The organism is Mycobacterium sp. PO1, assembly GCF_017312405.1.
GTDB lineage: Bacteria > Actinomycetota > Actinomycetes > Mycobacteriales > Mycobacteriaceae > Mycobacterium.
This window is the reverse complement of record NZ_BLTG01000019.1, coordinates 1-56073: the sequence shown is the minus strand read 5'-3', so window position 1 is coordinate 56073 and position 56073 is coordinate 1. Positions and strand designations below refer to the sequence as shown.

Sequence of the window (56073 nt, the reverse complement as noted above, 5' to 3'; positions counted from 1 at the left end):
TGACCGCCTCACCTTTCTTCACCGGGTAGCGGCCCCCGATGACCGTGTCGGACAACGCCATCCGGTCGAACTGCAGCACCGGGGGAGACAGACGCAGCGTCTCGTTGATGACCTGGCGCAGATACTCGAACTTCCCGATGTCGTCGTAGCTGGGCAGGTAGTCGTCGTCGGGGCCGAACACCTGGTCCACCTCGGCCCGGACGCGGTCCAGTACGGCGGGGTGTCGCACGATGTTGTAGAGCGTGTTGGGCATCAGCTCGGAGGTGGTGAGCTGACCGGCGATGAGGAACGTCATGATCTGGTTCTTGACGTTGTCCGGTTCGAGCAACGGGGCGCCGTTGGCGTCGTGGCCGAGCATCACCGACAACAGGTCGTCGACATCGTCGCTGCGCCCCGACCGGTGGCCGGCGATCAACTCGTCGAAGAACGTGTGCAGGGTGGTCAACTCGCCGGTGAACGCCGGCGTCACCCCGTTCTGGAAGACTTCGCCCAGCGCTGCGGTGAAACTCGCCGGGATGGGCGCCATACCGTCGACATCGAACGACTCGAACCGGGCACCGAAACCGGCCAGCGCAACGGTGTCCATCGCCAGCTTCTGCAGATCGGTGGACACGTCGACCGCGTCATGTCCCGCGGCGGCGTCCCACCGGCTGATCAGCTGGGCGTTGATGTCGAGCATCGCGGAGTGATAGGTGCGCAACCCCGCATAGCTGAAGCCCGGCAGCAGGACATCGTGGGCCTTCTGCCAGTTCGATTCGCCGTAGAACGCGGTGAACAGCCCGTCACCGGCCAGCGGGCGGATCCTGGCCAGCGACGCGGTGAGGTTCTTGGCGAAACGGGTCTCGTCGCAGAGTTCCTCGACCAGTTCCGCCGAGCACGCGTAGAGCTTCCGTTCGCCGTTGAAGTCGGCGTAGAACAGGGGCCCGTGCACTTCTGCGAGCAGATCGATCGGAAGTGCGTAGGGACGCCCGGCCAGGAGTTCCGGCCCGGGCAGGGGACCTTCTGCCGAGGCCACGTCGGTCAGCTCGGGTGGTGCGGACGGTCCAGGCTGCATGCGGTGGAGCCTAATCCGGTCGCTGCGTCGCCGAAGGCGATCAGCGAGGCAGGTGCCCACGGTGTGGACAATGGCGGAAGTGACCCCAGACGACAGGACCGCCGCCCGATGACCGAGCCCGCCATCTCGCCGAGCGTGCGGGCGTTGGAGTCCCTGCTGGAGACCGCGACGGGCGCGTTGTCGCCGCTGATGCGGTTGTACCGCCCCTATGTCCGTGGACTGCAGAATCTGCCGGCCGATGGCCGATTCCTGCTGGTGGGCAACCACACCCAGAACTCGTCCGAGGTGCTCCTGATCCCGTACTACGTGCGCAGCCACATCGGAACCCGGGTCCGCCCGCTGGCGGACCGGCAGTTCGGGCGGATGCGCGGGCTGCAGGCTGATCTCGTCACCGCCTACGGAGCGGTGGTCGGCACTCCCGACGCCGCCCACCGGTTGATGGACCAGGACGAGACGATCCTGGTCTTCCCCGGTGGAGCCCGGGAGATCGCCAAGTACAAAGGCGAGGAGTACATGCTGAGCTGGCAGAACCGAGACGGCTTCGCGCGGATCGCGATCGAGCACGGCTATCCCATCGTCACCGCGGCGCTCGTCGGTGGCGACGACGTGTACACCAGCATGGTCAGTCGCGACAGCCGCCTCGGTCGCGCCAGCAGGTGGCTCAGCCACCGTCTCAGTGGCCGCTCCGATATGGGGATACCGTTGGTGCGGGGCATCGGCCCGACCCTGGTACCCAGACCGCAGCGGATGTACCTGTCGTTCGGTCCGCCGATCGCCACGACCCACACCGAGGGGGAGGCCGACGACAGGTGGACTGCCGCGGTCAAGGGGCGGGTGCAGCGACAGCTGGAGGCCGAACTCGCGGACCTGCAGCAGATCCGGTCGGCGGACCCGTTCCGGCAGCTGAACCCGCTGAGCTGGCCGGCTGCCCTGACCCCGTAGTCCGGCTGCCCGGCGCACAACTACGGACTTTCCGTGATTCCCCCGGCGGACCGACCGTGTCACTGTCAGGTCGGGACGACGCAGCACGCGTGCCGCGAGAGGAAACACGATGACGGACGACAGGTTCACGCAGGCCGGCGGCATCACCGCAACCACCGCGCACGTTGACGGCGGCGGCACGGCGATCTGACGGGAGACCTTGAAATGGCCGAGCTCGACGACATCATCAACCGGCGGCGTTCGTCCCGGATGTTCCTGCCGGACAAAGCAGTTCCCGCCGACGCGTTGAACGAGGCGCTGACTCTGGCCATGCGCGCACCGTCGAACTCCAATGTGCAGCCGTGGCGGGTCTTTCTCGCCGTGGGGGAGCGCCGAGACCGACTGGCAGCCGCCATGGTGGCCGCGGCGCGCGCCGAGCCGCCGAAGGCGATGGGACTGCCCGAATCGTTCAGCGCGCGTCGACGCGAACTCGGCGCGCTGGTGTACGGATCGATGGGAGTGGCGCGCGATGACGCCGACGGCAGGTGGACGGCGCAGCTGCGCAACTTCGAGTTCTTCCGCGCCCCGGTGGCGGGCATCGTGTGCATGCACCGCGACCTCGGCATGGCCGACGCGGTCGGGGTGGGGATGTTCCTGCAGACGCTGCTGTTGGCGCTCACCGAACGCGGCATCGACAGCTGCGTACAGGTGTCGACCGCGCTGTATCCCGACATCGTCCGGGAACATCTGGGCATACCGGATGAACTGCGCGTCCTGTGCGGAGTGTGCATCGGCTACGCCGACCCGAACTTTGCCGCCAATCACCTGGCCGTTCCGCGCAATCCGCTCGCGCAGAACGTCGAGATCCTCGACGACTGAGGACTCGCGACGTCATACCTTTCTCAGGAGCGGCCGGCCGAGGACCGGGCCAGCTGCTGGAACTGGTCGTCGGCCCATTCGATCTCTTCGCAGATGCGCTGCGCGTCGGCATACAGGGCACCGAAGAATGCCCACTGCCGTGGAACGTCGTGCTCACCGTCGACCGCGGCTGCGCTGCTGAGCGTGTGCAGCGCCGACCGGCACTGCTCGTTCACCGTGTTCAATGCGGTCCCGGCCCGCAGGTCCGACATGGAGTGCAGCGACGCGCTCTCGGCGATCGCGTCCCGTACCGCCGACAGCACCGCTGCGTACTGACCGAAGAACTCCGTGCGGGCGCGGCGACCGGCCGACTCGTCCTCGTCGGACCCGGTGAAGCGCAGCAGCCCGGCACACACGAATACCAGTTGTTGGGAGATTCGTTCGACGACGTGCACGGTGACCCGGTGTCCGTCGAACGTTGGGCTGCCGCGTGTCACCAGCCTTCGCGGATTGAACTTCGACGTCTGGAGGGCGTGGTCGATGGTGCTGCGGGGCTGAGCCGACAGGCCCGGCAGTTCGTCGCTGCGCCTGCGCCAGTCCCTGGCCTGGTCGTCGTCGGGCGCCCCGTCGCCCAACCCGGCGACCATGTCGTCGAGCAGCTGGACCACCGACTGGCAGTACGCGGCGACTGCGTCTTCGGCGCTGCGGTAGCGCAGCGGCGGGGCGATCAGCAGGTTGGTGCCGACCGCGATGCCTGCCCCCAGCAGGACCATGGCCGCGAGATCGCCGATCAGCATCAGCGGTGACGTGCCCGCGTCGGGCATGGCCACCACGCCGTAGGCGAAGACGGCGGCGACCGTGACGTTGAAGCCCTGACTGCCGAGCCGATACCAGCGGCCGATCAGCATGCTCGCCAGGAGGATGAGCGGGAAGAGCCACAGGCCGGGACCCCACGGCAGCGCGACGGCACTGACCAGTCCGATCCCGACGAGCACCGCCCCGGTGTAGTGAACGGCCTTCTGCACCGACTCGGCGATGGTCTGCTGCATGAGCAGCATGGCGGCGAACGCGGCGAACGACGCGTTGCTGGCGTGGAACACGTCGGTGGCCAGCGCCCAGGCGATCGTTCCCGCGATGACGGCCTTGATCAACATCAGCGCGTTGTCGGCGCTCATCGCCACACCGGGGAACACGGCGCCCACCCGTCGGGCGAACCGAGCGGCAAGAGCACGGATCACAGGGCCTACCTCCCTGGCGCTGTCGACCATCGAACCGTGATGGAATCCTTCCCGCTGCCTACGCGGCTGAAACGGTGAGGCCCGAAGGGGGTGTACAACCTTCAGGTATGAAGTTCGGGATCGCCACCTTCGTCAACGACGACACCATCGACCCGGTCACCTTGGCCCGTGCCATCGAGGAACGGGGCTTCGAGTCGCTGGCCGTCGCCGAGCACAGCCACATCCCGGCCAGCCGGGAGTCGGCCTATCCCCTCGGCGGCGACCTGCCGTCGATCTACTACCGCACGCTGGATCCCTTCGCGACGCTCGCTGCGGCCGCCGCGGTGACGTCACGCATCGACCTCATCACCGGCATCGCGCTGTTGATCCAGCGCGACCCCATCACCACGGCCAAAGAGGCCGCGAGCGTGGACGTGATCTCCGGGGGCCGCTTCGTCTTCGGCGTCGGCGCCGGATGGAACCTCGAGGAGATGGCCGACCACGGCACGGACCCGCGCACGCGCGGAGCGCTGCTGGACGAGCGGATCGAGGCGATCAAAGAGCTCTGGACCGCGGAGCCTGCCGAGTACCACGGCCGTTACGTCGACTTCGACTCGTCGTATCAGCGGCCGAAACCGGTGCGTGAACCGCATCCGCCCGTCTACATCGGCGGGGACTCCGACGCGACCGTCCGGCGCATCATCCGCCACCGGGCGGGGTGGATCTCCAACCCGCTCCCCGCGGAGCGGCTGGCTCGGCGGGTGGCGCAGATCCGCGAGAACGCCGATTACGACGTGCCGTTGACGATCTTCGCCGCGCCGCCCGACCCGGACTACTGGCGCGCCGCCGAGGACGTGGGATTCGATCACGTGGGCTTACTGCTGCCGACCAAGCCCCGCGATGCGTCGCTGCGCATCCTCGACGACCTCGCCGAGAAGGTGGGCCGGTACGGCGGCTGACCGCACTCTGTCGCAGATGTTAATGTCGTCAACATCAGCTCTGGGAAGGAGTCGCGCTGACCTCCCGACGCTCCGATACCTATCACCACGGAAACCTGCGTCAGGTCCTTCTCGATCATGCCGTCGACCTGGCCCGCACAGGTGGCCCGGATGCCGTCGTGATGCGCGATGTGCAGCGACTGGCCGGGGTCAGTAATTCGGCGGCCTACCGCCATTACGCCGACCGCGGTGAACTCCTGGCCGCGGTGACCGAACACGCCCAGACGCTGCTCGCCGACGCGATGGCAGCACGCCTGGACGCCGTCACCTCGAGGGGACCGAAGGCCAAACGGGCACTCGCGCGGTTCCGTGCCACCGGGCAGGGCTATCTGGACTTCGCGTTGGCCGAGCCGGGGCTGTTCCGAACAGCGTTCGCCCACAACGTCTCCGGGAACAGCGGGACTGCCGATGAGCCGGTGCGAGTACCCGAACACCATCCGTTCCAGATGCTCATCCGCTGCATCGACGAGTTGATCGCCACCGAAGTGCTGGCCGCCGACCGGCGCGACGGACTCGACGAGGCGGCCTGGGCCGCGGTGCACGGCTTGTCCACCCTGCTTCTCGACGGCCCGCTCAGCGGCCTCGACCACGCGCGCAGACAGGTGATCATCGACCGGCTGCTCGACGTCATCGCCGACGGCCTGCAGTGACCACCGCGTAAATGTTGACAGCACTAACATCGTCTGCCATCGTATCCAAATGTTAGCGTCGTCAACATCGAGAACCAGGCGGTAAGACCTCATGACCATCACCCCTAGCCGCCCCGTGGGGCACAGCCGTGTGCGACACCGCCCCGGACTGGTTCTGGCCGTCGTCCTCATCGCGGCACTGGCGATCAATGTCGAAACGACGATCGTCAATGTCGCTCTGCCGACGTTGAACTCGGAACTCGGCGCATCGACGCGCGGGCTGCAGTGGATCGTCGACGCCTACAACCTCGCCTTCGCGGCCCTGGTTCTGGCCGGTGGCACCGTCGGTGACAAGTTCGGGCGGCGTGGCACCCTGATCGCCGGCCTGGTGCTCTTCGCAGTCAGCAGCGTCGCCGCCGCCCTGTGCACCTCGACCGGTCAGCTGATCGCCATGCGGTTGATCATGGGAATCTCGGCGGCGCTGATCTATCCGACGACGCTGGCGTTGATCACCGACACCTTCCGGGATCCCCGGCAACGCGCCGCGGCGATCGGCGTGTGGGGTGCGGTGACCGGGCTCGGCGTGGCAGTCGGACCGATACTCGGCGGGGCACTCCTCGAAACATTCTGGTGGGGAAGCCTTTTCCTGGCGCTGGTGCCGATCGCGCTGGTCGCCGCTCTGGGAGCGGTGTTGTTCGTCCCACGGTCGGCCGCGGACGCCGACACCGCCCTGGACCGCGGCGGGCTGGTGCTGTCGGTGGTCATGCTCGGTGCCCTCGTCTACACGATCATCGAAGCGCCCGAGCACGGGTGGACCTCCGCGCAGACCCTGACGGGATTCGCCGTGGCACTGGTGTCAGCAGTGGCCTTCGTCTGGTGGGAGCGCCGTGCCGGCGACCCGCTGATCGACGTCGGACTGTTCGCCAACCTGCGCTTCAGTGCCGCCAGCGGTGCGGTGACCGTCGCGTTCTTCGCGCTGTTCGGGTTCATCTTCCTGATCACGCAGTTCTTCCAGTTGCTGCAGGGCTATGGCCCGCTGGAGACCGGGGTGCGAATCCTGCCGGTGGCGCTGTCGATCGCGGCCGGGTCGGTGCTCGGCACCCGCCTGGCGGTGACCCGCATCGGCACCAAGGTGGTCGTCTTCGTTGGGCTGGTGATGCTCACCGCGGCCTTCGCCTGGGTGGCGACCATCGACGTCGACGTGTCCTACCCGGCGGTGGCGGCCCAGATGGTGCTGCTCGGCGGAGGTCTCGGCCTCACCACTGCGCCGGCGACGGACTCCATCATGGGAGTGGTGCGGCCGGAGCAGGCCGGCGCGGGCTCGGCGGTCAACGACGCGACCCGGCAGGTGGGAGGAACTCTCGGGGTGGCGGTGGTGGGCAGCATCTTCTCCACGCTCTACATCCGTGACCTGTCCGCCAGTGAGGTGCTCGCCGCCGCGCCCCCGCAGGCTCAGGAAGCCGCCGGCGAGGGGCTGGCGCAGGGGCTCGCCGTGGCGGCGCAATCTCCGCCCGCGGTCGCGGAAACGCTGCGCACGGTGGTCAGTGATGCCTTCATGTCCGGCCTGCACGCCGGCTGCCTCACCGCTGCCGGGGTCTGCCTGGTCGGCGCGATCGCGGTACTGGCCTTCCTGCCTGCCCACCCGGTGAAGGCCACGGTGTCATGAACGATGTGCAGCGGTACGGACCGTGGGCGCTCGTCACGGGCGCCAGCGACGGCATCGGGCGCGCGTTGTCACAGCACCTGGCCGCGCAGGGACTGAACGTCGTCCTGGTGGCTCGCTGGCGGGACGCGTTGGCGACGCTCGCCGCGGACCTGTCCGCCGCTCATAGCGTGCAGACCAACGTTCTGGCCGTCGATCTGGCCGACCCAGCGGGTGTGACCGTCGTCGAGGAGCAGACACGCACAATGGACATCGGGATCGTCGTGCTGGCAGCCGGGTTCGGCACCACCGGTACGGTTCTGGAGACCTCCGCGGACGAGGAGTCGGCTCTCGTCGCGGTCAATGTCACCGCGGTCATGCGCCTGGCGCACACCTTCGCCTCCCGGCTGGTGAGTCGGGGCACCGGCGCGCTGGTGCTGTTCGGGTCGATCGTCGGTTGGCAGGGGGTGCCGGGTCAGGCGAACTATGCGGCGTCGAAAGCCTATGTGCAGAGCCTTGCCGAGGGGTTGCATGGCGAGTTGCGACCGTTCGGCGTCGACGTTCTCGCCGTCGCACCTGGTCCGGTCGGATCCGGTTTCGGCCCCCGCGCAGGGCTGGACCTGGGCTCGGCGACGAGCCCGGACACGGTCGCCCGCAGTACGTTGGCGGCGCTGGGACGCCGGCGCACCGTCGTTCCGGGACTGCAGGGCACGTTCCTCACCGCGGCGCTGCGGCCGCTGCCCCGACGGCTGCGCAGCGCCATCCTCAGCCGGGTGATCGCCGGGATGCGACTGCGATCGTCGGCGTCCCGCCCCGCAGCCGAACAGACGCTCGGGTGCAGGCATGGTGGTTGACTGTGATGGGCGAACACTCTGAGCAGGAGGATGAATGGATCCCGTCACCACCCAGGCCGAGGTCGAAGCCATCAAACAACTCAAGGCCCGCTACTGCCGGCTGCTGGACACCAAACAGTGGGATGCGTGGCGCGAACTGTTCACCGACGACTTCGTCAGCGACACTGCGCAATCCGGGGGGCAGGTGATCGTCGGAGCCGATGAGTTCGTGGCCTTCGTGCGCAGGAATCTGGGGAAGCGCTCGCAGCCGACGGTGCATCAGGTCCACGCGCCGGAGATCGAACTCATCGCTGCGACGGAAGCCACCGGCGTGTGGGCGCTCAACGACGTCGTCCGCCTCGCGCCGGGGCTGAACCTGAACGGCTACGGGCACTATCACGAGACCTACGGCAAGATCGACGGGGACTGGCGCATCAAGACATCCACGCTCACCAGGCTGCGCGAAGACGTCTTCAACGGAGTCTTCTCGTTCCGGGTGTCGCCGCGGATGCGCGACGCGGCTGCACGTTGGGCTCGTCGCTGACATGGAGATTGTCCGTTCCCTGCCTCTGGTCGAAGAGATCCTCGACGCACACAGCCATCGCGCCGGTGGAGATGAATCCGGTTGGGCCGCGTACCGCGCGCACGTCTACCGAGTGATCAACTTCGCCCGTGCGCTCGGACCCGATCATCCTGACCGCGACGACAAGCTGGCGATCGCTGCGGCCTTTCACGATCTCGCCGTGTTCGACACCCTCGACTACCTGGTCCCGTCCATTGCCGTCCAGGACGATTGGCTACAGCGGACGGGTCGGCAGGACTGGTCGACCGAGTTGGCCGTCGCCGTTGCCGAGCATCATCGGTTCACCCGTTACCCGTCGAGTCGGCCGCACGCCACGTTGGCGGAAGCGATGCGCCGCGCCGATCTGATCGACGTGAGCCAGGGGCTGATCCGGTTCGGGCTTCCGAAGACCTACGTGCGTGAGGTGCGGCGTTGCTTCGACGCCAGCGAGTTCTTCACCCGCGTCATCCCGCTGGGCACGGTGCGGGCGGTGCGCCGTCGGCAGCAGCCCGGCTTCCTGCGGCCGCGTGATGCGCTCAAGCGGTCAGGCCACGCTGAAGCCGACAGCTAACCGACCGTCTCGTCCTGCGCGTCGTCGGTCCCCGAGGGTGCGGTCAGGTGGTCCAGCACGCCGGTGACGTCGAGTACCCGATCCAGTTGCGGTGGCCGGTGATCCAGCCGCAGATCGACACCGGCCGCGGACGTGCGACGGTGCACGAGCAGCAGAGCGGACAGCCCGGCCGAGTCGCAGAACGACAGGTCGGTGAAGTCCAGCCTGAGCTTCTGCAGATCCGGATGGTCGTCGAGCACCCGGCGCACCGTGGTGAGGAACGGGTCGCTCGTGCGGAAGTCCAGATCGCCGGCGAGATGCAGGGTTGCCGAGCGGGTCGTCTGGTCGACAGTCACAGTGGTTTTCATGCGTGAAGGGAGGGGTCGGTGGCCGTGGCGGCCAGGGTGTGCAGGGCGGCGCTGACGATGCGCTGGACGCGCGGGAAATCAATGAGTTCGCTGGCGATGATCTCCAGGGCAGGGTTCAGCGAGGACGCCGGAACGCCTCGCGCGGTGAGGATCTCAGCGGTCCAACCGATGAATCCGGTGAACAGCTCGTCGTCGTCGACGTAGAGCGTCGCGGCGAGGAAGTCGACGATGTGCGCGATGTCGTCGATCGTGTGCCTGCGCTGTTGCTCGGAATACCCGGCCATAGCTGGAAAGCGTTGTGCCAGTTGATCGATGGTCGTACCGACCAGTTGCCCGGCGGTGGTGCTGACCATCGTGTACTCCTGGTCCGCCAAATGCGGGAGATCGTCGATGGGTTGGTGTGCCGGGCTGGCCGGCACGCGGGGGAATGCCCCGCGCAGGCAGGTGGCCGCCGACCGGGCGTCCGGCGCCCACGCATCGGCGCCGAGCAGGCGCGCGTACCGCCCGTCCCCGCCGAACCCGGCGCCGCCGGCCAGGACTGCGACACCGGAGGCCTGACACGCCGTGATCGCGGCGTGCGCGGTGGGCAGTCGGGTGGGGATCGAGCAGGACAGTGCCACGGCGTCGGGGCCGTGCAGATGCAGGTGGGCGATCAGATGTGGGGTCGGCACCTGCGCCCCGAGAAAATCGACCTGCCAGCCGCGCAGGCGCAGGACCTCGGCCAACAACCGCGCCGGCAGTGCATGCCATTCACCATCGACACACGCCACCGTCACACGACCCGCATCGCCGCTGCACCGGGCGGCCGGATGGTGGGCCAGCGCCGCGATCACCCGGTCGTTGATGGCGGTCGCGGCATGCTCCTGCGCGACGGTGAGGCGATTGGCGGCCCATTCGCTGCCGATGCGGTGCTGCACCGGTGCGATCACCTCGAGCAGCACATCCTCCGGTGCGGTGCCGGCTTCCACCGCGGTGAAGACGGTGGCCGCGGCGGCGTACTCGTCGTGATCGACGACTGCCCCCCACAGACGGTCGCGCAGCACGGCGAGGTCGACTGCCGCGACGGTGTCGGTATCCCGATCGGTCACGCGGTGTACCTCCCCGCGGTGTGGCCGTCCACCGCGGTGAGATGGGTGCGCCGCGGCGCGGTGATGGCCACCACGGCGATGTCGTCATGGGGCAGCCGGCCCACCCACTGGGAGGTGAGCATCATGATCCGTTCGACCACCGCCTCGGCCGGCATGCCAAGGCATTCGGCGAGCGCCTCGGACAGCCGCTGATCTCCGAAGATCTCTGAGCCCAGGGGTCCTCCGCGCGCCTCGGTGACGCCGTCGGTGAACAACAGGCACGTCTCGCCCGGCTCCAGAGTGGTCTCGAACGAGCGGGCCTTGAACTGCGGCAACGCACCCACCAGCACGCCCCGGGTATCGGCGGTCTCGACGGAGCCGTCGTGGCGCACGATCAGCGGGGCGGGATGTCCGGCGCACGTCAGCCGCAGGTTCAGCTGGGTGTCGTGGCGCACCACCGAGGCCAGCACCACCGTGGCGAACCGGCTGTTGTCCGGTGACAGCAGCGCGCTGTTGAGCAGCTTCAGCACGTCTTCGTGCTGATCGGCCAGGGGGGCCAGAGCCTGGAGCGTGTTGCGGATCTTGCCGGTGAGCAGCGCGGCCTCCAGTCCCTTGCCGCACACGTCACCGAGTACGACCAGGGTTTCGTCACCGGGGGCCTCGGCGGGGTGGACGTCATAGAAGTCGCCGCCGACCAACTCGTGGTCCTCGGACGCCCGGTACCCGCCGGCGAGTTCGAAGCCGTGCAGCCGGTGCAGCCGAGGTGGCAGCAGCTCACGCAGCAGCGTGCGGGTGATCGCCGACTGTTCGGCATACAGCCGGGCCGCGGACAACGCCGCGCCCGCGCGTGCGGCGAACAGCCGGGCGAAGATCTCCTCGCCTTCGCTGAACGCGGTGTGCGACTCGCGGCGCAGCAGAACCAGCGCTCCCGCGGGCACGCCGTGTCCGGGAAGCGGCGTGATCACGACCGACCCGAGCGATTCCGACAGCGTGGTGGGGATCAACCAGTTCGGCACGGTGGCTGGGTCGATCCAGCGCGACGGGACGGGCGGGAACCCTCGCAGCGCCTCACTGAGCCCGGCGACGTCGGCCGGATCGGCCTCGACCCACCGCTGCTCGACGGATCCGTCGGGACCGCAGCACACCACCGGAAGGCGGTGCTCGCTGGCGGGAGCGACGAGCACGGCGGCATCGGCGAGGTGGACGGCCGCGAGCCGAACCGTGGCGGCCATGCACCGTTCCAGGTTCAGCGACGCCATCAGCACCGCGGACGCCTCGTCGAGCACCGTGGCTCGTTCGCGCTCACGCGCCAGGTCGACCTGGGTCTGTCTGAGCACGGCGTCCGGCCGGGCCATCAGCCACCAGGCGACCTGCCCGTCGGGCAGCGTGGTCGGCTGCGCGGTGAACTCCTGGGCGCCGATGTCGCCGCGGACCTCGCTGCCGGCGTCGGTCACGGCCGCCAGGAAGTCCCGGTGCGCGCGGGCCAACCAGGGCATTCCGGCGTCCTGCAGGGCCGTGCCCACCGACACGTGGGGCAGTGCGGCCCGGGCGGAGTCGCTGAGACCACCCACGGTCCCGTCCCGGTCGACGACGAGGACCGGATGGGGAACCGACGCCCACGCCGTGGACGCGGCGACGCCGAGAGGGATCTCGTCGTGCATCGCAGCCTCCTCGACCAGCCAGTGGCAACCGCGTGCGCAGGTCAGCGCGGTGCTGCTACGGCCAAACACCTCCGCGCACGCACTGGAGCCACGAGACGAAAAGGCGAAAATTCGGTAGAAAGACTTACTGTACGCAGATCAGGCGAGCGAAGCCTATCCGCTGAGCGAAGCCGATCCTGCGCCGGCCCAGGCCGGGCCGCGGATCGTCAGCGTCCCCGCCAGCGCGGGGCGCGCTTCTCCCGCCACGCCGAGATCCCCTCTACGACGTCCTGCGTCGCCCCGGCGACCTTGCGCATCGTCTCGCCGAATCGCACGGACTCGATCCAGCCCATGTTGGCGGTGCGCCAGGCCACCTCCTTGGTCGCCCGCTGCGCCAGCGGTGCCGCTTCGGTCAGCGTGCGCGCCCATGCGCGAGCGGTGTCCTGCAGGTCCTCGGGCTCGACCAACCGCCACACCAGGCCCATCTCCTTGGCCCGCCCGGCGGACACGGGCTTGCCGGTCAACAGCAGTTCCATCGCATCGGCCCACCGGACCCGTTCGGGCAGCCGGATCGCCCCGACGATGGTCGGCACTCCCAGTGTCACCTCCGGGAACGAGAACGTCGCCGTCGTGGAGGCGATGACGAAGTCGCAGAACAGCACGCCGGTGACCCCGTAGCCGACGCACGGTCCGTGCACGGCTGCGATGGTGGGTTTGAACAACTCCATCCCACTCTCGAACGAGTTGATGGTGGGCTTCTCCCAGAAGGTGCCGGCAAACGTGCCGACCGATCCCTCGCCGTCCTTGAGGTCGCCGCCGGCGCAGAACACGTCGCCGGCGGCGGTCAGGATCGCCACCCACGCGTCCTCGTCGTCGCGGAAGCGTTCCCACGCCGCGTTGAGGTCCTGGCGCAACGCGCCGTTGATGGCATTGCGCGCCTCGGGCCGGTTGAGGGTGATGGTGGCGATGTGATCGTCGCACTCATAGGTGACCAGAGCCATGGCTGCACCATAACGGGAGATCAGGGGGCCAGGAGCAGCGCCGTGACGATCAACAGCGCGAATCCCGCTGTGCTGTAACCCAGGACGGCCACCTCCAGTGTCGGCGCGGGCAGGGTCGTCGCCCCGGCCTCGGTGTGCACGCGCCGGGACCGCCGGTAGCCGAGCCAGAGCGCCACGAGGGCGAGAAGTCCCGCGATGATGGCCAGCGCGCTGCGCCCGAACCCCAACGGGCCGTGCGGTCTCAGCAGAACCAGTGCGCCGCCGACGAGGAACCCGAAAGCGCTTCGCTCCCAGGACAACAGCGTGCGCTCCGCCTGCAGACCGGGCTTGTCCGGCGCAGGGCGGGGCACCTCAGGAGCCTCCCGGCGGCCAGATCATGAGCACGATCAGCACCCCGACGGTGACCGCGAAGATCGTCACGCCCAGCAGCGCCGGGACGTGGGTGGGCGGCAGATCGGCGTTGCGGCGCATGGCTCCCTGCACGCGCTGCCAACGGCGTACGGCCAATGCCGCCATGATGCCGCCGCCCGCGGTGAGGATCACGCTCAGCGCGTGCCGCACGCCGGGAATGCCGAACTGCGGCACGAACTGGACGATGGCGACGCCGCCGGCGATCAGCGCCAGCGCGGTGCGGATCCAGGCCAGGAAGGTCCGTTCGTTGGCCAGCGTGAAGCGGTAGTCCGGCTCCTGCTCCACGTCCGCCGAATCGGGCTGCTGGCTCATCCACCGGATGCTAACCGGCTGAGCCCTCCGATGCCTACGGCATGATGCCGGAGTGACCTACCGATCGCCGTCGCTGTCCGACATCGTCGCCACCCTCGAGGTCGACCGGGTCGATGAGTTGCGCTTCGTCGCCACGCAGCTCGACAACCCCGCCCATCACATCGTCGGCGGCCACATCGCCGGGCAGGCGCTGATGGCGGCCAGTCGCACCACACCCGGGCGGGTCCCGCACAGCGTGCACGTCTACTACGTGCGGGCCGGGGACGCCCGGCACCCCGTGGACATCGACGTCGACGTGGCCCGCGACGGCGGCACGCTGTCGACCCGCCAGATCACCGCGCGCCAGAACGGGCAGATCCTGCTCGAAGCGCTGGCTTCGTTCAGCACCCCGGTCGAGTCGCTCGACTATCAGCAGCCGATACCCGATGTGCCGGAACCGGATTCACTGCTGCCCGTGCAGGAGCAGTTGGCGGCCTACGCCGACGAGTTCGGCGGGCACTGGGTGCGGCCCCAACCGTTCGACCTGCGTTACGTCGACGCTCCGCCGCGGTTGGCGCTCGACCAGCCGGAGCCCTCGCCCCGCATCCGGATGTGGTGGCGGCCCGCCGAGCCGGTCGAGGACGACCTGTGCGACGAGGTGCTGGGGTGTTGCCTGCTGACGTACCTGTCGGGCACCACGATGCTCGAGACGGCGCTGACCATGCGACGTGCGACGCCGCTCAGCACGTTCAACGCGTTGATCGATCACGCGCTGTGGTTCCACCGGCCGATCGACCTGTCGGACTGGGTGCTCTCGGATCAGTCGTCGCCCAGCGGCATCGCCGGACGGGGACTGGCCACCTCGACGATGTACAACCGGTCCGGTCAGTTGGTCTGTGTGGCCACCCAGGAGCTGTATTTCGGCAAGGGGCGCGGCTGACGGACCGGCTCAGAGCCGCCCGAGCAGCTCGGCCTTCTTCGCAGCGAACTCGTCGTCGGACAGGATGCCGCGCTCGTGTAGTCCGGCCAGGGATTCGATGGCGGCGATGATCCCGGCCTGGTCGCCCGACGCGACCGCCCCCGACGGCGGTTCGGGCGCGCGGTGGCGTGGAGTGGGTGCGGCGGCAGGGGTTTCCGCCACCTGCCGGTCGCCGAGTTCGGTGAGGCTCGAGACGTCGACGGTGCCGTGCTGGCTGGTGAACACGATCGACCCGAACCCGCCGCCCTGCTGCTGGGACACCCCGGCGACGCGGTGATCACCCGTGTCGAACACCCGGGTGACGCCGTTGAGGTGCACGGCCAGGCGCCGCGTCGCGGGGAAGACGGCGTACCGGACGTCGTTCTGCCCGCCCGTCGCGCTGGGCACCCCCAGATCGGCCGGCCACCAGTTGGCCGCGGTGAACCCGCCATGGGCGCCCGGAGCACTGGACGACGGAGCGGGGAACACCGTCGTGGTGGCGAGCAGCTGAGCGAGTTCGGTGCACAGTGCGTCCACGCGCGCCTTGAGTGTGTGGTCGAACATGTCGCCGACCATGGTCATGCCGCCACGCATCCACTGTCCGCTGCCGCCGAGCTCCGGGATGGCGAACTGAGCCATGGTGCCGCCGCCGGCCTCCACCGCGAACAGCATGGCCAACACCGCCTCGCGGGACAGACCGTGCCGCTGGGCGATGTCGGTGATCGCACTCTCGGCGGCCGGAGTCACCGTTGCCTTCATGATCGTGAATCTTTCGTCGTCGGTACGGGTTCGAGCCTACGCAGGCAGACGGGCGACTCGGTACCGGCGACCGCGCTCAGTGCGACACAGGAACGCGGGGTCGTGCCGGGCGCGCACCGGCAGCGGCCGGCATGACCGGCTCGACGCGCTGCTGACGGCGGAGGTCTCTGGCGATCCGGCGACTCAGTACCCGGTCGTCCCGGCTGTTCAGGGCGCGGTTGCGTTCGGCCAGCAGATCGAGCTGCTGCCAACTCAGCCCATCGAGGTCGCCGTCGGCGTCATGGGTGGCGACGACGACGCAGCCGCGTAGCAGCGGCACGGATGTGGCGGTGAAGTTCGTGGTCGCCAGCAGCAGCTCGGTGGCTGCCCGATTGGCGCGGCGCTGGCACCGGTGCATCGACGGGGAGAACCAGAAGTCGAACTGCCGGTCACTGCTGGTCAGGCATTGCAGGCCTTGCTCGTGGACCAGCTCGGCGATGTCGGCTTTGCTGTATGCGCGGGTTTCATAGACGACGCCACGGGTGCTGAAATACAAGACAGTGTTCATGTGCTCGTTCCATCCGACTCTTTCTGTTGGCGGTGGCACCTAGCGGCAACCACTGTGACGTGAGTTACCCGTGTGACAGATGGGGTAAACGTCGGTAACGATGTGGCGTCACCGGGTTTGGCCGGGACGGGGCCCGGCTGGTTCGCCGTGCCGCCGAAGCCGTTCGGGGCAGGCGCCGACAGCGGTCCTGCGACGCCGAATCGTTTGTTCACCAAAGCTGTGTATAACGGGCGGTTATCGGGGAATGACTGGACAATGAATTGCCCCAGCTGATGCGGCGTATCGAGGAGTGCACATGAACCCTGTGAAATCAGCCTTCAGGGGCGTGGCGCGAGTAGCAGACACCACCACCGCCGCGGCCGGCGCGGTCGGGGGCGCGGCGATCAACGGTGTGGTCGGCGGAATCCAGGGCGCGGCCAACGGGGTGCGCTCCGGGCTGAGCAGCGGAAGTCACTCGTCGGGGGCGGCGGCGCTGACTCTCGGCGCCATCGGAGCGGCCGGACTGGTCGAGTGGCCGCTGCTGCTCGCCGTCGGCGGCACCGCGCTGGTCCTGCACCAGATCAACCAACGGTCCGGCGGCGCAGAATCCGGCACTGCACGGGCCGTGACCACCCCCCAGACATCGACCCCCCAGAAATCGACGGCCCAGAAGTCGACGCCCCGCAAGTCGACTCCCCGTAAGTCGACGGCCCGCAAGTCGGCGGCGCGCAGCGCCTCCGCCAAGTGAGTAACGCAGCACGCCTGATCGGACGCGCGGCCCGGCTCGCCACGGCTCCCGTGGCGTTCACGCTCGCGTGCGCCGCCACCGGCCTCGATGTCAGCCTGAAGGTCACGTCCTCCGTCGCCCGCGGCCTCGGCGACGCGGTCGCACCCGCCGGCCCCGGTTCCGGCGCGGTCGCGGCGGTGCGCGAACTCGTCGGCGGCACACCGGCGCGCCGCCGGTGGCGCAACGAGGACCGCTGCTGGATCGAGGTGCACGGCCTCGACGGCCAGGACGGTCGGCCACTCGGTGAGGCCGTGCTGGCCGCGGTGCGTGACCTCGACGGGGTCCGCGACGCGCGCCTCAATCATTCGGTGCGCAGGGTCGTGGTGTCCGTCGACGAGGGAGGCCCCTCGATGGACGAACTCTGCCAGGCCGTCGCGGCCGCCGAGGCGCGTCACGCCCCGGCGGACACCGACCGCCGCCCGAGCGACCTGCCCGGCGACGGCGTCGTGCTGACCGGCCGCGTGGTGGCGGCGGCGGCCAACGGCGCGGGGCTGTGCGTGGCCACCGCCGGGTGGCTGCTGCCCTGGCGCCCGCTGCCCCCGGGCCTGGCCGCTGCGCTGACCGCCATCGACTACCAGCCCCGCCTGCGTGCGGTGGTGGAGAACAGGTTGGGCAAACCGGCCGCCGACACCGTTCTCGGCCTGACCGCGGCGACCGTCTACACCCTCACCCAGGCGCCCGCCTCACTGGCCGTGGAGTTCGTCCGCCACCTCGCCCAGGTCGGAGAGCTCACCGCCGGCTCCCACGCGTGGCAGCGACTTGAACCCAGCCTCGATCTCGACCACGCGGCCGCGACGCAGGCCGGGGAGCGCGACGGCGCCGCTGCCCCGCCGCGACCCTGCCCGCTGCCGCCTGGGCCGATCGAACGGCACGCCCAGCGCAGCGGCACCGCCCAGGGCGTCGCTGCCCCGGCCGTCGGGCTGCTGACCGCCGATCTCGCTGCGGGCGCCACCGCCGCGGTGGTGACCGCACCGAAGGCGGCCCGCAACGCCCGGGAGGCTTTCGTCGCCACGCTCAGCCGGGGGATGGCCGACCGACACGATGTGGTCGCCATGCGCCCGGAGGCGCTGCGCCGCCTGGACCGCGTCGACGCGGTGGTCGTCGATCCGCGGGTGTTGCTCACCGACGACCTTCAGGTGGGCCACCTCGAGGAGGTCGCCGAGCGGCGTCGGACCGAGGTCTGGGAATGGGCGCAGGAGCAGGTGCAGCGCGGGAAGCTGGGCGCCGGATGGCACCCCGCGCCGGTCGCACGCGAGGGCAACGGGCACGGCGCGTCCGCGGGGCGCGTGCTGATCCGCCACGTGCACCATCCACTGGCCGCCGCGGTCATCGGCGAGGTGCGCAACGCCGACATCGACCTCGTCACGGTGGACGGCGACGAACTGGACGAGTTGCGCTCGTCGTTCGACGAGATCTACCCGGTCGACACCACGCTCGGCGACGCGCTCGCAGACGCCGTCGTCGCGCTGCAGAACGAAGGCCGCACGGTGGCCGTGGTGTCGTCGGCGGCACTGGCTCGTGCCGATCTGTCGATCGGCGTGCTCGACGCCGGCACCCGTCCACCGTGGGGAGCCGACGTGCTGACCCCGGACCTGGCTGCGACGTGGCGCATCCTGCATGCCTTACCTGCGGCCCGGCGGGTCAGCCGGCGCGGCATCGAGTTGGCGACCAGCGCCTCGCTGCTCGGCGGTCTGCTCCTGATCCCGGGCGTGCGCGGCCAGGGGACCGGACCGGTCACCGCAGGTGCCGCTGCCGGACTCGCCACGGGTCTGTTCGCGGCGCGCGGCGTGCTCTCCGCCGCGGCGCCCACGCCGACGCCGACCCAGCAGTGGCACGCGATGCCCGTCGAGCAGGTCCGGGACGCCCTGCCGCCGCCCGCCGATCGGCCTGCGCCGTCGCCGTCGCGGTTGGCCTCGACCGCACGCGCGTCCGCGGGATTCGTCGACAGCACCGCGGGTGCAGCGGTGCGGCTGGCGGGCGAACTCGCCACGGCCGTGCGCGACGAGCTGTCCGACCCGCTCACGCCGGTGCTCGCGGTCGGGTCGGCCGCCAGCGCGATGCTGGGCTCGCCGGTCGATGCCATCCTGGTCGGGTCGGTGCTGACCGGCAACGCCGTGTTGGCCGCCTCCCAGCAGGTGCGCGCCGAGCGTCTGCTGCGCCGCATGCTGGCGGTCCAGGCCCCGCCGGCGCGCCGGGTGACCGGCGGCGGATCCGACAGCGTGGATGCCGACGAGCTGCGCCCGGGCGACCTGGTCGAGGTGCGGGCGGGTGAGGTCATTCCCGCAGACTGCCGCATCGTCGAAGCGGTCGACCTGGAGGTCGACGAGTCCGCGTTGACCGGTGAGTCGTTGCCGGTGCCCAAACGTGTCGATGCCACTCCCGGTGCCATCGTCGCCGAGCGCAGCTGCATGCTGTACGGCACCACGACGGTGGTCAGCGGCAGCGCGGTCGGTGTCGTCACCGCGGTCGGCGCGCAGACCCAGATCCGGCGGGCCGCCGACGTCGCCCCCGGGCACAGTGCCGCGGTCGGACTGCAGACCCAGTTGCGCGAACTGACCAACCGCGCGTTGCCGTTCAGCCTTGCCGGCGGAGCTCTGGTCGGCGGTCTCGGCCTGTTGCGGGCGACTCCGCTGCGCGACGCCATCGCCAGCGGCGTGGCGGTCGCCGTCGCAGCCGTGCCGGAGGGCCTGCCGTTGGTCGCGACGTTGGCTCAACAGGCGTCGGCGCGCCGCCTGTCGGCCGCCGGCGCGCTTGTTCGCACCCCGAAAGCGGTCGAGGCCCTCGGCCGGGTCGACGTGGTCTGTTTCGACAAGACCGGCACGCTCAGCGAGAACCGGCTCCAGACCACCCGCGTCCACGCGTTCGGCGGCATCACCGAAGACCAGGTGGTGGCCTGTGCCGCCGGCGCCACCGAGCCGAGCAACGGCGGCAACCATCAGCACGCCACCGACGCGGCGGTGGCCGAGGCCGCGCAGAAACGTGGACTCGACGCCGGCCCCGCCGACGCGCACCTGCCGTTCCGGTCCGGGCGGCCGTTCGCGGCATCGCTGATCGGCTCCGAACTCGTCGTCAAGGGCGCACCGGAGGTTCTGCTGGCCGCGCGGGTCGACGCCGACGCCGACGTCGAACGCACCGTGCAGGACATGGCGGCGTCCGGGCTGCGGGTGATCGCCGTGGCGCGCCGCACGGTCACCGACCGGCAGCGCTCGGCCGCGATCCGCGACGACCGTGCCTTCGCCGAGCTGTGCGCGGACGACCTGGAGGTGATCGGTCTGCTCGGGCTGTCGGACACACCCCGGGAGGACTCGGCGGCGGTGCTCGCGGCACTCGCGGCCCAGGGGATCGGAGTGCGGCTGATCACCGGCGACCATCCGGTGACCGCGACCGCGATCGCCGGTGACATGGGGCTGCAGGTCACCGCCGAGCACGTGATCAGCGGCTCCGAGTGGGCGAAGCTGCCCCGACGTGGCCAGGAGAAGGCGGTGCGGGAGAAGGTCGTGTTCGCCCGCATGACGCCCGAACACAAAGTGCAGGTCGTGCAGACCCTCGAGCGCATCGAGCTGGTGTGCGCGATGGTCGGGGACGGCGCCAACGACGCCGCGGCGATCCGGTCGGCCACCGTCGGAATCGGCGTCGCGAGCCGGGGCAGCGATCCCGCTCGCACCGCCGCCGACGTGATGCTGCTCGACGGTCGCATCGGTGCCCTGCTGGACGCCCTGGACGAGGGCAGGCAGCTGTGGCGGCGGGTGCAGGCGGCCGTGGCGGTGCTGCTCGGTGGCAATGCCGGTGAAGTGGCGTTCTCGATCGTGGGCTCGGCGATGACGGGCTCCTCACCGTTGAACACCCGGCAGCTGCTGCTGGTCAACATGATGACCGACGCCCTGCCCGCGGCGGCCTTGGCGGTCAGCCCGACGATCGTGGCCGACGGCGAGGCCGGGCGCGGACCGGACCAGGCAGCGCTGTGGCGCACGGTGGCGATCCGGGGTGCGACCACTGCCGCGGCGGCCACCTCGGCCTGGGTGATGGCCGGCTTCACGCTGCAGCCGCGCCGGGCGTCGACCGTGGCGCTGGTGGCGCTGGTGTCGACGCAGCTCGGTCAGACGCTGATCGACTCCCACAGCCCGCTGGTGGTGACCACCGCCGTCGGGTCGCTGGTGGCGCTCGGCGCACTGATCAGCACTCCCGGAGTCAGCCAGCTGTTGGGGTGCACCCCGTTGGGGCCGGTTGGCTGGGCGCAGGGACTGGGCACAGCGGGTGTGGCCACCGTCGCGGCGACGGTGGCGCCGCGAGTGGTCAGCAGGTTTCAGTCCTCGATGTCGACAACGCCGAGCCGCCACAGCACTGCATACACTTCCCGCAACGGAATCGCGATGACGTGGGACATGACGGACACGGGGTCGGACGTGACGCGGACACCGGGTGTTGACACGCCTTCCACGGTCCGGATGGCAGGCGTCTGAAGGCCCAACCCGACATGACCGAAAGGCAACAAATGGCCGAAATTCCGAAGCAGTCGGCGTCCCGGCACGAAGCGGTGCAGAAGGTCCGTCGCGGGCAGTCGTTCTCGGTGGATCTGCCGTTGATCGGACGGGTGCCGCTGCCCCGGCCCGAACAACTGGCGTTCTACGGGGCGTTGGGCGTGCTGGCAGCGGTGGAGATCATCGAGTGGCCGGTCGCACTGGTGTTGGGTGCGGGCCACTTCCTCGTCCAGGAAGACCACAACCGGGTGGTGCAGGAGATCGGCGAGGCCCTAGAAGAAGCCTGAGCACTGGTCACCAAAGGTCGTTATACAGTCTAGGAATGACACGTGTGACGGTGATCACCGGTGGTGCCGGGGGTATGGGTACGGCGACGGCCGCCGTCGTCGGCCGAGACCATGCCGTGGTGCTGGCCGATGTCCGGGCTGAGCGGCTCGACGCGGCGGTGGCGGCGCTGAAAGACCGCGGCATCTCCGCGATCGGTGTGTCCGCCGATGTCACCGACCCCGACGCCGTGAGCGCGGTCTTCGACACCGCCGGCGGCCTGGGTGAGCTGGTTTCGGTGATCCACACCGCCGGAGTGAGCCCCAGCATGGGCGATGCGGACTACGTCATGCGCACCAACGCGGTGGGGACCGTCACCGTGGGTGAGCGCTTCCACGCCATCGCCCCTCAGGGTGCGGCGCTGGTCAACGTCGCCTCGATGGCGGCGTATCTGCTGCCGGCGGACATGATTCCGGCGCAGTATTTCCCGGTGGCGCTGTCGGATCCCGCCGCATTCCTGCAGAAGATGCGACCGGCGTGGGAGTCGCTGCCCGAGGAATTCCGCTCCGGTGTCGCCTACGGAGTGAGCAAGTCCTTCGTACGCTGGTACAGCAGTGCGCAGGCCGAGCGGTTCACCGCGAAGGGCTTACGCGTCCTGTCGATCTCGCCGGGATCGACCGACACCGAGATGGGCCGGCTCGAGGAGAACGCCGGGGCGGGGGCGATGGTCGCCGACGCCGCGGTGCCGCGGTGGGGCAAGCCCGAGGAGATGGCCGAACTGCTGGCGTTCTGTGCCGGCGACAAGGCCGGGTACCTGACCGGCACCGACATCCTCAACGACGGCGGGGTCGTCGCCTCGGTGACCGAACGGGCCCGGCTGGCGGCGTCGTCATGACGCGTCCGACGTGAGCGGCTGGTCGTCACGTCCCAACGTCGGCGGCCTGGCTCGGCCCTCGGCGTCGCAGCGGCGCAGCTCACGGACGACCGCCTTGATCACCGACTGCAACGCCGCATGGGGTGTGTCGGCAGGGGGCGACGTGATCGCCGGCCATTCCGCGACAGTCGCCACGTAACCGCGGTCCTTGCCCGACCACCGGATGCGATAGCCGTACTCGTAGGCCTTCAGTTCTGCCCTCACGCGACGACGCTAGGTTCCGTCCGGCTCGCCACGCTGCGGCCATCGGCCACGTTCGGCAGGGACTTAAGTCCCCATGCGGTCAAGTGCAGTCATTTGACTACACGCCGTTGCGGACCTACTGTAGTCGCATGACTACACAGCTGTCGGCGCGGCCTGCGCCGGTCGGCAGGGCCGCTGTGGTCGCCGCGGTGCTGGCGGCGGCGGCGGACCTCTACGCCGAGAAGGGGCCCGCGGCGACGTCGATCCGCGAAGTGGCGTGGTGTTCCGGGGTGAACCACGGCCTGGTTTTCCGGTACTTCGGTACCAAAGAACAGCTCGTCGGGGCGACACTGGAGCATCTCGGGCGGCGCGTCGCCGAGCTTCTCGAGCGGCAGGCGCCCCTGGAAGACATCGAAGACGCGCTGACCCTGCAATCCGTGGTGATGGCGCGCGCGCTGCTGGAAGGCTTCCCGGTCGGGGAGTACCAGACGACGTTTCCGGCGGTGGCGCTGCTGCTCGACCGCATCGCAGCGCTGCACGACTGCGAGCACACCGCGCGCCTCGCCGCGGCGAATGCCGTGGCACTGCAGCTGGGTTGGCGCCTGTTCGCGCCTTTCCTGCGCGCATCGGCCGGGCTCGACCACATGACCGCCGACGAGGTGCGGGAGGCGATCCTCACCGCGACCACCCAGCTCGTCGATCCCCAGCAGCGATGGCGTCGCGACCCGGCTGATCAATCCGCTTGATCCGCGCGAGCCATCACGTCGGCGTACTCGTCGAGGTCCACGCTCTCGGCGGTCACGGTCTTGGTGCCGTTGTAGACATCGCGGTCGATCTCGTCGTCGGCGTTGGCGACCAGCATCGCGACGAAGGTGTCGCCGTTGACGTTGAGGAAGGTGCGGAAGATGCCGGCGAACCAGTCGACGGCGATCAGTAGTCCGATCGCCTCGAACGGCAGGTCCAGCGAGCTGGCCAGGAACGTCGCCACCACCGGGAACCCGCCCGGCACCGTGATGGTGCCCATGTTCAGCATGATCGCCAGCCCCATGCCGAGCGCGATCTGTCCGAAACCCAGCTGGATACCACCTGACTGGGCCAGGAACATCACCACGATCATGTAGTTGAGCACCGCGCCGTAGGACCCCATCGTCAAACCGACCGACAGCGTGAAGTTCGCGACCTTCTGGCTGACGCCGACCTTCTCCACGGTGTTGCGCAGCACGGTGGGGAACGTCACCGCCGAACTGGTGGTCGTCACCGCGATCGCGGTCTGCTCGGCGAGCTTTCCGGGAAGCTTCCACGGACTGAGCCGCGTGAGCAGCGTGACCGTCACGACGAACAGCACGAACAGGATCAGGACGCCGATCAGCGTCGCACCCAGGTACTTCAGGCCCGAGGTGACCACCGCGAACCCGACATCTCCGGCCAGCGGCGCCAGCAGGCAGAATACGCCGATCGGGGCGACGTACATGATCAGCCGGATCATGGTGAGCACGATCTGCTGGACCTGGTCGACGAAGGACAACACCGAGGTGTCGCCGGTCCTGTTGATCTGGAGGCGCAATGCGACGCCGAACAGCAAGGCGAACACGATGATCGGCACCATCGTCGCACTGGCCATCGCCTCGAAGATGTTCGTCGACACGAAGTTCAGCAGGGTGTCCTGCCAGCCGCCGGTTTCCGGGGCGGACTCCTCGAGGGATGCGTCGACCTCTCCGGTGAAGACCATTCCGGTGCCGGGCTGGATCAGCACACTCAACAGCCAGGCCAGAACCGCTGCGACAAAGGAGAACCCGAGCATCCACGTGAAGGTGCGTACCGCGATCCGGCCGGTGCCGGTGCCCGTCATCGAGCCGGTCGCCACGATCACCGACGCCAACACCAAGGGGACGATGGACATCTGGATCAGCCGGATGAACATGTCGCCGACGAACTTCAGATTTGCGGCCCACTCACCGACCACCAGACCGAACATCAGCCCCGCGACGGCAGCGATGGAAATCTGCAGAGCGGGACTTTTCAGCGCGTTCATGCGCATCGAAGCTATCGCCGGTCGGATACCACCCCGTGGCCGCCGTGTTTCCCGGTTGTTTCCAGCGTTTCTCAGCTACCGGAGAGGAAGGCGCCCAGGGCGCGGTTGACGAGCGGGAGACCGGCCAATCGCAGTGCTGCCCGCCGCACCCACAGTTCGGCGTGGGTGCGCGGCAGGAACCATCGGGCCGTCGCCCGTCCCGATGCCTGTCTGTCTTCGGCGACGGGCCGCCACTGTCTTTCGTAAGCCGCGAGCGCCTGAACCAGCGGAGCGCCGGAATGCAGCTGCGCGGCAAGCACTCTGGCGCCGGCGACAGCCAACGAGGCGCCCTGGCCGGCCAGCAGCGACACGGCGTGGCACGCGTCACCGACCAGCGCGACCCGGCCTGCGCTCCACGCCGGCATTACCACCTGGGCGACCTGGTCGTAGTAGATCTCTTCCGACGGCGGACACTGCGCCAGTGCCTCGGGCACCACCCACTGCAGGGTGCGGTAGGCCTCACGGACGGCGGTGCGGGTGTCGTCGGGCAGCCCCGGGTCCGGCGTACGGTGCACGCCGAACGCGGCCACGCGTCCGTCGCGTAACGCGTAGAAGCCCATCTGACGACCGATCGTGTCGGTCAACGCGAACCGGCCGGCGCACGCCTCGCGGATGCGCGCATCGTCGAACACGAAGGCGGCGGTATGAAAGCCGAGATAGCACAGCGCATTCGACTCCGCGCCGAAGGTGAGGCGGCGCACGGCGGAGTGGATTCCGTCGGCCCCGATGAGGACATCGGCGGCCAACGCGGCCCCGTCGGCCGTGCACACCTCCACGTCCGGCCCGCGGTCCACACATGCGGTCACCTCGGCGCCGAAGCGCACCTCCACCGAACTCGGCAGAGCTTCACGCAGCACCTGTTCCAGGTCCGGGCGCATCAGGCTGCACAACCGACCGCCGACGGCCCGACGGAAGCGGTCGTACGGCAACCGGGCGCGGGACCGGCCCTTCGAGTCGACGAAGCTGGCCTCGTCGATGTCGTAGGACACGTCGAGAATCGCCGGCAGCACACCGATCTGCTCGGCCGCGTCGTAGCCGGGCCCGAAGAAATCCATCATGTAGCCCTGCTCGCGCGGGCGCGGCGACCGTTCCAGCAGCACGACCTCGTCACCACGCGTCGCGAGCTCATGAGCCAGCGACAGCCCGGCGATTCCGGCTCCGCACACCACCGCCTTCATCGTCCTCGACTCTAACTCCGCGGTGGGTTCGCGGCCCTACCCTCCGGCCGCCTGGTCGACCGGTTGTGGGTTGCCCGTCAGCTCGGCCACGACGTAGTCGGCGGCCTGGTCGGTGAGTCCCCTGACGGCGTAGGCGCCGTGCGCGCCGTTGTCCCCGCCCCCCGGCGAACACACCGGGTCTTCCGGAATACACAGATCCACGGTCTTGGATTCGTACCGGGACCCGACCGTGATCGGTGGCGCACCGGTGTAGATCATCTGCAGGAAACCGCTGGACGGCTTGCCGAACAACGCCACGGCCGCGACGTGGTCAGCGACGTCTGCCGGCATCGGGCCCGTCATGCCCGGCGGAGGGGTGTACCCCTGCGGGATCGCGTCGGCGGTGATGTAGGCGGCCACCGCGGCTCCCTGGGAGAACCCGCCGACCACCGTCTCGGTGTCGGGACAGTTCGCCGCCGTCGTCATCACCCGGTTGCTGGCGTCGATGACGCCGGCGGCTGCCGTCGCGAAGTCCAGCGACGCCGGGTAGTTCACCGCGTAGTCCTGCACGGTGCGGTCGGGCAGCCTGGCCCGCAGGGCATCCACGAAAGCCTGGCCCGTGGCACCGATGCCCGGCGGCTCGAACGTCCCGCGGGCGAAGACCACCTCGACGTCCGGACACGGTGCGGCGTAGGCGGGGGCGGCAACCACCGGAGTACCCGCCGCTGCCGCCACCGCACCGGCGCCCGCCGCCAACCAACGACCCAATTGCTTCATCTCGACCTGCCTGTACTCGACGAATGGGAAAACCTGACAGGCGTCGCTGCCCCGACAGTCGGCTCCGGAGTTACCCGGCCGCATCCGGTCGAAACGCTCCGACGGCGGGAGATCTTCCGGGCCGCCCGCCGAAACCACGAGCGGAGCGTGCTGGTGTACTCGAGAGTGTGTCGGGTCCGCTGCCGGGTTGGTCGGTTCCGATGTTCTTCATGGCCGGAGCGGTATCGCAATACCTCGGCGCGGCTGTCGGGGTCTTCCTGTTCGAGACGACCGAACCCGCGACGGTGGCCTGGCTGCGCGCGGCCGCGGCGGCGCTGGTGCTGCTGGCATGGCGGCGACCATGGCGGCGTGGCTGGACCTGGCGCAGCGCCGGCGCCGCCGCGGCTTTCGGCCTCGTCACCGTCGGCATGAACGTGGCGTTCTACGAGGCGATCGCGCGCATTCCGCTGGGCACCGCCGTCGCGGTGGAGTTCGTCGGACCCGTCGCGGTGGCGACGCTGGGTTCGCGCCGCGCCCGTGACGTCGCGGCCGTCGCGCTGGTTGTGGCCGGTGTCGTCCTGCTGGCCGGGGTGCAGACCGATGTCGACCCCGTCGGTCTGCTGTTCGCGCTGCTCGCCGCCGCGCTCTGGGCGGGCTACATCCTGGTCGGCAAGTCGGTGGCAGACGCCGGTGCCGGACTGGACTCCCTCGCGGTCGGGATGGCCGCCGCCGCGGTGCTGTCGGCGCCCCTTCTGGTCGGTGTGCAGCTGGGCAACGACGCCTCCGTCTTCGGGGACGCCCGCACCTGGGTGTTCGGCATGGGGGTGGGCGTGCTGTCCAGCGTGATCCCCTACGCGCTGGACCAGCCCGTGCTGGCCACGATCGGGCGGGCCCGCTTCGCCTTGCTGTTGGCGCTGCTGCCCGCCACCGCGACGGTGGTGGGTGCGGCGGTGCTGGCGCAGTACCCCACCCCGGTCGAACTCGCCGGCATCGCGCTGGTGATGCTCGCGCTGATCGTCAACGCGTCCGCCTCGTCCCCGCCGATCCGGCCGCGCCGAAGCGACCCCGACTGGAGAATGCAGACATGAGTTGCTGCCACGACGCCGACGGACTCGACGGCCACGACACCGCGTTCACCGTCGACGCCTCACGCGTCACCTTCGGCCGGGGGTGTCTGCGTGAGGTCGGTGACCGAGCCAGGGCGCTGGGGATGACGCGGGTCGCGCTGTTCTCCGATCCGACGGTTTCCGGTCTCGAGGTGTTCGACACTGTGCAACGCTCCCTGCGTGCGGCGGGCCTCGACACCGTCACCTACACCGATTCCCGGGTCGAACCCACCGACCAATCCTTCGCGCAGGCAGTGGCTTTCGCGACGGAAACGAAACCCGATGGCTACGTCTCGGTGGGCGGCGGATCGGTCATCGACACCGCCAAGGCCGCCGATCTGTACGCCACGCACCCGGCGGACTTCCTCGACTACGTCAACGCCCCCATCGGCGGCGGAAACCCGGTACCCGGACCCCTCGCCCCGCACATCGCCTGCCCGACGACCTCGGGAACCGGCAGCGAGGTCACCGGGATCGCGATCTTCGACCTGCTGTCCCTGCACGCCAAGACCGGCATCGCCGCGCCGGCATTGCGGCCGACCGAGGCGCTGGTCGATCCGGATTGCACCGACACCCTGCCCTCCGAGGTGGTGGCGTGTAGCGGCCTGGATGTCCTGTCGCACGCGCTGGAGTCCTACACCGCACGCCCCCACACCCGGCGCGCGGCGCCGCAGCGACCCAGCCAGCGCCCGATGAGCCAGGGCGCCAACCCGTGGAGCGATCTGGGCAGCCGAGAGGCGCTGCGCCTGCTGGGCGAATATTTGCAGCGCGCGGTCACCGATGCGGACGACCGGGAGGCGCGCGAACAGACGATGTGGGCCGCGACGCTGGCGGGCATCGCGTTCGGCAACGCCGGAGTGCACGCGCCACACGCGATGGCCTACGCGGTGGCGGGGCGGGTCAGGCGGTTCCACCCGCAGGGTTATCCGGGTGATGAGCCCCTCGTCCCACACGGCATGGCAGTGATCCTCAACGCTCCCTCGGCATTCCGCGTGACGTCCGGCAGCGACCCGCACCGGCACCTGCAGGCCGCGCACCACCTGGGCGCCGACGTCGCCGGCGCCGATACCGGTCGCGACGCGGGGGGCATTCTCGCCGAGCACCTGATCGGCATCATGCGTGGCGTCGGCATGCCCAACGGGTTGACCGGCGTCGGGTACACCGCGGCCGATGCGCAGGCGCTGGCCGAGGGGGCGTGGCCGCAGCAGCGCCTGCTGGGCAACGCACCGATCGAGTTCGACGAGGCGCTGCTGGCCGAGACGTTCGGCGATGCGATGCGGTACTGGTGATGTCCGCCGATCCCGTGGCCGGGAACTACCGCTACTTCCTGCCCATCACCACCCGTTGGATGGACAACGATGTCTACGGCCACGTCAACAACGTGACGTACTACAGCTACTTCGACACCGTGGCCAACCACTTCCTGATCACCGAGGGCGGCCTGGACATCCACCACTCGCCGGTGATCGCGCTGGTGGTCGAGTCGCAGTGCTCCTACCGAGCCCCGGTGGCCTACCCGGACCGGTTACGAGCCGGGCTTCGCGTCGACAAACTCGGCAACCGGTCGGTGACCTACGGGGTCGCGATCTTCACCGACACCGACACCGAAGCCGTGGCCCACGGCCAGTTCGTGCACGTCTTCGTCGACCGCCATAGCCGCCGTGCGGTGCCGATCCCGCAGCCGATCCGGACGGCCCTGGAGACATTGATTCAGTCGTAGAACGCCAGTCTTTCCGCAAGCGCCGACACTTGCCGATTGTGGAAGTAGTCGTCCTCGTGGAGGGTGCTGACACTGCCCGGGTCGGCCCGGAAGTTCACCGAACCGACTGCAGAAAGGGGCATCCCGATCCACGCCGCGATGATGAAGGTGAGAGTGAAGCCGTGGGTCACGATCACCTGGTGAGTCGCGTCGCTGGCCGTGATCTCCGCCATCGCGGCGAACACTCTGGCGGCAAAGTCGGCCTTCGTCTCAGCGCCGAGTATGCCCTCATCGTGCAAGAGACGCTCGCCCGATCGTGGCGGAGGAACGAAGCGCGTGTCCAACCAACCTTGCGGACGGCCATCGGCGATTCCGTACGACTTCTCCCGAAGTCGGGGGTCCGCGATGACATGTGCTCCCAGTGACTCGCCGATGGCCTCCGCGGTGGTGCGGGCACGCAGCGAGTCCGACGAGAACAGTTCCGCTTCGGCATCGCTCGGAATCCGGGCCCGCAGCACTCGGGCGATGACTTGCGCGTCACGCCGACCGTTGGCGGTCAACACGGAGTCATGCCATCCGCCGACCAGTCGCTCGACGTGATGGGTGGCCTCGGGGTGGGTCACGACATAGATCGTCTTCGGCACGGCGGAACCTGACTTCCGTTCAGTCCATGCGGCCGGCGTCCACCAGCCGCAGAACGAGCGAACCGGATTCGTCGGAGGCACCGAGGTCGACCTCGGCATCGAAGCCCCAGTCGTGATCACCGGCGGGGTCGTCGAGAATCTGCCGCACCCGCCAGATGTCTGGGCGGCGGTCGAAGACCAGCAGGGCGGGCCCGCGCGCGTCGGCGCCGGTGCCCACCGACTCGTGCTCGGTGAAGTACGCCTCACCCGCCTCCGCCCACCGCTGTGCCGTCCAGCCGGCCGCGGAATCCAGCTCGCCCAACTCGTCCCAGCGTTCCCGGGCGAACAGCTGCACGCGGCGGAACAGCGCGTTGCGCACCATCGCGGTGAACGCGCGTTCGTTGGCGGTGAGCGGGCGTGGCGGCGCGGCGCGAACCTCCGGGGTGACGCCGGCGGGTTGATCGGGGCTGGTGAGCTGCTCCCACTCATCGAGCAGACTCGAATCCACCTGGCGCACCAGCTCGCCGAGCCATTCGACGATGTCGGTGAGCTCGTCGGTGCGCGCCGCGGCGGGAACCCCCGAGCGCAGCGCCTTGAAGGCATCCGACAGGTAGCGCAGCACCGCCCCCTCGGACCGGGTCAACCCGTACACGCTGACGAACTCACGAAACGTCATCGCCCGCTCCCACATCTCCCGCACCAACGACTTCGGGGAGAGCCGACCGTCGGCAGCCCAGGGATTGCTCTGCACGTACACCTCGTAGGCGTGGTCGAGCAGGTCCTCGAGCGGCTTGGGATAGGTGATGTCGTCGAGCAGTTCGATGCGCTCGTCGTACTCGATCCCGTCGGCCTTCATCGCGGCCACCGCCTCGCCGCGCGCCTTGTTCAGCTGGGCGGCGAGCACCTGGCGCGGATCCTCCAGCGTCGCCTCGATGACCGACACCACATCCAGTGCGTAACTGTCGGATTCGGTGTCGAGCAGGTCGATCGCCGCCAGCGCGAACGTCGACAGCGGCTGGTTGAGCGCGAAGTCACGCGGCAGGTCGACGGTCAGCCGGTAGCGCCGGCCGTCGGGTTCGGGTGCGTCGAGTCGCTCGACGACCCCGGCCTGCAACAGCGAGCGGGCGATTCCGACGGCCTCGCGGATCAGCTTCAGCTGGCGCTTGCGGGGTTCGTGGTTGTCGGTGAGCAGCCGCCGCATCGCCTCGAAGGGGTCACCGGGTCGATCCACGACGTCGAGGATCATCGCCGTCGATACGCGCATGTTGCTGGTCAACGCTTCCGGAGCGGCGTCGACCAACCGGTTCAGCGTGGCCTCACCCCACGGCACCATGCCCTCGGGCGCTTTGCGGCGCACCAACTTCCGCCGCTTCTTCGGGTCGTCGGCGACCTTGGCGAACTGTTTGAGGTTGGCCACCTCGTGTTCAGGGGCCTGCACGACGACGGTGCCCGCGGTGTCGAAACCGGCGCGACCTGCCCGGCCGGCGATCTGGTGGAACTCGCGGGCGTTGAGCAGCCGGGTCCGGGTGCCGTCGTACTTGGACAGCGCCGAGAACACCACGGTGCGGATCGGGACGTTGATGCCGACCCCGAGAGTGTCGGTGCCGCAGATCACCTTGAGCAGGCCGGCCTGCGCCAGTTGCTCGACCAACCGGCGGTACTTGGGCAGCATGCCGGCGTGGTGAACCCCGATGCCGTGGCGCACGAGGCGCGAGAGCGTCGTGCCGAACGCCGTCGAGAAGCGGAACGCGCCGATGTGCTCGGCGATCGCCGCCTTCTCTTCCTTGGTGCACACGTTGATGCTCATCAGCGCCTGCGCGCGTTCCAGCGCCGAGGCCTGGGTGAAGTGCACGACGTAGATCGGAGTCTGCTTGGTCTCCACGAGCTCTTCGATGGTCTCGTGCATCGGGGTGGTGGCATACGAATAGAACAGCGGCACAGGACGTTGCGCGTTCGCGACCCACGCCGTCTGGCGGCCCGTCCGGCGACTGAGATCCTCGCGCAGGAACGTGACGTCACCGAGCGTGGCCGACATCAACAGGAACTGCGCGCGCGGCAGTTCCAGCAGCGGAACCTGCCACGCCCATCCGCGGTCGGGGTCGCCGTAGAAATGGAACTCGTCCATGACCACCAGGCCGATCGGGGCGTCCGCGCCCTCGCGCAGGGCGATGTTGGCCAGGACCTCGGCCGTGCACGCGATGATCGGCGCGTCCGCGTTGACCGCCGCGTCACCGGTGAGCATGCCGACCTTGTCGGCGCCGAACACCGCGCACAATGCGAAGAACTTCTCGCTCACCAGGGCCTTGATGGGCGCGGTGTAGAAGCTGCGGCGCCCGGCTGCGAGCGCGGCGTACTGGGCGCCGGTGGCCACCAACGACTTCCCCGACCCCGTGGGCGTGGCCAGGATGACGTTGGCCCCGCTGACGAGTTCGATCAGCGCTTCTTCCTGCGCCGGGTACAGGGTTGTGCCGTTGCTCTGCGCCCACAGCGAGAACGACTCGAACAGCTCGTCGGGATCGGCGCCGGCGGGGGCCGGGGGCAGGGGGCTGCTGATCAGGCCACCTGCTCACCGACAGTGGTCAATGCCTCGTCCAGAATGGCCAGCCCACGGTCGATCTCGGTGTCGCTGGCCGTCAGCGGGGGAGCGATCCGGAAGATCCCGCCCATGCCGGGCAGCTGCACGATGTTCATGTGCAGTCCCAGCTCCATGCACCGTGCGGTGACCGCCGCGCCGAGCCGATCTGCGCCGCCGGACGCCGGATCGTCGGCCAGCTCCATCCCCAGCAGCAGACCCCGCCCGCGCACGTCGGCCACCGCATCGTGGCGGCCGGCGAGCCCCTCGAGCCCTCGCCGCAAGCGTGCGCCGAGCTCGCCGGCTCGCTGGTCCAGGCCGTCGCGGCGCAGGACGTCGAGCACCGTCACGCCGACCGCGGCCGGCAGCGGATCGTTGACATGCGTGGTGAAGAACAGAAATTCCCGTTCGTGGGCGGCCGCCTCGATCTCGGCGGAGGTGATGACCGCCGCCACGGGCATGCCCGCGCCCAGAGTCTTCGACAGCGTCAGGATGTCGGGCACCACGCCGTCGTGTTCGAAGGCATACCAGTCCCCGGTGCGGCACAGCCCGGTCTGGGCCTCGTCGAGGATCAGCAGCATGTCGCGTTCCCGGCACTTCTCGGCGAGCGCGGGCAGATAACCCGGCGGCAGATCGATGATGCCGCCGGAGCTGAGGATCGGTTCGACGATGCACGCGGCAAGGCTGCCCACCGACTGGGCGTCGATGAGGTCGAAACCCAGGTCGAGCTGGCGGCGCCAGTCGAGGTCTCCGTGGGCGTCGACGATGTCGGGTCGGAAGCGCTGCGGCACCGGCAACGCGAAGTTCCCGGGTGCTGCCGGGCCATAACCGCGTCGCCCGGCGCTGTAGGTGGCGTTGGCGGCGGCCTGAGTCATGCCGTGCCAGGACCTGGCGAACGACACGATCTCGTGTTTGCCGGTCACCAGCTTGGCCATCCGCAGCGCCGCCTCGTTGGCCTCGGCACCGGTGGTCAGCACCAGCACCTTGTCCAGTTCGGCGGGCAGCGTGGCGGTGAGCCTCTCGGCGAGATCGACGACCGGGCGGCTCAGAAAGCCGCTGTAGAGGTGATCGAGCCGGGCCACCTGCCGGGCCACGGTGGCCGTGATCTCCGGATGGGAATGGCCGAGGATGGCGCTCATCTGGCCCGAGGTGAAGTCGAGCAATTCTCTGCCGTCCTCGGTGTACAGGCACGTGCCCGCCGCGCGCTCGATGACGACCGGGCTGAACGCGCCGCGTCCGCTGTAGCGGATCAGGTGCCGTTCGGCGGCGGGAGGAAAAGCACGCAGCGACATACCGGTGACGCTATCGGTTCAGCCCGTCGCCGTCCGAATGCGCGGGCGTACCGCGACCATGGCGGCGCCGGCGGCGAACAGCGCCACGGGCAGCACCGGGAAACGCCCGTCGGGCGCAAAGCCGGTGGCCGCGATCAGTGCCAGCGCCAGCGCGCATGCCGCGGAGCCGAGGTAGAGCAGAGCCTCGGTCACCGCGGCGGGCACCGGCAGACCGAACGTCGGCAGCGGTGCGGCGAACAGGCGGCGCTGCCAGGACAACAGGCTCAGCAACACGACGGTGACCACCATCAGCACCAGTTCCCACTGCAGGCGGGCCAGCCACCACGCGCCCGAACCCAGCGGCGGCTGCGGGAGCAGCCCGAACGGGTAGGCGATCGGAGTGACGATGATGACCGGCAGCATGTGCCACAGGTACAGAGCCATGACGTTGGCGTTGCCCACCTTGAGCACGCGCGGCCACAGGCCGCGCGCCAGCACGCGGTTCACCGCAGGCACGATCGCGAACAACACCCCGATCTGGACCACGGCCAGCGCGAGCAACGCCGCCGACGGGGGAGCGCTGTTCTCCACCCGCACGCCCGGCACCCCGATCATCGCCACCGGATACGGTCCCCAGGTCACCAGCGCGGGCAGCGCCGCGGCGCCGACGACCGCCATCGTCAGCAGCAGGCGGCGGCGCAGCAGACCGCCGTGCCATGCGATGCCCAGCTGGTAGATCGCCGCCCAGCAGAACAGGTAGTTCAGCACCCGGATCCCGGTGTGACCGGTGCTGATGCCGACGACGTCGACGACGACGACCGCGGCACCCAGCACCGCGGGCACCGCCAGGCCCCAGCGACGATGCGCCGCCAGCGACAGCGGGGTCAACAGCACCACCATCAGGTAGACGGCCAGGAACCACAGGTGCATGGCGACCGCCCAGCCGGCCACGTCGCGGACCTGCCCGCTGAGCCCGACCACGATCAGCGCGCTCATCACCAGCAGTACGAACACCGAGTACACCGCGGTCGGTCCGAGGGTGCGCGCCACCCGCGCACGGATGCGGTCCTGGCGGGACACCCCGGGGTGCTCGTCTGCGTCCCTGCGCGCCCACGACACCGCCGACGCGTAGCCGGCCACCGCGAAGAACACCGGGACCACCTGGAAGAACCAGGTGAGCCACTGCGTCCAGGGCATCAGGACCAGCGGGTTGTCGCGGCCGAACTCACCGTCGCGGTAGGTCATCACCGACAGCAACCAGTGGCCGATGACGACGATCACCACCGCGCCGAACCGGTAGAGATCCAGGGCGACCTCGCGGGGCGGCCGTGACGCCGGCATGTCGTTCATCCGTCTCCCGGGACCCCTTTCAGCGCACGGGCAGCGGTCCGGTCAGGTTCGCGGGGCGGCACACCACCGCGGCCACCGCGCACAGCGACGCGGCGATCGCGAACGCCGCCAGCACACCGAGGAGGTCGGCGGCGCCGCCGAGCACCGCCGCCGCGATCGGTCGCGAACCGAGGAACGCCACCAGCCACAATGCCATGATGCGGCCGCGCAGCTCCTCCGGCGCGCGCTCCTGCACCACCGTCGACAGGCCGGTCATCGCCCAACCGAAGCCCAGACCCGCCACCACGAAGCCGGTCATCGCCACCGCCGGCGTCGTCGCCGCGGCCAGCGTCGCGCAGCCGCCGCCCAGGCCGACGAGCCCGACGACAGACACCCGGGCCGCAGGCATCCGGCCCCGCATCAACGCCAGCGTCGCCATCCCGACCGCCGCGCCGACCCCGAACAGCGCCGACAGCGTGCCCACCAGCGGGGCGCCGCCGCCGAGCTCATCGGCCAACGACGGGGTGAGGGTTATCGACGAATCGGAGGCCACCCCGACAATGGCGACAGCGATCAACGCCAGCAGCAGGGGGCGGTCGCCGAGGACGTACCGCACGGCGGTACGCACCCGGTAGTCGGCGCCGAGGCGCCGCTCCGGGCGGGCGGGAAAACGCACCATCAGGAGCAGCACGGTGAACACCAGGTGCAGCAGGGCGCTGACCGCGAAGGCCGCCGCCGGTCCGAAGTGGGCGGCCAGATAGGCGCCCGCCGCCGGGCCGATGATGCGCCCGATCGTCATCGGAAAGCTGTTCAGTGCCATCGCCGTCGACAGCTCGCCGTCGCGGATGAGGCTGGGCACGATCGACTGCATCGCCGGGCCGCCGACGACGAACCCGAATCCCACCAGCAGGGTGCCCAACAGCACCGGCACCGCGGCCGACATCCCCTGCAGTCCCGGCTGCATGAACAGCCAACCGGCGACCACGCCCGAGCCGGCGACGCACAGCACCCGGCCGAGGAGGATCTGGCGCGCCGGATTGCCGGTGTCGGCCCACTTGCCGCTGGTCGGGCTCAGCACCAGCTGCGGCGCGAACTGGGCGACGCCCACCAGACCCACCATCAGCGCCGACCCGGTCACGTCGTACATCACGATCGCGGCGACGATGCCGTGGGTCCACACCGCGACGACCGAGAAGATCTTGCCCCAGAACAGGGCGCCGAACACCGGGTCGACCATCAGGCCCAGCGCACCCCGCGGCCGGGCCGAAGCCGGCAGCGTGGTGGTGAGGGGGCGCGATGACGTCACCCACTATGCATAGCAAATAGATGTTGTTCCGACGAAGTCGCAGGATCGGCGACTGTGGTAGACACACCGCTGTGTCAGCCGCGAGCCTGCTGGAGCCCGGTCGCACCTGCTGGCGCGTGGAACCGGCCGACCGATTCGCCTGCCTCGTCGACGGCGCCGACTACTTCCGTCATGCCAAGGCGGCGATGCTGCGGGCCCGCCACCGCATCCTGCTGGTCGGCTGGGACTTCGACACCCGGATCGCTTTGGAGCGCGGCGGCTCGACAGTGCCCGGCCCCAACCGGCTGGGCGCCTTCCTGCAGTGGATGCTCTGGCAGCAGCCCGACCTGACGATCCATCTCCTGAAGTCCAATCTGCGGCTGCTGCCGGCGTTCGACGACCTCTGGTACGGCATCACGCCGGTCGCCGTGGTCAACCGGCTCAGCAGCCGGCGGCTGCACTTCGCGGTGGACGGCGCGCACCCCACCGGGTCGGTGCACCACCAGAAGATCCTGGTCGTCGACGACGCGGTCGCGTTCTGCGGTGGCATCGACTTCACCGCAGAACGATGGGACACCAGCGAGCACCGGCACGACCACCGGCTGCGGCGGGTGCTGGGCCGCGACTACGCGCCGCGCCACGAGGTCGCCGTCGCGGTCGACGGAGCCGCGGCGCGGGCGCTCGGCGAACTGGCCCGCGAACGGTGGCGCACCGCGGTGGGCCGGGCGCTGGACCCGGTCGGGCCCGGCCGCGACACGTGGCCGGACACGCTGGAGCCTGCGCTGCGTGGAGTCGACGTCGGGATCGCGCGCACCATGCCGCTGCACGCCGAGCAACGCGAGATCCGTGAGGTCGAGACGCTGAACCTTGCCGCGATCGCCGCCGCTCGCGAGGTCATCTACCTGGAGAACCAGTACCTGGCGTCGCGGGCCGTCGTCGAGGCACTGGCCGCCCGGCTGCGCGACCCCGCCGGCCCGGAGGTCGTCGTCGTTCTCCCGCGCGCCTCGGAGAGCCGACTGGAGCAGGAGTCGATGGACGGCGCTCGATACCGGATGCTCGGCCTGCTGTGGGCCGCCGACGAGCACGGCCGCCTCGGTGTGTTCTGGCCGGTGACCGACGGGGAGAAGCCGATCTACGTCCATTCGAAAGTCCTGGTGGTCGATGACCGGCTGTTGCGGATCGGGTCGTCCAACCTGAACAACCGGTCCATGGGCTTCGACAGCGAATGCGACGTGGCCGTCGAGGGTCGACCGAACGACGCCGACCACGAGGTGTCGCGGTTCGTCATCGCGACGCGGCAACGGCTGATCTGCGAGCATCTCGGTGCCTCCCCGGAGGATTTCGAGCGGCTGCGGGAAGCCGGGATGACGTTCCTGGAGGCGGTGGAGGCGTTGCGCGGCACGGGGCGGACGTTGCGGCGGTTCACCCCGGGCACGGTGGCGGACGAGGCCAGCCTGCTGGCCGAGAACGACGTCATGGACCCCGATCACGTCCCGCGCTCGTTGACCCGCAGCGTCCAACGCTTCCTGCGCGGCCTGAACAAATGACTCCGGGGGGTGTACACCCGTACGCATCGGGGTAGGGCAACACCATGATTGCGCGTCTAACCGCTCTGGCGATCGGAGTCGTGGCCCTGCTGGTCGGTGTCGTCGGACTGCTCAGCCCGGTGAACATCTCACCTGGGCTCACCCCGGTGCCGTGTGGGACGGCGGTCGCGCCTGATCTCCAGAGCGCACGTCAGCAAGCGCCTGCCGACACCCAGACCTCACCCCAGGAACTGCCGTACGACAGCGAATGGGTGGGGGACGTGGACTACGCACAGTTGTGCGACGAGGAGATCTCCGATCGTCGGGCCTGGACGATCACGGTGACCGTGGTCGGGGTGCTGTCGCTGCTCACCGCTGCCGGGCTGGCTCTGCGCTCCCGGCGCTCACAGAACGCGAATACCTGACAACGATGGGCAGCACCGGCAATTGCGTGCTGCCCATCGTCCCCGTGAGACCCGTCAGGCCTCGGGTGGACGCCCCGTCGGCACGTCCGGATCGTCGTCGGCCGGTGGTTCGGCCTGGCGCCACTCTTCGACGCGCGAGGGCCGGTTGCCCTGCAACATGCCGCGCATCTCGGATTTCAACGCGTCGTCTTCGCGCTGACCGTGTTTGGAGTTTCCCCGTTCCATCGCGTGCCCCTCTCTAGCTGGCGGGCTTGAGCGGATCGTGGCCGAGCGTCATCAGCCGGTGCCGCCAGTGGTCCTGCCCGGCAGTCGGCTCCAGATCCTCGCGCCGCTGGGCGCGGATGCGGTCGACCACATTGCATCACTCGTTCGTCGTCGGCGGTCAGGTCGCCTCTGCGCTTCTGCAGAATGGCCAACACGTGACGGCCGGTCTCGCTGCCGGCGTGGTCGGGGAACGCCTCGGAGTGCTCGTCCGCCGAACGGACCCGTAGCCACTCGGAGAGCTCCCGCGAGGTCATGTTGACCACACGGTGGAACTCGTCCCACAACACATCGTCGATGTCGACGTGACTCAACGCCGGCCCCCTCAGGTGTGCGCCGGGGTATTGGCGAACTGATCGGTGATCGCCTGGCAGAACGCCGGCAGGTCCTTGGGGGACCGGCTGGTGATGAGATCGCCGTCGATGCACACCTGCTGATCGACCACCGTGGCGCCGGCGTTGCGCAGATCGGTCCACAGGCTCGGGTACGAGGTCAGGGTGCGGTCGCGCACGACATCGGCTTCCACGAGCGCCCACGGGCCGTGGCAGATCGCCGCGACGGGTTTGCCGGAGCGCATGAACGCGCCGACGAAGTCGACCGCTGCCCGCTCCAGCCGCAGCTTGTCGGCGTTGACCGTGCCACCCGGCAGCACCAGGCCGTCGTAGTCCTCCACCCGCGCGTCGGCGACTGCGCGGTCCACGACGAAGGTTCCTGCCGGCTCCAGGTCGTGATTGCGGGCTGCGATCTCACCGGTCTGCACCGACAGCAGCTCGACGTGTCCGCCGGCGTCCTGCACTGCGGCACGCGGCTGCTCGAGTTCGACCTTCTCGACACCGTCGGTGGCGAGGAAGGCGATCTTGCGGCCCTGCAGTTCGTTCGGCATTTCTGTACGTCCTTTCATTCGCTGGGACCTCACCGGAGGCCCTGTGTGTGCGGTTACCCGCTCAGGCGCGGGGGTACAGCATCGGCATGAAAATTCGACGATTGGCCCGCGCCGCAGCCGCCGCGGTGTTCGGTGTGTCCGCAGCGGTGATGGGCGGGGTCGCCCCGTCGGCCAGTGCACAGCCCTGCCCCGATGTGGACGTGGTGTTCGCCCGGGGCACCGGCGAGGCACCCGGCGTCGGCGGCGTCGGCCAGGCCTTCGTCGATGCCGTTCGCGCCCAGGCGGCGGGCCGCACCGTCGGCGTCTACGCGGTGAACTACCCGGCCGCCGACAACTTCAGCGACCGCACGGCCTTCGCGAGCACCGTCGTCGACGGCATCCGTGACGCGGCCGACCACGTCCAGGCCGTCGCCGCCACCTGCCCGGACACGCGGATCGTCCTGGGCGGTTACTCCCAGGGCGCCGTGGTCGCCGGGTTCGTGACGTCGGCCCAGGTGCCCGACGGCATCCCGGTCGAGTCGGTGCCCGCACCGATGCCGCCGGAGGTCGCCGACCACGTGGCGGCGGTGGTGCTCTTCGCGCTGCCCTCCGAGGAATTCCTGCGCCAGTTCGGCGCACCGGCGGTGACGATCGGGCCGCGTTACGCCGACAAGACCCTGGCGCTGTGCGCTTCGGGTGACACGATTTGTTCCGGCGCCCCGGGCGGCGGGCCCAACCTGGCGCATGCGCTGTACGGGCTGAACGGCTCGGTCAACGAGGCGGCCGCATACGTCGTGTCGCGGTTGTAGTTGTGTCGAGGTTGTAGTCGTGGCGAGGTTGTCGCCGGCGCCTCCTAGTCTCGAGCGGTGACCCTCACTTACGACGGCGCGCTGCGCGACGTGATCCGGGACCGGTTGGCCGGCCATGACCGCCGTATCGTCGACGACCCCACCAAACGGCACGCTGCGGTCGCGGTGGTGCTGGTGGACTCGGTGCTCGGCGAGGACCGGGTGGATCCCGCACCCGTCGATGACTGGATCGCCGGCCGGCCGATGCCGGAGGCCGGGCTGGATGGCCGCATGGTCGACGTCAGTGGCGGCGCGGCGTTCTTCCTCTGCCGCCGGGCCTCACGGTTGTCGTCGCATGCGGCCCAATGGGCGTTGCCCGGCGGACGGCTGGATCCCGGCGAGACGGTCGTCGAAGCGGCGCTGCGGGAACTGCACGAGGAGGTCGGTGTGGAACTGGCCGACTCCGCGGTGCTCGGACTGCTCGACGACTATCCGACGCGGTCCGGATACGTGATCACCCCGGTCGTGATCTGGGGTGGTGGACGGCTCGACCCTCAGCCGGCGCCCGACGAGGTCGTGGCGGTCTACCGCGTGGGATTGCACCAGTTGCTGCGAGAGGACTCCCCGCGGTTCGTCGCGATTCCTGAGAGTCCGCGCCCGGTGGTGCAGATTCCGTTGGGTAACGACCTGATTCATGCACCCACCGGAGCGGTGCTGTTGCAGCTGAGATGGCTGTGCCTGGAGGGGCGCAGCGACCGCGTCGACCAGCTCGAACAGCCGGTTTTCGCCTGGCGGTGACGCGGTGCAGGGTTTTCGCTCCCGCCCCCGCGGGTACTTGGCCCGACATGACGCAGACACCCCGCAGCGGCCGGCACCGCCGCGTCCGGCATTTCTATGCCGGCCGTGCGGCGCTGATGTCGGCCCTCGGTGTGGCGGCCGTGACCGGGTGGACCTTGGGGTCGGCTGATTCCGCGCCGAGCGATTCGGCTCCGCAGGCTCGCACGGCTGCGGCCGAAGCCCCGATCGAGATCCAGCACACCGGCCAAGTGGTGGCCGTTTCCGACGATGCCCTGACCACCGTCACTCCCGAGGGACACACCACCACGTTCCGGCTCACCCCCGATACGAACCGGATCACCGGTGGCTTCGAACCGAGCGAGACCGTCGTGGTCGTGGGCGTCGTCCGCAACGGCGTGCCCGTCGCTACCGCCGTCGCCGAGCAGGATGCCGTGGGACCCGGCGGCCCGCCGATGGATTACGGGCTGCCGACCTGAGAGGTCTTATCCGTCGTAACGCACCTGGGCCAGCTCGCCGTTGCGCCGGGTGTCGTGCTGGCGTTCGTCGTCGAATTCGCGGCTGCGCCGCTCGGCCTCCGCGCTGCCGCTGAACAATCCGGAATCGGCCTGGCGCTGACCCCGGTAGGCGCCGTTCTGCTGGACCCGACGGTCACCGGTGTCGGGCTGGTACTCGAGCCGGCGGCGAGGCAGCGCGCCCGGGCTGGTCCGTTGCAGCCACTGCACCATGCCCTCCCGCACATCGCATCGCAGATCGAACAGCGCCCCCGCATTCGACGCGCTGACCAGCATGCGCACCCGCACGACGCCGTCGACGGCGTCGGTCACCTGCAGTACACCCACGCGTCCGTCCCACTTCGGGTTCGCCTGCAGGATGCGATCCAACTCGGCGCGCATGCCGTCGAACGCCACCGTGAAGTCCACGTCGAGCTCGGCGGTGCCCATCAGCTCCGTCGCGTTGCGCGTCCAGTTCTGGAACGGCTTGCTGGTGAAGTAGGTGCACGGCAGCACGAGTCGACGCTCATCCCACACCCTGACCACGACATAGGTCAGCGTGATCTCTTCGATCCGGCCCCACTCGTCCTCCAGGACAACGACGTCGCCCACCCGGATGGCCCCCGAGAACGCGATCTGGATGCCGGCGAACACCGACCCGAGCGAGGTCTGCGCGGCCAGGCCGGCGACGACGGACAGTACACCGGCGGAGGCGAGCAGCGTCTTGCCGATGTCGCTGAACGACGGGAACGTCATCAGGGCCGCCGCCCCGCCCAGCACGATGATGACCGCAACAGCCAGTCGGCGCAGGGTGGTGACCTGGGTCATGATCTTGCGCCGGTGCCGGTCGGCATCGCCCAACCCGGAGTCCCCGCCGGCGGCGAACCGGGTCAGCATCTGGCGTTCCACGACCTTGACGAAACTGGCCACCAGCCAGGTGACGGACGCGATCAGCGCCAGGAGCAGCAGGTGGTCGACCCACCCTCGCCAGGCGGCGTCGGCGGAAGCGGTGCGCTGGACCGCGGCGGTCGCGGCGATGATCATCAGCGTCGCGCGGGCCGGGCGCCGGGTCAGGTCGGCGACGTCGTGCAGGACCTGGCTGCGGCGCCCCAACCGGTGCAGTAACCACGACAGCGCCACGCCGAGGAAGTAGGCGGCGACGACCGCCCCGGCCACCCAGGCCGCGGTGCTGGCCACGTTGGTCGCGGATTCGATCCCGGTCGATTCAGGCATGAAGCGATGACTCCTGAGTTGAAAGAGGTTTCATCGAGATGATCGGCGCCGACGATGCCGCCGCGCGTAATGCCTTCCCGCCGCGCCCGTGGTGTCAAACCGCAACCGCGGCATCAACAACGATGTGGGAGCGAGCTCACATCGGGTGGTCCGCCCTCCGCGCGATCTTGCTCTTGATGCGGGTGGGCAGTGCGTCGGCCACCGCCAGGGACGGCATCAGATCGGGCTCGAGCATCAGCGCCCGGAACACCATCCCCACCGTCACGGTGTGGTCGGGGCGGTCGACGATCTCGATGCGGTCACCGGATCGCACGCGTCCGGGGGTGATGACGCGCAGGTAGGCCCCGGGTACCCCGGCGGCGGTGAAGGTCTTGATCCAGCCGGGAATGCCGAGCCACGAGGTGAACGTCTTGCAGGGGGTCCGGGGCGAGGTGACTTCCAGCACCAGGCCGTCGTCGCCGACGGCCCAGCGCTCGCCGATGAGGCTGTCGGTGACGGCGACGCCTGTCGTGGTCAGGTTCTCGCCGAACACGCCGTTGGTGAGTTCACGGTCGAGTTTGGTCTGCCACGCGTCGAGGTCTTCGCGCGCGTAGGCGTACACCGCCTGATCGTCGCCGCCGTGGAACTTCGGGTTGCCGATCGAGTCCCCGACGACGCCGCTGCCCAGCCCGCCGCGCCGCGGACCGGGTGCACGGACCGCCAATGGCTCCGCGCTCGGCCGCTTGTCGATTCCCGATCCGAGTGGGGTCTGCGCGGCGGGCGCGACCGCCGTGTTCACCGTCAATACCGAAGCCATATCCAAAACCTAACCAGGTTCTCCGACGGCCGCTGGGTCGGCTGCCTCACCGCCCGAGGACTACTCGAGAAGCTCCCACTGGTCGTTCTCACCGATCGGCGCCGCCGTGAGCCGGACGGTGCGCTCGTCGCCGTCCTCGTCGGCGGCCGTGCAGTCGAACGTCTGCCCGATCTCCACCGCCTTCAGGCCCTCCCCGCACGTCACGGTCACCGGGAAGCCGAGCTGATTGGTCAGCTCGTCCGACAGCGTCGTTCCGACGCTGGGCAGATCGTAGAGCGTGTCGAGAGTTTCGAAGTTGACGTTGTAGTCCTCGTCGGTGACCGTCGACTCGACCCGCACCGACTGATCACCCACCTGCGCGGTGCAGAGGATCTTCTCGCCGGGCCCGGGATTCTGGTCTTCAGGGCAGTCGACCGACGAAACCTGTTGGGAGATCGTCTCGTAGCTGGTGTTCAGCTCGTCGGTGATCGCGTTCTGCAGCTTCTCGTGGTCCAGCCCGCCACTGGAGAACGAAAAGCTACATGCGGTGAGCAACAGTGCCGACCCGCAGGTCAACAGCGCGGCGCGGTGAGTCGATGTGGCCATCGGAGTTCCTCGATCCCTGGCGAAGGAGCACCAAGATCATAATTTGCCGGGAGGTTCAGGTAAACACCTCACAGCCCGGCCGGATCGTCGGGGACGTCCACGGCGTAGCGCTTCAGGACGTCGAGCGGGACGGCGTCGAGCGTCCGTTCGTGCGTCGAGGCCAGGACCACGGGGCAGGCCCGCCCGTCCTGATGGGCGCGCAGCCAGTTCAACGCGGTCACACACCAGCGGTCGCCGGGCACCAGGCCCGGGAACCGGTAGGCGGGCATGGGGGTGGACAGGTCGTTGCCGATTCCGCGCTGGTGGGCCAGGAAGTCGGCGGTCATCACCCCGCAGATGGTGTGTAGGCCGAGGTCCTGCTCACCGGTGCTGCAGCAGCCGTCACGGTAGAAACCGGTCAGCGGATCGGTGCCACATTCGTGCAGCGGTTGGCCGAGAACGTTGCGATCTGCCATCCGTCCAGTATCGCGCCTTCAGATGCTGAGGCGGCGATAGCGCTGCAGCCGGCGGATCCCCTCGGCCGGCGGTGCCCCGTCGACCGGCAGCAGGGCGTCGCGCAGTCTTTTCGCCACCGCGTCGACGTCCAGATGCATCCCGATGGCGACCAGCGAATTGGCCCTGGCGCGCGGGGGCGCGGCCGCGAGGTGGATCGACGGTCCGACCACGTTGACGGCATAGGCACGGGTGGTGGACCGGTACCGGATCGCCACCGTGCCCTTCAACCGGTAGACACCCGGCGGCGGATCCTCCAGCAGATCGATCACCGCGCCGGGATCGACGCAGCCGTCGCCGATCTCGGTCACCGCGTCGGCGTGCACGTGGTCGGGGTCGTGGGCGTGCGCCTCGTCGAAGAACAACTCGCGCAACGTGAGCTGACCCGATTCCTCCTCGGCCGCCGACACGTCGTAGAGCAGCGCGGGGTCGATACGCCCGGCGACCGCGCCGACGACCTGCGCGTGCGGGTTCAGTTCGTGCACCCGGCTTTCCACTCGCTGCAACACGGTGTCGCGGTCGTTCTCGGCGATCTGATCGAGCTTGTTGACCACCACCAGGGTCGCCGCGGCGTAGCGGGCCGGCGGGGTGGGATCGCGGTCCACGGTCTGAAAGTGTGTCACCGCGTCCAGGACGTCGACGACGCCGCCCGGGCGTACGCCGTCCACGCCGCTGAACCGGAGCATGCGGGCGATCGCCAGCGGGTCGGCCAGGCCGCTGGCCTCCACGATGATCGCGTCGAGCCGCAACTTCGGGTCGGCGAGGCGGGCCAGCGCCACGTCGAGCCCGCCGTCGTCGGGCAGGCAGCAGATGCATCCGCCGGCGATCGATGCCGGCTCGTCGACCTGACCGGTGACCAGTCCGGCATCGACGTTGAGTTCACCGAAGTCGTTGATCACCACGCCGATCCGGGCGTCGGGACTGCGCAACACGTGGTTGAGCAGGGTGGTCTTCCCGGCGCCCAGATACCCGGTGAGTGCGATGACGGGTATCGGTTGCACACCGCTCCTTTCAGGGCTTCAGCGGAAACCTGCTGTGCCGCCGTCGATCAGGATGGTTTGCGCGGTGACGAACGACGCTTCGTCGCTGAGCAGAAACGCCACCGCGGGACCGATGTCGGTGGAGACGTCACCGAGCCGACCCATCGGCACCCCGCGCAGACTGCGTTCATAGGCGTCCGGCGCCATCTCCCGCCAGGCGCGGATCCCGTCGGACTCGGCGAACGGACACACCACGTTGACCCGAATGTTGTCGCGGCCCCATTCCAGCGCAGCGACCTTGGAGATGCCGCGGATGGCCTCCTTGGCGCCGGCATAGGCGCCGAACTTCGGCTTGCCCATCGTCCCGGAGCCGGAACCGAGATTGACGATGCTTCCGCCACCGCCGGCGAGCAGAACCGGGTGCACTGCCTGCATCAACTCGAACGTGGCCCGGGGCCCGACATCGAACACCAGGTCGTAGTCGGCGCGGGTGATCTCCATGAACCGCTTGGGTTCGTTGGTCGCGATCGCATTGTTGACCAGTCCGTGCACCGCGCCCCAGTGCTCGACCGCTGCGCCGACGATGCGTTGGGCGCTGCCCGGGTCGCGAAGGTCGACCGCCAGGGGTGCGACGCGGCGGCCCGCGGTCGTCAACTCTGCGGTGGTCTCGGCGAGTAACCGCTCGTCACGGTCGACCAACAGCGCGGTGGCGCCGCGCTCGGTGACCGCGGCGGCGATGCCCTTGCCCACCCCGCGGGCCGCGCCGGTGATGATGATGACGCGCCCGTCGAGCAGCGTCGTCGGCACCCGGGCCGTCATGTGGCGCGCACCAGGTTGTTCTTGACGATCACACCGTCTTTGACGATGAGGCACAGATTGTCCTCGGGCTGCCCGAGAAGACCGAGATCGGCCAGCGGGTCGCCGTTGACGAGCAACACGTCGGCCCATGCGCCGCAACGGATCTCGCCCAGTCGGGCGGCCCGGTACGGGTCGCGCTCGCCGGCGAGCCGGAACAACTCGGCGTTACCCGAGGTGACCATCTTCAGCGCCTGGGCGTTGGTCATGTACTCGCCCAGTCGCGTCATCATCTCGCTCTGCAGCGCATCCCGGTCGGGCTCGAACAGCAGATCCGTGCCCCAGGCCACCTTGACGCCATGTTTGGTCGCCCATCGGTACAACTGATCGGTGCCTGCGCAGATCTCCTTGTTCTTCGCGGCGCTGTCCGGGTTGAGGAAGCCGTGATCGTGTTCGGCGAACGGCTGCGTGGACAGCCACACGCCCCGCTCGGCGAGCATGGCGACCGTCGCCTCGTCGGCGAGGTGGCCGTGCTCGATCGACTTCACCCCCGCCTCGACCGCCCGACGGATCCCGGTGACGTTGTAGACGTGGGTGGCGACGTAGGTGCCGTAGTCCTCGGCGGCCTGGACCGCGGCCCGCAGTTCGGCGGCGGTGAACTGCACGGTGTAGAGCGGGTCGTACAGCGATGCCGCCCCGCCACCGACCATCAGTTTGATCTGGGTGGCACCGAGCTTGAGTTGTTCCCGCACCGCGGCCAGCACGCGTTCCGGACCGTCGGCGACCCGCATGAAACCGATTTGTTCGGCGCGGGACTCGTTGCCCCCCAGCGCCGTCGGGCGCTCGTAGACGAAGCTGAAATCGCCGTGCCCGCCGGTCTGGGAGATCGCGGCCTGGCTGGGGTAGATGCGCGGACCCAGCTCGGGCTGGGCGTCGATGACCTTGCGGATACCTGCGGTGTCGCCGGCCATGTCCCGCACCGTGGTGAAGCCGCGCAACAAAGTGTCCTTGGCTTTCGCCAGCGTCGCCGCCGCCAGCTGCGTCTGCGAACCCATGACGAGATCGATCACGGTGTTGGCCATGCCGACCAGATGGACATGGGCGTCGGTCATCCCCGGCATCAGCGTGCGCCCGGCTCCGTCGATGACCACATCGCCGTCGCCGGTGCTGATCGGCGACGACTCGACAGCGGCGATGGTGCGGCCCTCGATCAGGACATGGCCGTCGTAGAGGTGCTCGGAGACACCGTCGAAGATCCGGACGTTCTCGATCAGCAAGCGCCGGCCCGCCGACGTCTCCGCGCCCATCCTGGCCACCTCCTCGTGCGTCCCGCACAGGTTAGCCCGCCACCGGATCCGCACCATCGGTAGCCTCGTTCGGTGGGAATCGAGCGACCGGCACACCGCATCGTCGGTCGGGATACCGAGCTCGGGCACCTGCGTGAGCTGCTCGCCGAGGTCCGATCCGGACACAGTCGCTCGCTGGTCCTGCGCGGGGAACCCGGCATCGGCAAGAGCGCGCTGCTGGAGTGGGCGGGCGCTTCGGCTGCCGGCTTCCTGGTACTCGGGGCCGTCGGGGTCGAGTCGGACATGGAGTTGCCCTACGCCGGGTTGCAGCAACTGTGCGCGCCGATCCTCTCCGCCCGCGCCACGCTGCCCCAGCATCAACGCCACGCTCTCGAGACCGCCCTGGCGCTCGACGCGGGCCCGCCACCGGAACGGTTCCTGGTCGGCCTGGCCGTCGCCGGGATGTTGACGTCGGCCGCCACGGAACGACCCGTACTGTGCCTCGTCGACGATGTGCAGTGGCTCGACGCCGTGTCCGCGCAAACCCTGTCCTTCGTCGCACGGCGACTCGGTGAAGTCCCCGTGGGCATCGTGTTCGCCGCCCGACAGCCCGTCGACGGCCTCACGCAGGCCGGCGAGCTCGTGCTCACCGGATTGTCCGGCGACGACGCCCGCACGCTGTTGTCCTCGGCCTATGCGGGCCGGCTGGACGACGCGATCCGCGACCGGATCGTCTCAGAAGCGCGGGGAAATCCGCTGGCGCTGCTCGAACTGCCGAAAGGGGTGCACGCGGCGAAACTGGCCGGTGGCTACCACCGTCCCGACGTGCAGGCCGTGGGCGAACTCGAACGTCACTACGCGAGACAGATCGAGGCGCTCCCGCCGCCGACCCGCCTGTTCCTGCTGCTCGCCGCGGCCGAACCGGTGGGCGACACCGCCCTGTTGATCTCCGCGGCACGCCGTCTCGGCATGTCACCGCAGACGGTCGTCCCCGCCGAGGCGGCGGGGCTGATCGAGATGGGGGTGCGGGCCAGGTTCCGGCATCCACTGATGCGGACCGCCGCGTACCGCGCCGGGTCGGTCTCGGAACGCAGGCAGGTGCACGCCGCACTGGCCGCGGCCATCGACGGCACGGTGGATCCGGATCGGCTCGCGTGGCATCGCGCCTACGCCGTCGAGGGCACCGACGCCGACGTCGCCGCCGAACTGGAGCGATCGGCCGTCCGTGTTCGACGGCGAGGGGGGACGGCGGCCGCCGCCGCCTTTCTGACGCGGTCGGTGGAACTGACCGCGGATCCCGCCACCCGCAGCACCCGCGCGCTGACGGCAGCCGAGGCGTTACACGACGTCGCGTCCTTCGAGTCGGCCCGGGAAATGCTCACGACCGCGGCGTTGGCGCCGGTCGACGATGAGGGGCGGGGGCGGATCGCCCAGTTGCGTGCCCGGTTGACGCTTCGCGGGATCCGCGGTGGATCCGTGGCGGAGTCGCTGGATGACACCGTCGACCGGTTCTCCGAAGCCGCGCGGTTCTTCGCCGCGACCGCCACCGAGAGTGCCTACGAAGCCCATCTGGAGGCTCTGACGACCGCCATGTACGCGGGCCGATCGGGGAATCGGACCGCCGCGGCCGCCGCTGCGGTGACACGCACCGCGACGGTCGGTGCGCCCACCGGCGTCGCCGCGGTTCTCGCCGGGGCGTTGGCGCAGCGGATCAGCGCGGGGCCGGCGGTGGCGATGCCGGCGATGCGCAGGGCCGTCGACCGGGCGACGGCGGCGTTCACCGCGGCGAAGGCCGCCGGACCGGGCCAGTTGTGGTTGGCGTTCCCGATCGCGCACGAAGTGCTCACCAACGAGGTGTGGGATCTCGACAGCGCGCGAAGCATTTCCGCGGCCGCGGTCCGGCTCGCCGAAGACACGGGCGCGCTGACCGTGCTCCCCACCGCTCTGGTGTCGCGTGCCGGTATCCATCTCCTCGAGGGCGAATTCGACTCCGCCCGCGCTCTGTTCGCGGAATGCGACCGCATCACCGCGGCCACGGGGCATACGCCGATCCGGTATCACGAACTCGCGCTGGCTGCATGGACGGGCGACGAGCAGGTCGCGATGCGGCTGATCGGGGGCGCACAGCGGGACGCGGCTGCCCGAGGGGAAGGCCGGGTGATCGCCCTGACGGCATACGCCACGGCGGTGCTGCACAACGGGATGGGCCGCTATCAAGTTGCGCTGCAAGCCCTGCAGAACGCCTGCCGACACGAGGATCTCGGGATCCACGCCTGGAACCTGGTCGAGCTGGTCGAGTCCGCCGCCCGGGCCGACGAGACCGCAGTGGCGAAGTCGGCACTCGAGGAGCTGGAAGAGCGCACCGCGGCGGCAGGCACGGACTGGGCGCTGGGTGTCGGGGCCCGCTCACGCGCCCTGCTCAGCACCGGCGGCACGCGCAGGACCACTTCGACGAGGCGTTGGCCCGATTGCAGCGCACGCGCGTCGCGGTGCACCTGGCCCGCACCCACCTGCTCTACGGCGAATGGCTGCGGCGGGAGAACCGGCGCACCGACGCGCGGCATCAGCTGCGCCAGGCGTTCGCGATGTTCACCGACTTCGGCGCCGCCGCCTTCGCGGACCGCGCGCGCCGGGAACTGCTCGCCACCGGTGAAAAGCACAGGAAGCGACCCGCGAGTTCCGGTGACGAACTGACCGCCCAGGAAGAGCAGATCGCCGAACTGGCAGCGGCCGGATTGACCAACGGGGAGATCGCCGCGCAGATGTTCATCAGCGCACACACCGTGGAGTGGCACCTGCGCAAGGTGTTCACCAAGTTGGGGATCACCTCCCGCCGGCAACTACGGGACCGCCGGTAACCCTGAGACTACGGATTCTCCAGGGTGCGTCGGTGGCCCGGCACACGCCAGGCTGAGACCATGCCCGATCACGTGCTCGAACCCGAGGCGCAGGCGTTCGCCGACGCCACCTCCCACCCACCCTTCCTCTACGAACTGGGCCCGGCTGGGGCCCGACAGGTTCTCGACGACGTCCAGGCCGGACCGGTGGACATGCCCGACGTCGACGAGCGCTGGGTCGTGGTGCCATGCGATCACGGCGACGTCGCAGTCCGGGTGGTGACCCCGAAGAGCGAACCGGGACCGTCACCGACCGTCCTGTACGTGCACGGCGGGGGGTGGGTGCTGGGGAGCGCGGCCACCCACGACCGGCTGGTGCGGGAACTGGCGGTGGGGGCGCAGGCCGCGGTGGTGTTCGTCGAGTACGACCGCTCACCCGAAGCGCAGTATCCCGTCGCGATCGAGCAGGCCTACGCCGTGGCGCGGTGGATCACGGCGCAGGGCGAGCACGAAGGGTTCGACACCGCACGTCTGGCCGTCGCCGGAGACTCGGTGGGAGGCAACATGGTTGCAGCGCTCACGTTGCTGGCCAAGCAGCGTGGTGACGTGAGCTTCTGCCATCAGTCGCTCTACTATCCGGTCACCGATGCTGCGCAGAACACCGGCAGCTACACCGAATTCGCGAACGGACCGTTTCTCACCGCCAAGGCGATGGCCTGGTTCTGGGACTGTTATCTGCCCGAGGTGGCTACCCGCTCGGAGATCACCGCGTCACCGCTGCGGGCCGCACTCGACGAACTCGCCGGGTTACCGCCTGCGCTGGTCATCGTCGACGAGAACGACGTCCTGCGCGACGAGGGCGAGGCCTATGCGCGCAGGCTGACGGCGGCGGGCGTGCGTACCACCAGCGTCCGCGTCAACGGCATCATCCACGACTTCATGATGCTCAACCCCGTCCGCTCCACCGCGGCCGCCACGGCTGCGATCGAGCTCGCCATCCACACACTGAGAAAGGTTTTTGGACAATGAAACTCGCAGTCATTGGGGCCACCGGACAGATCGGATCCCGGGTGGTCGAGTTGTTGCGCGCGGCCGGCCACGAGGTCACCGGGGTGTCCCGGTCGTCGGGGGTCGACGTCGTGACCGGTGCGGGTGTGGCCGATGCGGTCACCGGCAACGAGGTGCTGGTCGACCTCACCAACTCTCCCTCGGTCGACGACGAGCCGGCGATGACGTTCTTCACCGCCTCGTCGGCCAACCTGGTGGCGGCCGCGAAGGCCGGCGGCGTCGGCCATTACGTCGCGTTGTCGATCGTCGGCGCCGACGGTCTCCCGGTCAGCGGCTACATGAACGCCAAGGTGGCACAGGAGAACACGGTCAAGCAGTCGGGGCTGCCGTTCACCATCGTGCGGGCCACCCAGTTCCACGAGTTCGCCGACATGATCGTCACCGGGATGACCGTCGACGGTGAAGTGCGCGTGCCCGAGGCCCGGATCCAGCCGATCGCAGCGGCCGACGTTGCCGAGTACGTCGCCCGGGTTGCGCAGCAGGCGCCCGTCAACGGCGTGGTCAACCTCGGTGGACCGGAGAAGATGTCGTTCGCTGAGCTGGCTCGGGCGGTGCTCGCCCGTCGGGGTGAGAGCACACCCGTCGTGGTTGATCCGGCGGCGACGTACTTCGGCGTGCCGGTGGACCAGAACAGCCTCGTCACCGGGGATGGCGCCGTGCTCGCCACCCGTCGTTTCGTCGATGAGTGACGGCGAGGTACTGGTCACCGGCGGCTCGGGATATCTGGCCGCGCACGCGATCGCCCAGCTCCTGGCCAGGGGTCACGCCGTGCGCACCACGGTGCGATCTCTCGAACGGGAGGTCGAGGTGCGGGCCATGGTCGCTCAGGCCGGGGTGGACCCGCACGGGTTGCAGGTCCTCCGCGCCGATTTGATGAACGAGGACGGGTGGGCTGCGGCAGCCTCCGGCGTCGAACATGTCCTGCACGTCGCGTCACCGTTTCCGGCCGGCACACCGCGCACCGAGGACGACGTGATCGTGCCGGCGCGGGAGGGCACGTTGCGGGTGTTGCGGGCCGCGCGCGCGGCGGGGGTGAAGCGCGTCGTGCTGACGTCGTCATTCGCTGCGATCGGGTACGGGCACAACGGTTCCGGACCGTTCGGCGAGGACGTGTAGACGAACGTGTATGCCCCGATCGGGGCATACATCAAGTCGAAGACGCTTGCCGAGCGCGCCGCGTGGGACTATGTCACCGGTGACGGCGTCGGATTGGAGCTGGTGGTGCTGAACCCCAGCGGCATCTTCGGTCCGGTCCTGGGCCGTGACTACGCCGCGTCGGTAGCCATCGTGGCCGGCCTTCTGGCCGGGCAACCGCGGTGGCTGCCCGACGTGGGATTCGGCATCGTCGACGTCAGAGATGTTGCGACACTGCATATCGTGGCGATGACGCACGAACGTGCGGCTGGACAGCGCTTCATCGCCAGCGCGGGGTTCGTGAATATTCGGCATATGGCGCGAACCTTGCGCGACCAGCTGGGCCCGTCTGCTGCGCGGGTACCGAGGCATTCCATCCCGACGTGGCTGCTGAAGAGCGTCGGGACCAAGGTCCCGTCCCTCGCCGCGTGGACGGCCGACGCGGGCAAGCGACGCGAGCCGGCGACCGGAAAAGCGACCCGCGTCCTGGGCTGGCGGCCGCGCCCGGTGGAGCAGACGATCGTCGACACCGCGCGAAGTCTCATCGCGCTGGGCGAAAGGGATCGGTAAGCCTTCGCACCCTCAGCCAGCCGGGTGATCGAACCCGTCAACGCGCTCGGGTGGTTCGCCCGCTGTCGCCGGAACGCGGATCAGCCGGGCCTGATCGTGTTCAGGCCCGGCTAGTCCGTTCTCGTCGACTCAGGGAGCAGGGATGGTCGCGCAACCCACACCGGGGATGCAGCCGCTGGCCCCGCCCGGGCCCGCGGTTCCGCTCGGCCCCACGGGACTCAGGCTGCCGGTCGCACCCTCCGGCCCCGCCGCGCCGGCCGGACCGCCGGGAATGGCGCCCGAGGCTCCGCCAGGACCGGCTTCGCCCCCGGGACCGCCCGGAATGGCGCCCTCGGCGCCGCCCGGGCCGGCCACACACGGTCCGCCGTCGGGGTTCACGCACGCCGGCGGCGGCGGTGGCGGTGGCGCCGGCGGCGGAGGATTGGCTCCCGCCAACGGAGCAGTGGTGATCGCGGCCGCCGCGGCGCCCACGAAGAACAGGGATCCGAGGTTAAATGTCTTGTGTCGCATGACAGAGCAATAACCCGATAGCGCACAATCAAAACCCCCTAACTTTCTCGGGTGGCATCCTGGCCAGATGGGATTGCTGATCCGGTTGATCGAGCTCTTGGTGATTGCGCTGCCGCTGGTTGGCGTGGGTTATGCGACCTTCAGGGCCATCGCCTCGGCGCGCTCGCGGGACCAGGTGCAAGCGTCTCCAGCGGACTCACAGCTATCGGCAGACTCCGATGCGGCGCAGCGGCGGGCCGTCGAGCGCACCATCGAAGAGCATGACCGGACCGACACGAGATGGTTGGACTACGAGCTGGACGTGGCGAAGTTGCTCGACTATCCGGTGATGACCGACATGCGAGACCCGCTGACGGAGAGGTTTCACCGCGCCAAGCTACGGGCGGACTTCCTCAGGCCTGCCGAGCCGGTCGACCTCGTCTCTGACCGGGACTCCGCCCGCGAGTACCGCGACGCAGTGCAGGAGTATGTGACGGCATTCGACATTGCCGAAGCCGAAGCAATTCGCCGCCGCCGCAGCGACTTCGGTGACGACGAGCAGGAGCGGTTGTCCCGTGCTCAGCGGCTGCTGCGAGTCGCTTCCGATGGCGCGGCGACCGCGCAGGAACGCGAGCGTGCCTACCAACTGGCTCGTCGGGAACTCGACGGATTGATCGTGCTGCCGGAACGGGCGCGGGTCGCATTGGAACGCGGAATCAGCGGCGAACTGGGAAGTTGACGCTCTGGGAGGAGCCTTGGTCGTGAGGCTCGTTCGGCCCACTTCTTGACTGTCTGCGCGGGAGCCTGCGCTTGGGGGCCGCGCACCACCGATCTTGCGCCGGGCCCGCGGCTGTCGGCGTCACCGGCGTTGATGTAGTTGGTGGTTCGTACGGCGTCGTGCTCTGTGCGTTTCTCCCTCGGAGTCTGTGGCGTTCTGCTCCTGGGAGGGGGCTAAGGCATCCCCGTTCACGAACCCCGCTTGGGGTAGTTCCCATTCCCGAACCCCGCTTGGGGTTGTCCCCATTCCGAACCCCGCTCCGCCTTGGGGTTGTCCCGAGTCGCGAGTTGAACCCTGCTTGGGGTTATCCCCAATTGCGTTTTCATCCCCAACCTGAGCGGGATGGTGTCCCGGGACGGCTGAGTGTCCCCGGCGCTGATTAATGTAGAACACATGTTCGATGGTTCGCTTCCTGGTCCGGCCGCTCTGGCCGAGGTCTCCGATGGCGAGTTGATCGAGGCGATCACCGGCTGGGCGGGCGCCGCGGCCGCAGCTCAGGCCCGACTGTTGGCCGCGGTGGCCGAACGGCGCCGCCGCGCCGAGACCACCGCCGACGCTGATCCGGTACGCACCCGGTGGGCCTGTGACCCCGTCGATGAGGCCGCCGCCCAGATCGGGTGCGCACTGACCGTCTCCCACGGCCGCGCCGTGGCGCTGATGGACACCGCGGTCATCCTGCGCGATCACCTGCCCCGCCTCAACGCCCGCTTCCTGGCCGGCCACGTCAGCGAGCGCGTGGTCGCGCGCATCGTATGGCTGTGCGCCCTGGTCGTCGACGAACAGGTGTGGGCCCAACTCGACGAACAGTTCGCCACCGCGGCCAGCACCTGGGGGACGCTGTCGGGTGACAAACTCGACACCGCGATCACCGTGTGGATCCACACCCTCGACCCCGACGCCGTCCGGCGCGCGGCCACCGCCCACCGCGGCCGCGATGTCCGCATCGGCGGCCGCGATCAGGCCGCGGGCACCACCAGCGTGTGGGGCCGGATCAACTCCCTCGACGCCGCGATCGCCGCGGCCCGGCTCAAAGCCATGGTCAACAGCGTGTGCGGCGAGGATCCGCGCACCACCGCCCA

Annotated in this window: 58 protein-coding genes and 2 pseudogenes (1 of these 60 only partly in view); 30 read left to right on the top strand and 30 right to left on the bottom strand. The window is 69.4% G+C overall.

The genetic code is table 11. From position 1 onward, the window contains the following. Positions 1-1054, bottom strand: the 5' portion of a protein-coding gene (locus tag J3476_RS08985) for a cytochrome P450 (protein WP_207066141.1). It extends 2099 nt beyond the left edge of the window; only the first 1054 of its 3153 coding nucleotides appear in the window; its start codon is at positions 1052-1054; its stop codon lies off the left edge, out of view. 108 nt (positions 1055-1162) lie between these two features. Between J3476_RS08985 and J3476_RS08980 the strand changes: the two genes are divergently transcribed. Together J3476_RS08980 and J3476_RS08975 are read left to right on the top strand one after the other, a co-directional pair. Further along, entirely contained in the window at positions 1163-1996 is an 834-nt protein-coding gene (locus tag J3476_RS08980; protein ID WP_207066140.1) for a lysophospholipid acyltransferase family protein, read from the top strand. Positions 1997-2200: 204 nt separating this feature from the next. Then, the gene (locus J3476_RS08975; protein ID WP_207066139.1) at positions 2201-2854 is read left to right on the top strand and encodes a nitroreductase; all 654 of its coding nucleotides are present in this window, start codon (positions 2201-2203) and stop codon (positions 2852-2854) included. Positions 2855-2877: 23 nt separating this feature from the next. Here J3476_RS08975 and J3476_RS08970 read toward each other — a convergent pair whose 3' ends face one another. Then, positions 2878-4071: an aromatic acid exporter family protein gene (locus tag J3476_RS08970; RefSeq protein ID WP_207066138.1), complete on the bottom strand. Its 1194-nt coding sequence runs from the start codon at positions 4069-4071 to the stop codon at positions 2878-2880. A 107-nt stretch (positions 4072-4178) separates the two neighbouring features. On the opposite strand from J3476_RS08970, the gene J3476_RS08965 reads away from it, so the two are divergent. The 6 genes from J3476_RS08965 (at position 4179) to J3476_RS08940 (ending at position 9285) form a co-directional block, all read left to right on the top strand. Then, the gene (locus J3476_RS08965; RefSeq protein WP_207066137.1) at positions 4179-5009 is read left to right on the top strand and encodes an LLM class F420-dependent oxidoreductase; all 831 of its coding nucleotides are present in this window, start codon (positions 4179-4181) and stop codon (positions 5007-5009) included. Positions 5010-5065: 56 nt separating this feature from the next. After that, entirely contained in the window at positions 5066-5698 is a 633-nt protein-coding gene (locus J3476_RS08960) for a TetR/AcrR family transcriptional regulator (protein WP_307726972.1), read from the top strand. 91 nt (positions 5699-5789) lie between these two features. Continuing rightward, positions 5790-7343, top strand: a complete 1554-nt coding sequence (locus J3476_RS08955; RefSeq protein WP_207066135.1) for a DHA2 family efflux MFS transporter permease subunit — start codon at positions 5790-5792, stop codon at positions 7341-7343. Continuing rightward, entirely contained in the window at positions 7340-8173 is an 834-nt protein-coding gene (locus tag J3476_RS08950) for an SDR family oxidoreductase (RefSeq protein ID WP_207066134.1), read from the top strand. The genes J3476_RS08955 and J3476_RS08950 overlap by 4 nt, the downstream gene beginning before the upstream one ends. A 34-nt stretch (positions 8174-8207) precedes the next feature. Further along, entirely contained in the window at positions 8208-8696 is a 489-nt protein-coding gene (locus J3476_RS08945) for a nuclear transport factor 2 family protein (protein ID WP_207066133.1), read from the top strand. Position 8697: 1 nt separating this feature from the next. After that, the gene (locus J3476_RS08940) at positions 8698-9285 is read left to right on the top strand and encodes an HD domain-containing protein (protein WP_207066132.1); all 588 of its coding nucleotides are present in this window, start codon (positions 8698-8700) and stop codon (positions 9283-9285) included. Here J3476_RS08940 and J3476_RS08935 read toward each other — a convergent pair. From J3476_RS08935 to J3476_RS08910, 6 genes are all read right to left on the bottom strand, one after another. Then, complete coding sequence (locus J3476_RS08935; protein ID WP_207066131.1) at positions 9282-9632, bottom strand: STAS domain-containing protein; 351 nt, start codon at positions 9630-9632, stop codon at positions 9282-9284. The genes J3476_RS08940 and J3476_RS08935 overlap by 4 nt on opposite strands. Next, a complete protein-coding gene (locus J3476_RS08930; RefSeq protein ID WP_207066130.1) occupies positions 9629-10720 on the bottom strand; it encodes a B12-binding domain-containing protein in 1092 nt (363 codons plus the stop codon). The genes J3476_RS08935 and J3476_RS08930 overlap by 4 nt, the downstream gene beginning before the upstream one ends. Next, entirely contained in the window at positions 10717-12360 is a 1644-nt protein-coding gene (locus J3476_RS08925; protein ID WP_207066129.1) for a PP2C family protein-serine/threonine phosphatase, read from the bottom strand. Before J3476_RS08925 ends, J3476_RS08930 begins: the two co-directional genes overlap by 4 nt. Before the next feature lie 206 nt (positions 12361-12566). After that, positions 12567-13340 (bottom strand): enoyl-CoA hydratase/isomerase family protein, encoded by a 774-nt coding sequence (locus J3476_RS08920; RefSeq protein ID WP_207066128.1) that lies wholly within the window; start codon positions 13338-13340, stop codon positions 12567-12569. A 20-nt stretch (positions 13341-13360) separates the two neighbouring features. Next, positions 13361-13690, bottom strand: a complete 330-nt coding sequence (locus tag J3476_RS08915; protein ID WP_207066127.1) for a DUF202 domain-containing protein — start codon at positions 13688-13690, stop codon at positions 13361-13363. A gap of 1 nt (position 13691) precedes the next feature. Next, positions 13692-14063: a YidH family protein gene (locus J3476_RS08910; protein ID WP_207066126.1), complete on the bottom strand. Its 372-nt coding sequence runs from the start codon at positions 14061-14063 to the stop codon at positions 13692-13694. A gap of 52 nt (positions 14064-14115) precedes the next feature. Between J3476_RS08910 and J3476_RS08905 the strand changes: the two genes are divergently transcribed. Further along, positions 14116-14982 carry an acyl-CoA thioesterase II gene (locus tag J3476_RS08905; protein ID WP_207066125.1) on the top strand — a complete coding sequence of 289 codons (867 nt, stop codon included), beginning with the start codon at positions 14116-14118 and terminating at the stop codon, positions 14980-14982. A 9-nt stretch (positions 14983-14991) separates the two neighbouring features. Here the strand turns inward: J3476_RS08905 and J3476_RS08900 are convergent, their stop codons facing one another. Together J3476_RS08900 and J3476_RS08895 are read right to left on the bottom strand one after the other, a co-directional pair. Beyond that, complete coding sequence (locus J3476_RS08900; protein WP_207066124.1) at positions 14992-15759, bottom strand: SHOCT domain-containing protein; 768 nt, start codon at positions 15757-15759, stop codon at positions 14992-14994. A gap of 76 nt (positions 15760-15835) precedes the next feature. Then, positions 15836-16306, bottom strand: a complete 471-nt coding sequence (locus tag J3476_RS08895; RefSeq protein ID WP_207066123.1) for a hypothetical protein — start codon at positions 16304-16306, stop codon at positions 15836-15838. A 295-nt stretch (positions 16307-16601) separates the two neighbouring features. On the opposite strand from J3476_RS08895, the gene J3476_RS08890 reads away from it, so the two are divergent. The 4 genes and pseudogenes from J3476_RS08890 to J3476_RS08875 all read left to right on the top strand — a co-directional run bounded on the left by J3476_RS08890 (position 16602) and on the right by J3476_RS08875 (position 22709). Beyond that, positions 16602-17033 (top strand): hypothetical protein, encoded by a 432-nt coding sequence (locus tag J3476_RS08890; RefSeq protein WP_207066122.1) that lies wholly within the window; start codon positions 16602-16604, stop codon positions 17031-17033. Continuing rightward, positions 17030-21433 (top strand): annotated as a pseudogene (locus tag J3476_RS08885) (HAD-IC family P-type ATPase); the annotation flags it as partial. The gene J3476_RS08890 and the pseudogene J3476_RS08885, both read left to right, overlap by 4 nt. A gap of 131 nt (positions 21434-21564) precedes the next feature. After that, the gene (locus tag J3476_RS08880; RefSeq protein WP_207066120.1) at positions 21565-21837 is read left to right on the top strand and encodes a hypothetical protein; all 273 of its coding nucleotides are present in this window, start codon (positions 21565-21567) and stop codon (positions 21835-21837) included. A gap of 35 nt (positions 21838-21872) precedes the next feature. Continuing rightward, on the top strand, positions 21873-22709 hold the full coding sequence (locus J3476_RS08875) for an SDR family oxidoreductase (RefSeq protein ID WP_207066119.1): 837 nt from the start codon (positions 21873-21875) through the stop codon (positions 22707-22709). On the opposite strand, the gene J3476_RS08870 is transcribed toward J3476_RS08875, so the two are convergent. Continuing rightward, entirely contained in the window at positions 22704-22952 is a 249-nt protein-coding gene (locus J3476_RS08870; RefSeq protein WP_207066118.1) for a hypothetical protein, read from the bottom strand. The two genes, J3476_RS08875 and J3476_RS08870, sit on opposite strands and share 6 nt — an antisense overlap. A 128-nt stretch (positions 22953-23080) precedes the next feature. On the opposite strand from J3476_RS08870, the gene J3476_RS08865 reads away from it, so the two are divergent. Next, positions 23081-23677, top strand: coding sequence for a helix-turn-helix domain-containing protein (locus tag J3476_RS08865; protein ID WP_207066117.1), 597 nt, complete (start codon positions 23081-23083; stop codon positions 23675-23677). Here J3476_RS08865 and J3476_RS08860 read toward each other — a convergent pair. From J3476_RS08860 to J3476_RS08850, 3 genes are all read right to left on the bottom strand, one after another. Further along, entirely contained in the window at positions 23665-24963 is a 1299-nt protein-coding gene (locus J3476_RS08860; RefSeq protein WP_207066116.1) for a dicarboxylate/amino acid:cation symporter, read from the bottom strand. The genes J3476_RS08865 and J3476_RS08860 overlap by 13 nt on opposite strands. Positions 24964-25034: 71 nt before the next feature. Then, on the bottom strand, positions 25035-26180 hold the full coding sequence (locus J3476_RS08855; RefSeq protein ID WP_207066115.1) for an FAD-dependent oxidoreductase: 1146 nt from the start codon (positions 26178-26180) through the stop codon (positions 25035-25037). 36 nt (positions 26181-26216) lie between these two features. Continuing rightward, on the bottom strand, positions 26217-26936 hold the full coding sequence (locus J3476_RS08850) for a cutinase family protein (RefSeq protein ID WP_207066114.1): 720 nt from the start codon (positions 26934-26936) through the stop codon (positions 26217-26219). A 209-nt stretch (positions 26937-27145) separates the two neighbouring features. Here J3476_RS08850 and J3476_RS08845 point away from each other — a divergent pair, with 209 nt between their 5' ends. Genes J3476_RS08845 through J3476_RS08835 form a run of 3 tightly spaced genes read left to right on the top strand, consistent with a single transcriptional unit; the run spans position 27146 to position 29741 of the window. Beyond that, the gene (locus tag J3476_RS08845; RefSeq protein ID WP_207066237.1) at positions 27146-28003 is read left to right on the top strand and encodes a DMT family transporter; all 858 of its coding nucleotides are present in this window, start codon (positions 27146-27148) and stop codon (positions 28001-28003) included. After that, complete coding sequence (locus tag J3476_RS08840; protein WP_207066113.1) at positions 28000-29310, top strand: hydroxyacid-oxoacid transhydrogenase; 1311 nt, start codon at positions 28000-28002, stop codon at positions 29308-29310. The genes J3476_RS08845 and J3476_RS08840 overlap by 4 nt, the downstream gene beginning before the upstream one ends. Further along, positions 29310-29741 (top strand): thioesterase family protein, encoded by a 432-nt coding sequence (locus J3476_RS08835; protein ID WP_207066112.1) that lies wholly within the window; start codon positions 29310-29312, stop codon positions 29739-29741. The genes J3476_RS08840 and J3476_RS08835 overlap by 1 nt, the downstream gene beginning before the upstream one ends. Here the strand turns inward: J3476_RS08835 and J3476_RS08830 are convergent. From J3476_RS08830 to J3476_RS08810, 5 genes are read right to left on the bottom strand one after another with little or no spacing between them, the layout of a single operon-like run. Beyond that, positions 29732-30364 carry a histidine phosphatase family protein gene (locus J3476_RS08830; protein WP_286182784.1) on the bottom strand — a complete coding sequence of 211 codons (633 nt, stop codon included), beginning with the start codon at positions 30362-30364 and terminating at the stop codon, positions 29732-29734. The two genes, J3476_RS08835 and J3476_RS08830, sit on opposite strands and share 10 nt — an antisense overlap. A gap of 19 nt (positions 30365-30383) precedes the next feature. After that, entirely contained in the window at positions 30384-32897 is a 2514-nt protein-coding gene (locus J3476_RS08825) for a DEAD/DEAH box helicase (RefSeq protein ID WP_207066236.1), read from the bottom strand. After that, positions 32897-34207, bottom strand: a complete 1311-nt coding sequence (locus tag J3476_RS08820; protein WP_207066110.1) for an aspartate aminotransferase family protein — start codon at positions 34205-34207, stop codon at positions 32897-32899. Before J3476_RS08820 ends, J3476_RS08825 begins: the two co-directional genes overlap by 1 nt. Before the next feature lie 18 nt (positions 34208-34225). Next, positions 34226-35536, bottom strand: coding sequence for an acyltransferase (locus tag J3476_RS08815; RefSeq protein WP_207066109.1), 1311 nt, complete (start codon positions 35534-35536; stop codon positions 34226-34228). A gap of 19 nt (positions 35537-35555) precedes the next feature. Further along, the gene (locus J3476_RS08810; protein WP_207066235.1) at positions 35556-36752 is read right to left on the bottom strand and encodes an MFS transporter; all 1197 of its coding nucleotides are present in this window, start codon (positions 36750-36752) and stop codon (positions 35556-35558) included. Positions 36753-36892: 140 nt separating this feature from the next. On the opposite strand from J3476_RS08810, the gene J3476_RS08805 reads away from it, so the two are divergent. Beyond that, on the top strand, positions 36893-38347 hold the full coding sequence (locus tag J3476_RS08805) for a phospholipase D-like domain-containing protein (protein WP_373889043.1): 1455 nt from the start codon (positions 36893-36895) through the stop codon (positions 38345-38347). Positions 38348-38391: 44 nt separating this feature from the next. Next, positions 38392-38751 carry a hypothetical protein gene (locus J3476_RS08800; RefSeq protein ID WP_286182783.1) on the top strand — a complete coding sequence of 120 codons (360 nt, stop codon included), beginning with the start codon at positions 38392-38394 and terminating at the stop codon, positions 38749-38751. Between the two features lie 54 nt (positions 38752-38805). On the opposite strand, the gene J3476_RS08795 is transcribed toward J3476_RS08800, so the two are convergent. The 3 genes and pseudogenes from J3476_RS08795 to J3476_RS08785 all read right to left on the bottom strand — a co-directional run bounded on the left by J3476_RS08795 (position 38806) and on the right by J3476_RS08785 (position 39895). Then, positions 38806-38976 (bottom strand): hypothetical protein, encoded by a 171-nt coding sequence (locus J3476_RS08795; RefSeq protein WP_207066107.1) that lies wholly within the window; start codon positions 38974-38976, stop codon positions 38806-38808. Positions 38977-39167: 191 nt separating this feature from the next. Next, positions 39168-39269, bottom strand: a pseudogene (locus J3476_RS27880) (DUF3140 domain-containing protein); the annotation flags it as partial. A 68-nt stretch (positions 39270-39337) separates the two neighbouring features. Then, positions 39338-39895: a type 1 glutamine amidotransferase domain-containing protein gene (locus tag J3476_RS08785; RefSeq protein WP_207066106.1), complete on the bottom strand. Its 558-nt coding sequence runs from the start codon at positions 39893-39895 to the stop codon at positions 39338-39340. 86 nt (positions 39896-39981) lie between these two features. Between J3476_RS08785 and J3476_RS08780 the strand changes: the two genes are divergently transcribed. The 3 genes from J3476_RS08780 to J3476_RS08770 are packed head-to-tail and all read left to right on the top strand — an operon-like array spanning position 39982 to position 41936. Beyond that, entirely contained in the window at positions 39982-40683 is a 702-nt protein-coding gene (locus J3476_RS08780) for a cutinase family protein (RefSeq protein ID WP_207066105.1), read from the top strand. A gap of 57 nt (positions 40684-40740) precedes the next feature. After that, on the top strand, positions 40741-41460 hold the full coding sequence (locus J3476_RS08775) for a CoA pyrophosphatase (protein ID WP_207066104.1): 720 nt from the start codon (positions 40741-40743) through the stop codon (positions 41458-41460). A 47-nt stretch (positions 41461-41507) separates the two neighbouring features. Further along, the gene (locus tag J3476_RS08770; RefSeq protein ID WP_207066103.1) at positions 41508-41936 is read left to right on the top strand and encodes a hypothetical protein; all 429 of its coding nucleotides are present in this window, start codon (positions 41508-41510) and stop codon (positions 41934-41936) included. A gap of 6 nt (positions 41937-41942) precedes the next feature. On the opposite strand, the gene J3476_RS08765 is transcribed toward J3476_RS08770, so the two are convergent. The 7 genes from J3476_RS08765 to J3476_RS08735 all read right to left on the bottom strand — a co-directional run bounded on the left by J3476_RS08765 (position 41943) and on the right by J3476_RS08735 (position 48139). Beyond that, a complete protein-coding gene (locus J3476_RS08765) occupies positions 41943-43184 on the bottom strand; it encodes a mechanosensitive ion channel family protein (protein WP_207066102.1) in 1242 nt (413 codons plus the stop codon). A 136-nt stretch (positions 43185-43320) separates the two neighbouring features. After that, positions 43321-43980 (bottom strand): MOSC domain-containing protein, encoded by a 660-nt coding sequence (locus J3476_RS08760; RefSeq protein WP_207066101.1) that lies wholly within the window; start codon positions 43978-43980, stop codon positions 43321-43323. Positions 43981-44040: 60 nt separating this feature from the next. Next, positions 44041-44565: a DUF4333 domain-containing protein gene (locus J3476_RS08755; protein WP_207066100.1), complete on the bottom strand. Its 525-nt coding sequence runs from the start codon at positions 44563-44565 to the stop codon at positions 44041-44043. 68 nt (positions 44566-44633) lie between these two features. Beyond that, entirely contained in the window at positions 44634-45020 is a 387-nt protein-coding gene (locus tag J3476_RS08750) for a DUF2237 family protein (protein WP_207066099.1), read from the bottom strand. An 18-nt stretch (positions 45021-45038) separates the two neighbouring features. Beyond that, positions 45039-46058: a GTP-binding protein gene (locus J3476_RS08745; RefSeq protein WP_207066098.1), complete on the bottom strand. Its 1020-nt coding sequence runs from the start codon at positions 46056-46058 to the stop codon at positions 45039-45041. Between the two features lie 18 nt (positions 46059-46076). Continuing rightward, entirely contained in the window at positions 46077-46856 is a 780-nt protein-coding gene (locus J3476_RS08740; RefSeq protein ID WP_207066097.1) for an SDR family NAD(P)-dependent oxidoreductase, read from the bottom strand. Then, entirely contained in the window at positions 46853-48139 is a 1287-nt protein-coding gene (locus J3476_RS08735; RefSeq protein WP_207066233.1) for an amidohydrolase family protein, read from the bottom strand. The genes J3476_RS08740 and J3476_RS08735 overlap by 4 nt, the downstream gene beginning before the upstream one ends. Positions 48140-48211: 72 nt before the next feature. Between J3476_RS08735 and J3476_RS08730 the strand changes: the two genes are divergently transcribed. The 6 genes from J3476_RS08730 to J3476_RS08710 are packed head-to-tail and all read left to right on the top strand — an operon-like array spanning position 48212 to position 53727. Further along, positions 48212-50812, top strand: a complete 2601-nt coding sequence (locus J3476_RS08730; RefSeq protein ID WP_307726945.1) for an AAA family ATPase — start codon at positions 48212-48214, stop codon at positions 50810-50812. A 41-nt stretch (positions 50813-50853) separates the two neighbouring features. After that, positions 50854-50976: a helix-turn-helix transcriptional regulator gene (locus J3476_RS28140; protein ID WP_307726946.1), complete on the top strand. Its 123-nt coding sequence runs from the start codon at positions 50854-50856 to the stop codon at positions 50974-50976. A gap of 60 nt (positions 50977-51036) precedes the next feature. Beyond that, positions 51037-51984, top strand: a complete 948-nt coding sequence (locus J3476_RS08725) for an alpha/beta hydrolase (RefSeq protein ID WP_207066096.1) — start codon at positions 51037-51039, stop codon at positions 51982-51984. Beyond that, positions 51981-52712 (top strand): SDR family oxidoreductase, encoded by a 732-nt coding sequence (locus tag J3476_RS08720; protein ID WP_207066095.1) that lies wholly within the window; start codon positions 51981-51983, stop codon positions 52710-52712. Before J3476_RS08725 ends, J3476_RS08720 begins: the two co-directional genes overlap by 4 nt. Further along, positions 52705-53139 (top strand): NAD-dependent epimerase/dehydratase family protein, encoded by a 435-nt coding sequence (locus tag J3476_RS08715; RefSeq protein ID WP_207066094.1) that lies wholly within the window; start codon positions 52705-52707, stop codon positions 53137-53139. Before J3476_RS08720 ends, J3476_RS08715 begins: the two co-directional genes overlap by 8 nt. 6 nt (positions 53140-53145) lie before the next feature. Beyond that, positions 53146-53727: a hypothetical protein gene (locus J3476_RS08710; protein ID WP_207066093.1), complete on the top strand. Its 582-nt coding sequence runs from the start codon at positions 53146-53148 to the stop codon at positions 53725-53727. Between the two features lie 129 nt (positions 53728-53856). Here J3476_RS08710 and J3476_RS08705 read toward each other — a convergent pair whose 3' ends face one another. Further along, entirely contained in the window at positions 53857-54237 is a 381-nt protein-coding gene (locus J3476_RS08705) for a hypothetical protein (RefSeq protein ID WP_152519247.1), read from the bottom strand. 67 nt (positions 54238-54304) lie between these two features. Between J3476_RS08705 and J3476_RS08700 the strand changes: the two genes are divergently transcribed. Together J3476_RS08700 and J3476_RS08695 are read left to right on the top strand one after the other, a co-directional pair. After that, positions 54305-54955 carry a hypothetical protein gene (locus J3476_RS08700; RefSeq protein WP_207066092.1) on the top strand — a complete coding sequence of 217 codons (651 nt, stop codon included), beginning with the start codon at positions 54305-54307 and terminating at the stop codon, positions 54953-54955. Positions 54956-55387: 432 nt separating this feature from the next. Then, the coding region (locus J3476_RS08695) for a DUF222 domain-containing protein (RefSeq protein WP_207066091.1) at positions 55388-56073 on the top strand (686 nt) is incomplete at its 3' end.

What these genes read in the sequence shown, in the direction of transcription:
- J3476_RS08980 (WP_207066140.1), top strand. Translation starts at nt 1,163, where the DNA reads ATGACCGAGCCCGCCATCTCGCCGAGCGTGCGGGCGTTGGAGTCCCTG.
- J3476_RS08975 (WP_207066139.1), top strand. Translation starts at nt 2,201, where the DNA reads ATGGCCGAGCTCGACGACATCATCAACCGGCGGCGTTCGTCCCGGATG.
- J3476_RS08965 (WP_207066137.1), top strand. Translation starts at nt 4,179, where the DNA reads ATGAAGTTCGGGATCGCCACCTTCGTCAACGACGACACCATCGACCCG.
- J3476_RS08955 (WP_207066135.1), top strand. Translation starts at nt 5,790, where the DNA reads ATGACCATCACCCCTAGCCGCCCCGTGGGGCACAGCCGTGTGCGACAC.
- J3476_RS08950 (WP_207066134.1), top strand. Translation starts at nt 7,340, where the DNA reads ATGAACGATGTGCAGCGGTACGGACCGTGGGCGCTCGTCACGGGCGCC.
- J3476_RS08945 (WP_207066133.1), top strand. Translation starts at nt 8,208, where the DNA reads ATGGATCCCGTCACCACCCAGGCCGAGGTCGAAGCCATCAAACAACTC.
- J3476_RS08940 (WP_207066132.1), top strand. Translation starts at nt 8,698, where the DNA reads ATGGAGATTGTCCGTTCCCTGCCTCTGGTCGAAGAGATCCTCGACGCA.
- J3476_RS08935 (WP_207066131.1), bottom strand. Translation starts at nt 9,632, where the DNA reads ATGAAAACCACTGTGACTGTCGACCAGACGACCCGCTCGGCAACCCTG.
- J3476_RS08925 (WP_207066129.1), bottom strand. Translation starts at nt 12,360, where the DNA reads ATGCACGACGAGATCCCTCTCGGCGTCGCCGCGTCCACGGCGTGGGCG.
- J3476_RS08920 (WP_207066128.1), bottom strand. Translation starts at nt 13,340, where the DNA reads ATGGCTCTGGTCACCTATGAGTGCGACGATCACATCGCCACCATCACC.
- J3476_RS08910 (WP_207066126.1), bottom strand. Translation starts at nt 14,063, where the DNA reads ATGAGCCAGCAGCCCGATTCGGCGGACGTGGAGCAGGAGCCGGACTAC.
- J3476_RS08900 (WP_207066124.1), bottom strand. Translation starts at nt 15,759, where the DNA reads ATGAAGGCAACGGTGACTCCGGCCGCCGAGAGTGCGATCACCGACATC.
- J3476_RS08895 (WP_207066123.1), bottom strand. Translation starts at nt 16,306, where the DNA reads ATGAACACTGTCTTGTATTTCAGCACCCGTGGCGTCGTCTATGAAACC.
- J3476_RS08890 (WP_207066122.1), top strand. Translation starts at nt 16,602, where the DNA reads ATGAACCCTGTGAAATCAGCCTTCAGGGGCGTGGCGCGAGTAGCAGAC.
- J3476_RS08880 (WP_207066120.1), top strand. Translation starts at nt 21,565, where the DNA reads ATGGCCGAAATTCCGAAGCAGTCGGCGTCCCGGCACGAAGCGGTGCAG.
- J3476_RS08875 (WP_207066119.1), top strand. Translation starts at nt 21,873, where the DNA reads ATGACACGTGTGACGGTGATCACCGGTGGTGCCGGGGGTATGGGTACG.
- J3476_RS08865 (WP_207066117.1), top strand. Translation starts at nt 23,081, where the DNA reads ATGACTACACAGCTGTCGGCGCGGCCTGCGCCGGTCGGCAGGGCCGCT.
- J3476_RS08860 (WP_207066116.1), bottom strand. Translation starts at nt 24,963, where the DNA reads ATGAACGCGCTGAAAAGTCCCGCTCTGCAGATTTCCATCGCTGCCGTC.
- J3476_RS08855 (WP_207066115.1), bottom strand. Translation starts at nt 26,180, where the DNA reads ATGAAGGCGGTGGTGTGCGGAGCCGGAATCGCCGGGCTGTCGCTGGCT.
- J3476_RS08850 (WP_207066114.1), bottom strand. Translation starts at nt 26,936, where the DNA reads ATGAAGCAATTGGGTCGTTGGTTGGCGGCGGGCGCCGGTGCGGTGGCG.
- J3476_RS08845 (WP_207066237.1), top strand. Translation starts at nt 27,146, where the DNA reads ATGGCCGGAGCGGTATCGCAATACCTCGGCGCGGCTGTCGGGGTCTTC.
- J3476_RS08840 (WP_207066113.1), top strand. Translation starts at nt 28,000, where the DNA reads ATGAGTTGCTGCCACGACGCCGACGGACTCGACGGCCACGACACCGCG.
- J3476_RS08835 (WP_207066112.1), top strand. Translation starts at nt 29,310, where the DNA reads ATGTCCGCCGATCCCGTGGCCGGGAACTACCGCTACTTCCTGCCCATC.
- J3476_RS08820 (WP_207066110.1), bottom strand. Translation starts at nt 34,207, where the DNA reads ATGTCGCTGCGTGCTTTTCCTCCCGCCGCCGAACGGCACCTGATCCGC.
- J3476_RS08815 (WP_207066109.1), bottom strand. Translation starts at nt 35,536, where the DNA reads ATGAACGACATGCCGGCGTCACGGCCGCCCCGCGAGGTCGCCCTGGAT.
- J3476_RS08810 (WP_207066235.1), bottom strand. Translation starts at nt 36,752, where the DNA reads ATGGTCGACCCGGTGTTCGGCGCCCTGTTCTGGGGCAAGATCTTCTCG.
- J3476_RS08800 (WP_286182783.1), top strand. Translation starts at nt 38,392, where the DNA reads ATGATTGCGCGTCTAACCGCTCTGGCGATCGGAGTCGTGGCCCTGCTG.
- J3476_RS08795 (WP_207066107.1), bottom strand. Translation starts at nt 38,976, where the DNA reads ATGGAACGGGGAAACTCCAAACACGGTCAGCGCGAAGACGACGCGTTG.
- J3476_RS08785 (WP_207066106.1), bottom strand. Translation starts at nt 39,895, where the DNA reads ATGCCGAACGAACTGCAGGGCCGCAAGATCGCCTTCCTCGCCACCGAC.
- J3476_RS08780 (WP_207066105.1), top strand. Translation starts at nt 39,982, where the DNA reads ATGAAAATTCGACGATTGGCCCGCGCCGCAGCCGCCGCGGTGTTCGGT.
- J3476_RS08770 (WP_207066103.1), top strand. Translation starts at nt 41,508, where the DNA reads ATGACGCAGACACCCCGCAGCGGCCGGCACCGCCGCGTCCGGCATTTC.
- J3476_RS08765 (WP_207066102.1), bottom strand. Translation starts at nt 43,184, where the DNA reads ATGCCTGAATCGACCGGGATCGAATCCGCGACCAACGTGGCCAGCACC.
- J3476_RS08760 (WP_207066101.1), bottom strand. Translation starts at nt 43,980, where the DNA reads ATGGCTTCGGTATTGACGGTGAACACGGCGGTCGCGCCCGCCGCGCAG.
- J3476_RS08755 (WP_207066100.1), bottom strand. Translation starts at nt 44,565, where the DNA reads ATGGCCACATCGACTCACCGCGCCGCGCTGTTGACCTGCGGGTCGGCA.
- J3476_RS08750 (WP_207066099.1), bottom strand. Translation starts at nt 45,020, where the DNA reads ATGGCAGATCGCAACGTTCTCGGCCAACCGCTGCACGAATGTGGCACC.
- J3476_RS08740 (WP_207066097.1), bottom strand. Translation starts at nt 46,856, where the DNA reads ATGACGGCCCGGGTGCCGACGACGCTGCTCGACGGGCGCGTCATCATC.
- J3476_RS08735 (WP_207066233.1), bottom strand. Translation starts at nt 48,139, where the DNA reads ATGGGCGCGGAGACGTCGGCGGGCCGGCGCTTGCTGATCGAGAACGTC.
- J3476_RS08725 (WP_207066096.1), top strand. Translation starts at nt 51,037, where the DNA reads ATGCCCGATCACGTGCTCGAACCCGAGGCGCAGGCGTTCGCCGACGCC.
- J3476_RS08720 (WP_207066095.1), top strand. Translation starts at nt 51,981, where the DNA reads ATGAAACTCGCAGTCATTGGGGCCACCGGACAGATCGGATCCCGGGTG.
- J3476_RS08715 (WP_207066094.1), top strand. Translation starts at nt 52,705, where the DNA reads ATGAGTGACGGCGAGGTACTGGTCACCGGCGGCTCGGGATATCTGGCC.
- J3476_RS08705 (WP_152519247.1), bottom strand. Translation starts at nt 54,237, where the DNA reads ATGCGACACAAGACATTTAACCTCGGATCCCTGTTCTTCGTGGGCGCC.
- J3476_RS08700 (WP_207066092.1), top strand. Translation starts at nt 54,305, where the DNA reads ATGGGATTGCTGATCCGGTTGATCGAGCTCTTGGTGATTGCGCTGCCG.